This is a genomic window from Sphaerisporangium sp. NPDC005288 (assembly GCF_040607475.1).
Classification (GTDB): domain Bacteria; phylum Actinomycetota; class Actinomycetes; order Streptosporangiales; family Streptosporangiaceae; genus Sphaerisporangium; species Sphaerisporangium rhizosphaerae.
Map to the genome: position 1 here is coordinate 1 of NZ_JBEXGT010000045.1, position 57,131 is coordinate 57,131.

At 72.0% G+C, this 57,131-nt stretch carries 53 protein-coding genes (1 of these 53 running past the window's edge); 38 read left to right on the forward strand and 15 right to left on the reverse strand.

What is annotated here, in order from left to right; genetic code table 11:
* From ABZU32_RS32615 to ABZU32_RS32630, 4 genes are all read left to right on the forward strand, one after another.
* A partial coding sequence (locus ABZU32_RS32615) for a methionine adenosyltransferase domain-containing protein (protein WP_354928269.1) occupies positions 1-216 on the forward strand: 216 nt, incomplete at its 5' end.
* 251 nt (positions 217-467) lie between these two features.
* Positions 468-2,942: a primosomal protein N' gene (locus ABZU32_RS32620; protein WP_354928426.1), complete on the forward strand. Its 2,475-nt coding sequence runs from the start codon at positions 468-470 to the stop codon at positions 2,940-2,942.
* A gap of 50 nt (positions 2,943-2,992) precedes the next feature.
* Positions 2,993-4,726: a hypothetical protein gene (locus ABZU32_RS32625; RefSeq protein ID WP_354850036.1), complete on the forward strand. Its 1,734-nt coding sequence runs from the start codon at positions 2,993-2,995 to the stop codon at positions 4,724-4,726.
* Positions 4,727-4,789: 63 nt separating this feature from the next.
* A complete protein-coding gene (locus ABZU32_RS32630; protein ID WP_354928272.1) occupies positions 4,790-6,151 on the forward strand; it encodes a hypothetical protein in 1,362 nt (453 codons plus the stop codon).
* Between the two features lie 137 nt (positions 6,152-6,288).
* Here ABZU32_RS32630 and ABZU32_RS32635 read toward each other — a convergent pair whose 3' ends face one another.
* Genes ABZU32_RS32635 through ABZU32_RS32645 form a run of 3 tightly spaced genes read right to left on the reverse strand, consistent with a single transcriptional unit; the run spans position 6,289 to position 10,130 of the window.
* Positions 6,289-7,362, reverse strand: coding sequence for an amidase domain-containing protein (locus ABZU32_RS32635; RefSeq protein WP_354928275.1), 1,074 nt, complete (start codon positions 7,360-7,362; stop codon positions 6,289-6,291).
* Between the two features lie 35 nt (positions 7,363-7,397).
* Entirely contained in the window at positions 7,398-7,526 is a 129-nt protein-coding gene (locus tag ABZU32_RS32640) for a hypothetical protein (RefSeq protein WP_354928278.1), read from the reverse strand.
* Positions 7,527-7,559: 33 nt separating this feature from the next.
* Entirely contained in the window at positions 7,560-10,130 is a 2,571-nt protein-coding gene (locus tag ABZU32_RS32645; RefSeq protein ID WP_354928281.1) for a DNRLRE domain-containing protein, read from the reverse strand.
* 540 nt (positions 10,131-10,670) lie between these two features.
* Between ABZU32_RS32645 and def the strand changes: the two genes are divergently transcribed.
* From def to ABZU32_RS32660, 3 genes are read left to right on the forward strand one after another with little or no spacing between them, the layout of a single operon-like run.
* Entirely contained in the window at positions 10,671-11,219 is a 549-nt protein-coding gene (gene def / locus ABZU32_RS32650) for a peptide deformylase (protein ID WP_354850044.1), read from the forward strand.
* A 3-nt stretch (positions 11,220-11,222) separates the two neighbouring features.
* On the forward strand, positions 11,223-12,173 hold the full coding sequence (gene fmt, locus ABZU32_RS32655; protein ID WP_354928284.1) for a methionyl-tRNA formyltransferase: 951 nt from the start codon (positions 11,223-11,225) through the stop codon (positions 12,171-12,173).
* On the forward strand, positions 12,173-13,576 hold the full coding sequence (locus ABZU32_RS32660) for a transcription antitermination factor NusB (RefSeq protein WP_354928287.1): 1,404 nt from the start codon (positions 12,173-12,175) through the stop codon (positions 13,574-13,576). Before fmt ends, ABZU32_RS32660 begins: the two co-directional genes overlap by 1 nt.
* 57 nt (positions 13,577-13,633) lie before the next feature.
* Here the strand turns inward: ABZU32_RS32660 and ABZU32_RS32665 are convergent, their stop codons facing one another.
* Positions 13,634-14,656 (reverse strand): hypothetical protein, encoded by a 1,023-nt coding sequence (locus ABZU32_RS32665; RefSeq protein WP_354928290.1) that lies wholly within the window; start codon positions 14,654-14,656, stop codon positions 13,634-13,636.
* 109 nt (positions 14,657-14,765) lie between these two features.
* Between ABZU32_RS32665 and ABZU32_RS32670 the strand changes: the two genes are divergently transcribed.
* Together ABZU32_RS32670 and ABZU32_RS32675 are read left to right on the forward strand one after the other, a co-directional pair.
* Complete coding sequence (locus tag ABZU32_RS32670) at positions 14,766-15,407, forward strand: helix-turn-helix domain-containing protein (protein ID WP_354928293.1); 642 nt, start codon at positions 14,766-14,768, stop codon at positions 15,405-15,407.
* A gap of 236 nt (positions 15,408-15,643) precedes the next feature.
* On the forward strand, positions 15,644-16,054 hold the full coding sequence (locus tag ABZU32_RS32675; RefSeq protein ID WP_354928429.1) for an ASCH domain-containing protein: 411 nt from the start codon (positions 15,644-15,646) through the stop codon (positions 16,052-16,054).
* Here ABZU32_RS32675 and ABZU32_RS32680 read toward each other — a convergent pair.
* Positions 16,038-17,153 (reverse strand): epoxide hydrolase family protein, encoded by a 1,116-nt coding sequence (locus ABZU32_RS32680; RefSeq protein ID WP_354928296.1) that lies wholly within the window; start codon positions 17,151-17,153, stop codon positions 16,038-16,040. The two genes, ABZU32_RS32675 and ABZU32_RS32680, sit on opposite strands and share 17 nt — an antisense overlap.
* Before the next feature lie 63 nt (positions 17,154-17,216).
* On the opposite strand from ABZU32_RS32680, the gene ABZU32_RS32685 reads away from it, so the two are divergent.
* The 3 genes from ABZU32_RS32685 to ABZU32_RS32695 are packed head-to-tail and all read left to right on the forward strand — an operon-like array spanning position 17,217 to position 19,172.
* Entirely contained in the window at positions 17,217-18,215 is a 999-nt protein-coding gene (locus ABZU32_RS32685) for a YafY family protein (protein WP_354928299.1), read from the forward strand.
* A gap of 31 nt (positions 18,216-18,246) precedes the next feature.
* Entirely contained in the window at positions 18,247-18,633 is a 387-nt protein-coding gene (locus ABZU32_RS32690; protein WP_354928302.1) for a sigma factor, read from the forward strand.
* Positions 18,612-19,172 (forward strand): hypothetical protein, encoded by a 561-nt coding sequence (locus tag ABZU32_RS32695; protein WP_354928305.1) that lies wholly within the window; start codon positions 18,612-18,614, stop codon positions 19,170-19,172. Before ABZU32_RS32690 ends, ABZU32_RS32695 begins: the two co-directional genes overlap by 22 nt.
* A gap of 197 nt (positions 19,173-19,369) precedes the next feature.
* On the opposite strand, the gene ABZU32_RS32700 is transcribed toward ABZU32_RS32695, so the two are convergent.
* The gene (locus ABZU32_RS32700; RefSeq protein WP_354928308.1) at positions 19,370-19,948 is read right to left on the reverse strand and encodes a dihydrofolate reductase family protein; all 579 of its coding nucleotides are present in this window, start codon (positions 19,946-19,948) and stop codon (positions 19,370-19,372) included.
* Between the two features lie 148 nt (positions 19,949-20,096).
* On the opposite strand from ABZU32_RS32700, the gene ABZU32_RS32705 reads away from it, so the two are divergent.
* Positions 20,097-21,101 carry a sigma-70 family RNA polymerase sigma factor gene (locus ABZU32_RS32705; protein ID WP_354928311.1) on the forward strand — a complete coding sequence of 335 codons (1,005 nt, stop codon included), beginning with the start codon at positions 20,097-20,099 and terminating at the stop codon, positions 21,099-21,101.
* Between the two features lie 78 nt (positions 21,102-21,179).
* Here the strand turns inward: ABZU32_RS32705 and ABZU32_RS32710 are convergent, their stop codons facing one another.
* The gene (locus ABZU32_RS32710; protein WP_354928432.1) at positions 21,180-22,004 is read right to left on the reverse strand and encodes a hypothetical protein; all 825 of its coding nucleotides are present in this window, start codon (positions 22,002-22,004) and stop codon (positions 21,180-21,182) included.
* 714 nt (positions 22,005-22,718) lie between these two features.
* Here ABZU32_RS32710 and ABZU32_RS32715 point away from each other — a divergent pair.
* The 22 genes from ABZU32_RS32715 (at position 22,719) to rpe (ending at position 46,310) form a co-directional block, all read left to right on the forward strand.
* Complete coding sequence (locus tag ABZU32_RS32715; protein ID WP_354850114.1) at positions 22,719-23,054, forward strand: hypothetical protein; 336 nt, start codon at positions 22,719-22,721, stop codon at positions 23,052-23,054.
* Positions 23,055-23,196: 142 nt separating this feature from the next.
* Positions 23,197-23,976, forward strand: coding sequence for a hypothetical protein (locus tag ABZU32_RS32720; RefSeq protein WP_354850117.1), 780 nt, complete (start codon positions 23,197-23,199; stop codon positions 23,974-23,976).
* Between the two features lie 149 nt (positions 23,977-24,125).
* Positions 24,126-24,413, forward strand: a complete 288-nt coding sequence (locus ABZU32_RS32725; protein ID WP_354850120.1) for a hypothetical protein — start codon at positions 24,126-24,128, stop codon at positions 24,411-24,413.
* 95 nt (positions 24,414-24,508) lie between these two features.
* Positions 24,509-24,805 carry a hypothetical protein gene (locus tag ABZU32_RS32730; protein WP_354850122.1) on the forward strand — a complete coding sequence of 99 codons (297 nt, stop codon included), beginning with the start codon at positions 24,509-24,511 and terminating at the stop codon, positions 24,803-24,805.
* On the forward strand, positions 24,802-25,515 hold the full coding sequence (locus tag ABZU32_RS32735; protein ID WP_354850125.1) for a hypothetical protein: 714 nt from the start codon (positions 24,802-24,804) through the stop codon (positions 25,513-25,515). Before ABZU32_RS32730 ends, ABZU32_RS32735 begins: the two co-directional genes overlap by 4 nt.
* Entirely contained in the window at positions 25,508-27,673 is a 2,166-nt protein-coding gene (locus tag ABZU32_RS32740; RefSeq protein ID WP_354928314.1) for a cysteine peptidase family C39 domain-containing protein, read from the forward strand. Before ABZU32_RS32735 ends, ABZU32_RS32740 begins: the two co-directional genes overlap by 8 nt.
* On the forward strand, positions 27,670-30,366 hold the full coding sequence (locus ABZU32_RS32745; RefSeq protein ID WP_354928317.1) for an ATP-binding cassette domain-containing protein: 2,697 nt from the start codon (positions 27,670-27,672) through the stop codon (positions 30,364-30,366). The genes ABZU32_RS32740 and ABZU32_RS32745 overlap by 4 nt, the downstream gene beginning before the upstream one ends.
* A 1-nt stretch (position 30,367) precedes the next feature.
* Positions 30,368-33,538 carry a type 2 lanthipeptide synthetase LanM gene (gene lanM, locus ABZU32_RS32750; protein WP_354928320.1) on the forward strand — a complete coding sequence of 1,057 codons (3,171 nt, stop codon included), beginning with the start codon at positions 30,368-30,370 and terminating at the stop codon, positions 33,536-33,538.
* 15 nt (positions 33,539-33,553) lie between these two features.
* Positions 33,554-35,806, forward strand: a complete 2,253-nt coding sequence (locus tag ABZU32_RS32755) for a TOMM precursor leader peptide-binding protein (protein WP_354928323.1) — start codon at positions 33,554-33,556, stop codon at positions 35,804-35,806.
* Complete coding sequence (locus ABZU32_RS32760) at positions 35,803-37,194, forward strand: SagB family peptide dehydrogenase (protein ID WP_354928326.1); 1,392 nt, start codon at positions 35,803-35,805, stop codon at positions 37,192-37,194. The genes ABZU32_RS32755 and ABZU32_RS32760 overlap by 4 nt, the downstream gene beginning before the upstream one ends.
* Positions 37,195-37,299: 105 nt before the next feature.
* Complete coding sequence (locus tag ABZU32_RS32765; RefSeq protein ID WP_354850141.1) at positions 37,300-37,620, forward strand: TIGR04351 family putative TOMM peptide; 321 nt, start codon at positions 37,300-37,302, stop codon at positions 37,618-37,620.
* Positions 37,617-38,534, forward strand: coding sequence for an ABC transporter ATP-binding protein (locus ABZU32_RS32770; RefSeq protein WP_354850144.1), 918 nt, complete (start codon positions 37,617-37,619; stop codon positions 38,532-38,534). Before ABZU32_RS32765 ends, ABZU32_RS32770 begins: the two co-directional genes overlap by 4 nt.
* Positions 38,535-38,721: 187 nt before the next feature.
* A complete protein-coding gene (locus tag ABZU32_RS32775) occupies positions 38,722-39,525 on the forward strand; it encodes an ABC transporter permease (RefSeq protein WP_354850147.1) in 804 nt (267 codons plus the stop codon).
* On the forward strand, positions 39,504-40,706 hold the full coding sequence (locus ABZU32_RS32780) for a histidine kinase (RefSeq protein WP_354928329.1): 1,203 nt from the start codon (positions 39,504-39,506) through the stop codon (positions 40,704-40,706). The genes ABZU32_RS32775 and ABZU32_RS32780 overlap by 22 nt, the downstream gene beginning before the upstream one ends.
* A complete protein-coding gene (locus tag ABZU32_RS32785) occupies positions 40,703-41,341 on the forward strand; it encodes a response regulator transcription factor (protein ID WP_354928332.1) in 639 nt (212 codons plus the stop codon). Before ABZU32_RS32780 ends, ABZU32_RS32785 begins: the two co-directional genes overlap by 4 nt.
* A 69-nt stretch (positions 41,342-41,410) precedes the next feature.
* A complete protein-coding gene (locus tag ABZU32_RS32790) occupies positions 41,411-42,544 on the forward strand; it encodes a histidine kinase (RefSeq protein ID WP_354928335.1) in 1,134 nt (377 codons plus the stop codon).
* Positions 42,541-43,164 (forward strand): response regulator transcription factor, encoded by a 624-nt coding sequence (locus ABZU32_RS32795; protein ID WP_354928338.1) that lies wholly within the window; start codon positions 42,541-42,543, stop codon positions 43,162-43,164. Before ABZU32_RS32790 ends, ABZU32_RS32795 begins: the two co-directional genes overlap by 4 nt.
* 318 nt (positions 43,165-43,482) lie before the next feature.
* Entirely contained in the window at positions 43,483-43,938 is a 456-nt protein-coding gene (locus ABZU32_RS32800) for a helix-turn-helix domain-containing protein (protein WP_354928341.1), read from the forward strand.
* 2 nt (positions 43,939-43,940) lie between these two features.
* Complete coding sequence (locus tag ABZU32_RS32805; RefSeq protein WP_354928344.1) at positions 43,941-44,495, forward strand: PIN domain-containing protein; 555 nt, start codon at positions 43,941-43,943, stop codon at positions 44,493-44,495.
* A 30-nt stretch (positions 44,496-44,525) separates the two neighbouring features.
* Positions 44,526-45,116, forward strand: coding sequence for a Uma2 family endonuclease (locus tag ABZU32_RS32810; protein ID WP_354928347.1), 591 nt, complete (start codon positions 44,526-44,528; stop codon positions 45,114-45,116).
* Between the two features lie 109 nt (positions 45,117-45,225).
* Positions 45,226-45,498: a hypothetical protein gene (locus ABZU32_RS32815; RefSeq protein ID WP_354928350.1), complete on the forward strand. Its 273-nt coding sequence runs from the start codon at positions 45,226-45,228 to the stop codon at positions 45,496-45,498.
* 146 nt (positions 45,499-45,644) lie between these two features.
* Complete coding sequence (gene rpe, locus ABZU32_RS32820; RefSeq protein WP_354928353.1) at positions 45,645-46,310, forward strand: ribulose-phosphate 3-epimerase; 666 nt, start codon at positions 45,645-45,647, stop codon at positions 46,308-46,310.
* 29 nt (positions 46,311-46,339) lie between these two features.
* Here the strand turns inward: rpe and ABZU32_RS32825 are convergent, their stop codons facing one another.
* Complete coding sequence (locus ABZU32_RS32825; protein WP_354928355.1) at positions 46,340-46,831, reverse strand: ATP-binding protein; 492 nt, start codon at positions 46,829-46,831, stop codon at positions 46,340-46,342.
* A 345-nt stretch (positions 46,832-47,176) separates the two neighbouring features.
* Here ABZU32_RS32825 and ABZU32_RS32830 point away from each other — a divergent pair, with 345 nt between their 5' ends.
* Both ABZU32_RS32830 and ABZU32_RS32835 read left to right on the forward strand, forming a co-directional pair.
* Positions 47,177-48,031 (forward strand): helix-turn-helix transcriptional regulator, encoded by an 855-nt coding sequence (locus tag ABZU32_RS32830; RefSeq protein ID WP_354928358.1) that lies wholly within the window; start codon positions 47,177-47,179, stop codon positions 48,029-48,031.
* A 36-nt stretch (positions 48,032-48,067) separates the two neighbouring features.
* Complete coding sequence (locus tag ABZU32_RS32835) at positions 48,068-48,466, forward strand: DUF397 domain-containing protein (RefSeq protein ID WP_354928361.1); 399 nt, start codon at positions 48,068-48,070, stop codon at positions 48,464-48,466.
* Between the two features lie 120 nt (positions 48,467-48,586).
* Here the strand turns inward: ABZU32_RS32835 and gap are convergent, their stop codons facing one another.
* Positions 48,587-49,588, reverse strand: coding sequence for a type I glyceraldehyde-3-phosphate dehydrogenase (gene gap / locus ABZU32_RS32840; protein ID WP_354928364.1), 1,002 nt, complete (start codon positions 49,586-49,588; stop codon positions 48,587-48,589).
* Positions 49,589-49,675: 87 nt separating this feature from the next.
* On the opposite strand from gap, the gene ABZU32_RS32845 reads away from it, so the two are divergent.
* On the forward strand, positions 49,676-50,284 hold the full coding sequence (locus ABZU32_RS32845) for an ABATE domain-containing protein (protein ID WP_354928367.1): 609 nt from the start codon (positions 49,676-49,678) through the stop codon (positions 50,282-50,284).
* A gap of 152 nt (positions 50,285-50,436) precedes the next feature.
* Here ABZU32_RS32845 and ABZU32_RS32850 read toward each other — a convergent pair whose 3' ends face one another.
* From ABZU32_RS32850 to ABZU32_RS32875, 6 genes are all read right to left on the reverse strand, one after another.
* Complete coding sequence (locus ABZU32_RS32850) at positions 50,437-50,970, reverse strand: cupin domain-containing protein (RefSeq protein ID WP_354928370.1); 534 nt, start codon at positions 50,968-50,970, stop codon at positions 50,437-50,439.
* A gap of 186 nt (positions 50,971-51,156) precedes the next feature.
* The gene (locus ABZU32_RS32855) at positions 51,157-52,197 is read right to left on the reverse strand and encodes a dipeptide ABC transporter ATP-binding protein (RefSeq protein ID WP_354928373.1); all 1,041 of its coding nucleotides are present in this window, start codon (positions 52,195-52,197) and stop codon (positions 51,157-51,159) included.
* Entirely contained in the window at positions 52,194-53,252 is a 1,059-nt protein-coding gene (locus ABZU32_RS32860; protein ID WP_354928376.1) for an ABC transporter ATP-binding protein, read from the reverse strand. Before ABZU32_RS32860 ends, ABZU32_RS32855 begins: the two co-directional genes overlap by 4 nt.
* A gap of 37 nt (positions 53,253-53,289) precedes the next feature.
* Positions 53,290-54,270: an ABC transporter permease gene (locus ABZU32_RS32865; RefSeq protein ID WP_354850200.1), complete on the reverse strand. Its 981-nt coding sequence runs from the start codon at positions 54,268-54,270 to the stop codon at positions 53,290-53,292.
* A gap of 69 nt (positions 54,271-54,339) precedes the next feature.
* Positions 54,340-56,133, reverse strand: coding sequence for an ABC transporter substrate-binding protein (locus ABZU32_RS32870; protein ID WP_354928379.1), 1,794 nt, complete (start codon positions 56,131-56,133; stop codon positions 54,340-54,342).
* A gap of 41 nt (positions 56,134-56,174) precedes the next feature.
* A protein-coding gene (locus tag ABZU32_RS32875) for an ABC transporter permease (protein WP_354928382.1) crosses the window boundary here: on the reverse strand, positions 56,175-57,131 show its 3' portion. The gene runs 27 nt beyond the window's last position; 957 of the gene's 984 nt are visible here — the last part of the coding sequence; the start codon falls outside the window, past its right edge; it ends in the stop codon at positions 56,175-56,177.

Sequence of the window (57,131 nt, forward strand, 5' to 3'; positions counted from 1 at the left end):
ACCTTCGGCACCGAGAAGATCGAGGTCGCCAAGATCCAGGACGCCATTCTCCAGGTCTTCGACCTGCGTCCGGCGGCGATCATCCGTGATCTGGATCTGCTGCGGCCGATCTACTCCCAGACCGCGGCCTACGGTCACTTCGGCCGCGAGGAGCCCAACTTCTCCTGGGAGCGCACCGACCGGGCCGACCAGCTCCGCCAGGCCGCCGGCCTCTGACCCGCGCCCGCCGCGGCCCGCATCGCCGGGCCGCGGCTTTCGCATGACCGCCGGCGGGCGTGCACGCTCGCGCGGGCCGGTTCGGCCTGGTGGGCGCCTTCTGGTAGGACCTAATCGTGACCGCGACCAGCCCCGCCGGGGAAGCCATCGGAGCGCCGCCGCCCGGCGCCGCCGGTGACCCGGCACGGCCGGGCGCGGCGCGGGACGCCGAGCCCGACGGACTCTGGGGCGAGACGACGCCGGGTAAGGGCGTGGCCAAGGGGACGGTGGCGCCCGCGGGCGAGCTTCCGATCGCGCGGGTGGCCGTGGACGTGCCGCTGCCCCACCTCGACCGGCCCTTCGACTACGTGGTGCCCGAGACGATGGCCGAGGCGGCGGTGCCGGGCTGCCGGGTCAGGGTGCGCTTCGCGGGCAAGCTCGTCGACGGGTTCCTGCTCGAACGGGCGGAGGCCAGCGAGCACGAGGGCAAGCTCGCGGCCCTCGAACGGGTGGTCTCCTCCGAGGCGGTGCTCACCCCGCAGATCGCGGCCCTGTGCCGGTCTGTGGCGGACCGGTACGCCGGCACCATGTCCGACGTCCTGCGGCTGGCCGTCCCCCCGCGACACGCCAAAGTAGAGGCCGAGGAGGCCAAGCGAGAGGCGGCGCGGCCCGTCTCCCCGACGTCCCCGAGTGAGGGTCCGGGCGCGCCGGCGGGGAACACCGGCGGGTCCGCGGACGCTCCTGGGCCGATCCGGCAGGCGCGGGCGGGGCAGGACGCCGTGGCAGGGCCCATGGTGGAAGGGCCGGCGCAGGAAGCGCAGGGGGCGCAGAAGGCCCAGGGAGCGCGGTCGATCGCGGTGGAGCCGGGGGAGTGGGCGGAGTACCCGCTGGGGGCCTCCTTCCTCGCGGCGGTGGCGGAGGGCCGGGCGCCACGGGCGGTGTGGAGCGTTCTTCCGGGAGCCGCGCACGGGCCCCGGTGGGCCGAGGGCGTCGCCCTGGCCGTGCTGGCCGCCTCCCGGGCGGGACGGGGCTCCCTGGTCGTGGTGCCCGACGGCAAAGACGTGGCCCTGCTCGACGCCGCGCTGACCCGCGTCCTCGGACAGGGCGCCCACGTGGCGCTGACCGCCGGCCTCGGTCCCGCCGAGCGGTACCGCCGGTGGCTGCGCGTGCTGCGCGGCGGGGTGCGGGTGGCCGTGGGGACGCGGGCGGCGGCGTTCGCCCCGGTCCACGATCTCGGCCTGGTGGCGATCTGGGACGACGGGGACGATCTGCACGCCGAGCGGCTGGCCCCCTACCCGCACGCGCGCGAGGTCCTGGCGCTGCGCGCCCACCAGACGGGCGCCGCGATGCTGATCGCCGGTTACGCCCGGACGGCGGAGGCGACCCGGTTGATCGCCGACGGATGGGCCCGCCCGATCGCCGCGCCGCGCGAGACGCTGCGCCGGCACGCCCCCCGGGTGCGTCCGGCCGGCGACGACGCCGAGGTGGCCAGAGACGAGGCCGCCCGGGCGGCGCGCCTGCCGAGTTCGGCGTGGGCGGCGCTCAAGCAGGGCTTGGCGAGCGGGCCCGTGCTGGTCCAGGTGCCCCGCCGCGGCTACCTGCCCGCGCTCGCGTGCCAGTCCTGCCGCGCCCAGGCCCGCTGCCACCAGCCCGTGGCGACCGTGACCCCTCCGCTCACCCCGGATCGGCCGGAAAGGCCGGGAAGCCCCCGCAGACCGGAGGACTCCGGCGTTTCCGCGATTCCCGGCATGCCGGGCACGTCCGACCCGGCATTCCCCCGCACCCCAGGGAGACCGGTGAACACCGGGAGACCGATGAACGCGGACGTGCCGGGGAACGCGGGCGTGCCGGGGAACGCGGGCGTGCCGGGGAACGCCGGGACGCCCGCTCATGCCGGGATGGCGGCCGATACCGGGACGGACCGGTCGGGGGAGCCGCGTGGACGCGATGTGGCGGCGGCGATGTGCGGGGGGCCGCTGGCGTTGCGGGGAGGGCACGCGGCGCCGTACTGCCGGTGGTGCGGGCGCATCGCCGGCATGTGGCGCTGCCAGGCGTGCGGGAGCAACCGCATGCGCGCCGTCGTGGTCGGCGCCCGGCGCACGGCCGAGGAGCTCGGCCGCGCCTTCCCGTCGGTCCCGGTGAAGACATCCGGGCGCGACGGCGTGCTGTCGGACGTCGGCCCGGCCCCGGCGCTGGTCGTCGCCACGCCCGGCGCCGAGCCGGTCGCCGAGGGCGGGTACGCGGCGGGCGTCCTGCTGGACGGCTGGGCGCTGCTCGGCCGTCCCGACCTGCGCGCGGCTGAGGAGGCGCTGCGGCGCTGGATGAACGCCGCGGCGCTGCTGCGCCCGGCCGCCGAGCTGGTGGTGCTCGCCGACTCCTCCGTCCCGGCCGCGCAGGCGCTGATCCGGTGGGATCCGGTGACGCACGCCGAGCGCGAGCTGGCCGAACGGGCGGTCCTCGGGTTCCCGCCGGCGGTGCGCATGGCCACGCTGACCGGCACGGCGGCCGGGCTCAGGGAGATGGCGGGCGATCTGCGGCTGCCCGGCGAGGCGCAGGTGCTCGGCCCCGTCCCGGTCGAGGGGGCCCGATCGGGGCCCGAGGAGCCGCAGGAGCGGCTGATGGTACGGGTGCCGCGCGCGGCGGGCCCGGCGCTGGCCCGGGCGCTCAAGGGGGCGGCGGGCGTGAGGTCCGCCCGTAAGGCTCCCGACCTGGTCCGGGTGTGTATGGATCCGATCGATCTCATCTGACCGTAGGCCGCCGATTCGCGGGGCTGAAAGTAAGCCGTTAGTTTCTCCCTGTGTCGATCGAATGGGTGAACGGGGCCATCGAGGAGATCCGGGCGTGGGGGCGCTCGAAGGACGTCGTGGTGGACGCCGACGAGGTCCGCCTCCTGTGCGACTACGCCAGCGACTATCTGGACGTGAGCGAGCTCGCCGACTTCACGCCCGGCACGTTCGAGCAACTGCTGCTGGACATCTACCCCCGCAAGGTCATCGCACCGCCCGAGAGCGCCGCCGAGACGGTGGCGGCGGCGCGCACGCTGGTCGACTTCCTGCTGGAGAGCGGGGAGATCGGCACCAAGATGGCGGCCCGCATGCGCGCCAAGATCGACGAGATCGCGCCGGAGATGCCCGCCGCGCTCGCCGACACCTCCAAGTTCGGCATGGCCAAGAGCATCTTCGGGGCGATGGGCGCCGACGAGCCCGATCCGACCGCCCTGGACGCTCCCGGTCCCGCCGGCTCCGGCGACGACCTGCTCGGCCTGCCGCTCCACCGGCTGCGCGGCGTCACCGCCGACGACGGGTGCGAGTGCCCCGGGTGCTCCCCGCTGCCGGCCGTGCGGCTGGCGCCGCCGCAGCAGGTCGCCGGGGCGGTCCGCGAGGCCGGTCTGCTGCGGGACGCCCACCACGTGGTGGCCTGGATGCGCGACGCCGGCCGCACGCCGACCGTCCGGGGCGCCCTGCGCGTCCGGGACGCCGCGCGCGTCACCAGAGAGCTCGGCGTCGCCGCTCCCGAGACCGCGTGGCGGCTGGCGGTGTCCCTCGGGCTGGTGGAGGTCTCCGGCGCGGCCCTGACGGTCGCCCCCGGCTTCCTGCCGCTCCCCGAGCGCGACGACCGCGAGGTGCTGGACCTGTGGGCCGGCACGGTGGCGTTCGTCACCGACGGAACGGCCGACATCACCGGTTCGCCCGAGCTGGACCAGGAGCTGTACGCCGTCCACGACATGCTGTACCGCCTGCAGGAGCCCATGGCCCTCGCGGAACTGCGCGAGCACCTGGAGGAGGCGTGGACGGGCGCCCGGCCCGGCGAGGACGACCAGGACGACGAGGACGGGCTGGGCGCCGCGCTGGAGGTCCTGGCCTACTGCGGCACCATCGAGCGCGTGCGGGACGCCGTCCGGCTCACCCCGCACGGCCTGTGGGGGATGCGCGAGACCTTCGTCCGCATGGGCATGCCGGCGCCCGTCGCGCCCGACCCCGCCGAGGGCGACGCGGCCGGCCTGGTCGACGGCCTGCTGGGCGGGGTGCCCGCCGAGCAGGCCGAGCGCGACATCGGCTCGTGGCTGGCCCGCCGGTCCCCTCCGGAGGCGGCGGCCGAGCTGCTCGGCGCCGTCCAGGCGCAGGACGCGGCGCGGCGCGGCGTCGCCGTCACGATCATCGACCGGCTCGGCCCGGAGGCGGCCGACGCCGTGCGGCCGTTCCTCTCCGACGCCGAGCTCCGCCCGCACGCCGTCCACTGGCTGTCCGCGCGCGGCCTCGAGGCGCCCGCGCTCACGCCCGAGGAGGCGCTGTGGGTGAGCGTCGACATGCTCGCCGTGGCCATGCCGGCCACCGAGGACGATCATGAGCGGTTCGCGGGCACCCTGGCCACGGCGGCGCCGCCCGCCCACGTCATCGAGGAGATGTGGCAGGTGGACCACCCCGACGTCGCCGAGGTCCTGGACCTGCTCGGCCGCCACCTGCCCGACCGCGAGATCGCCAAGGCCGCCCGCAAGGCGGCGTTCAAGGCGCGTTCGCGCGGCATTCACTGAGCGGGCCAGGCCAAGGTCCGCAGTCGGTCATCGCGTGTGGCTGGTGTGGAGTAAGTTGCCTGAATGGCCAACAGCGGTAACGGCGGGATCTTCGATCTTGGAGAGCTGCGCAGCCTCATCGACGAGCTGGGGAGCGTGTCAGGCGAGGAGCGGGAGGCGCTGCTCGCCGAGATGGCGGGGGAGAACGACGAATGCGATTGCGGTGAGTGCGAGAGCGAGGTGCTGAGCTTCCCACCGGTCGAGCTCGCGCCCGCGGACGAGCTCGCCGAGGCGGTGCTGACGGTGCCGCTGGTGCGGGACGCCCTGCGGCTGGCCGGCTGGACGGGCGCGAGACCGGTCACCGCCGAGGGGTTCCTGACGCCCGCCGACGCGCGGGAGGCCGCCGCGTGGCTCGGGGCGGACGACGAGCGGCTGCGCCTGGTGTGGGTCGTCGCGGTCAACACCGGCCTGCTGCGCATCACCCAGGCCGGCGCGTCCCCCGGGCCGGGGCTGCCCGCCGACCTGATGGAGTTCTGGGACGGGGTCGTCATGGACGTCCTCGACCGCACCGACGAGGGGCTGACCGGCTCGGCCGTGGCCGACGAGCACCTCACCGAGATGCTGGCCACCATCTACGCCACCAGCGACGGCATCACCTACACCGCCCTGGTCGAGGGAATGCTGCAGGCCCACGAGATCGGCTGCGAGGCCCGCGCGGCCGAGATGCGGCGGCTGCGTGAGCGGTTGCCGGCCGAGCTGGACGCCGCCCTGGACCTGCTGGCCTACTGCGGGCTGTTCGAGCGCGCGGCCGACCGCGTCCGGCTCACCCCCCTCGGGGTGTGGGCCGTCCGGCAGGACCTGCTGCGCGAGGGGCACGACGCGCCGCTGCTGGCCGAGGTCGCCTCCTACGCCGAGCTCAGCGCGGCCGAGCTGGTCGAGGCGATGCTGTCGGGCGAGGCGCCTTCCAGCGCCCCCACCCTGTGGGTCGAGCGCCGCGTCCCCGAGGACGCCGCGCGCGAGCTGATCAAGGTGGCGGCGTCCGGCACGCCGGGGCAGCGCGGGGTGATCGGCACGGTCCTTGAGGAGATCGGTCCGGAGGCCGAGCCCGCGGTCCGCGAGGCGCTGGCCGAGCCGGCGATGTGGCGCCACGCCGCCGTCTGGCTCGGGGTGCGCGACCTCGCCGCGCCGGTGCTCAACGAGGACGACGGCACCTGGCTCGCCGTCGACACCCTCGCCACGCTGCTGCACATCCCCGACGCCCAAGAGGCCATGGGCGAGTTCGAGGCTCTGGAGGCGGGGGAGGAACTGCTGCGCCTGGTCGACGAGATCGGCCACAGCGGCCACCCCGACTCCATCGCCGTGCTCGAACTGCTCGGCGCCCACCATCCCGACGCCACCGTCGCCAAAGCGGCCCGCAAGGCCGCCATGAAGGCCCGCTCCCGCTGACCCGCCCCGGGGCCGCCTCGCCGTCGCGGGGCAGCCACCTGGGGCCCTGTGTCACGTGCCCCGGCTGCGCACGGGGCGTCCGGGCCGCCGGGCCGTGCCGGGGGACGGCGTGGCCACGGCGGCCCGGGTGGCCGCGCCTACTTCACGACCTTGGCCACATAGACATGAGCCAGCCTTGGCCACGCGTCGCTGAGGCTGCGGTAACGGTCCCGAGGGCCATGCTGCGCGTAGAAGACGCCGGCGCGTTGCGAGACCCAGCTGACCACCGCCAGATGGTCGAGCCATCCGGACACGCTTTTCTGGTCGAAGAAGATCACGTCTCCGGGCTGCACGTCCCACCAGCTGTACCGCCAGACGAGGCGATGCCGCTTGGTCTGGAAATGGTCGTAGAAATGGACGACGTTCATCCAGCTGTAGCTGCGCGCGCCCCCGCCTATAAGCAGATGCTCGAACCAGTTGTTGTCGTTCGAACGCGAGTACCAGCCTTTCTCCGGTGCCTTACCTCCCTTGTTCACGGCGTAGGAAGTGAAGTTGGTGCAATTGTTGTGCTTGATGGCGTAGGGCCACGTGTAGACGTTGTCCACCGCCCATTTGGCGATTCCCGATTGCCTGACGCTCCGCGTGGAGACCTGGCCCGACCCCACGGACAGGTCCGGCCACCCCTTCGGGTCCAGGGGAAGCGGCGCGGGAGCGTCGGCCGGGGCCGCCGTCGACTCTCCGGTGATCACGCCGTTGAGGTCGCCGTCACCCGAGGAGCCAGAGGCGTCCACCGCCGTCCCGTCGAGGTTCCGCGTGATCGACGCGACCGATGTCGACTGCTTGTCGAACACGAAGTCCCGTACGGCGATGTCGTCGTTGGTCTTGTCCTCCGCGGACGTCGTCCCCACACCGTCGGCCGTGGTCGTGGTGGTCTTGACCGTGGCCCGGACGGTGACGGAGTCGGCGGCCGTCTGGGAGACCAGGACGTCCGACAGGGTCACGGCGGAGCTCGTCTGGGCGACCTGGTGGCCTGCCGCGTCCTCGGCCCACTGCCGTAGAGGGCCCGCCTGGGTGTCCAGCGCGGCGGCGAACCGCGTCCCCTGGGTGCTCTGGCCGGCGGCCGCCGACGCCGAGATGAAGACCCCCTCGCGCATCTTGTTCTGTGAGGTGAGGTACTGCTTCACCGCGTCGAGATAGCTCTGGGTCCCACCGGCGACGGCCTGGGGGGTCACGGGGGCCGTTGCCCAGCCGCTGGTGCCGTAGGCCGTCAGAGCCCGGCCCGGAGGCTGTAGACCGACCCGTTGGTCAGCCCGGTCACGACGACGGCCTGGTCGTCGGTGCCGACGCTCTTGAGCGACTGATCGTCGCTCTTCAGTACCTCGATGTCGTACCGCACCGTCCCGCTGCCGCCGGTGTCGGCGGGCTCGTCCTACGTGAGGAGGATGCCCGAGTCGCCCGCGCGGGCGCGGACGCCCTGCGGGACGGTCGGCGGAGCGGGCGGCAGGTAGGAGATCACCAGCTGAGGAGCGGGGAACGCCGCCGGGACACCGTCCTCGGATCCGAGGAGCGCCAGACCGTGGTCGTCGGCCGGCTGGGTCAGCCAGTCGCTGAGCAGCGCCGCGAGGTCCAGGTCGGCCGATCCCACCGGGGCGTCGGCGTTGCCGTCCGCACCGATCGCGGCGGTGACGTCGGAGGAGACCGGTGACGCCGGCAGGGCGGTGTCGAGGGAGTAGGCGGAGACCTCTCCCGAGCAGGCGCCGCCACAGGCGGGGGAGCCGAGCTTGAGGGTGGCCGAGACGATGCTCGCCCCCGCCGGGATCGCGCTCAGGTCCGCCGAGACGACCGTGAGGTCGCGGTCGGCGCCCGTACCGCCGATCTTGACGGTCGACGAGGGCTGCAGCGGGCAGGCGGAGCCCTGGCAGGCGTCCGCCGCCGCCTTCGCCGTCGAGAGGGTCAGCTTGTCGGCGCCCAGGACGAGGGTCTGTCCCTGGGGGGTGGGTGGTGGCGCCGGAACGGTGAAGGAGATGGGGGCGGTCTTGTCCGTGCACGCGTCGCCGGCGCAGGCGCGCATCTGCCAGCTGTACCTCTGCCCCTGACCGACCATGCCGTCGGGGAGCCGCAGGGAGACGCGCCCGCCGTCCGTGGCGTCGCCGCTGCCCAGGGGGGTGGGGCCGACGGCGTTCCCGGAGTCGTCGGTGAGGAAGAACTGCGCCGTCACCGCGTCTCCGGAGGGGCGGCTCACCACGCCGGACAGGATGGGATTGGCGGGTTCGTCCAGCGAGGTGCTCTGCGCCGTCGGCGGATCGGCGGCGTCGGTGGTCAGCCGGACGGGGTCGGCGGCGGTCGTGTCGGTCCCGTCACCGGCCTCTACGGAGAGCTCGTAGCGCGTCGCGTTGGTCAGGTATCCGGGCGGGACGGTCCACTGCGCTGATGTCCCCGAGGGGACACCGGAGATGGTCCGCGTGCGCACCGGCTGTGCGCAACTGGCCCCGAGAGGGGTGCATGTGAGGGTGAAGGTGTAGGTCAGGCTGCCGCCGTCGGAGTCGGTGGCCCTGGCGCTGACCGTGGGGGTCAGGCTCGACGTCGTCAGCGCCTCCGTGGAGGAGTCCGCGCCGGGGGTGATGGAGACCTGCGGGGCGGTGGGCCGGCTGTCGTAGGTGACCGTCAGCGCCGGATCGGTCGGCCCCTGGCTGCCGGAGGTGTGGTTGGAGGAGTGGTAGCGGCGCCAGGTGGTGGAGTCGGACTGGTCGGTGCCGCGGACCTGGACACCGTGGTTGGCCGACCCGTCCGCCCATGCCTGCACGATGGCGTCGATGTCCCAGTGCGTGAACGCGGCAGGGCATCCGCTGTCGTGGCCGTAGGCGCTCGTGACCGTTTTCGCGCCGCTGGTGGTGGTGGCCGGCTCGGAGCCGTACCTGATCGTGTCCGGGTCCCAGCCGGCGGTGACCCGGCGGACCTGCACGCCCGGGCCCGCGGTGGAGCACGTAGACGACCAGTAGGTCCACAGCCTCAGGTCGGTGTCCAGGATGTGCTTGCCGCGAAGGCCGGCGATGTCGTTGAACAGCAGATATGAACGGGCGACAGTGGTGCCGCCGTCGAAGGTGCCCGCCTTCAACTCGGTGGAGCCGCGCTGGGAGTCGGGGAAGTTGGTCGCCACCCATGTGTCGGTGCCGACCGTCAACGTGCTCGTCGGGTCGATGGTCACCGGGTACCGCAACGCGGGGTCGTTGAGGTAGCCGGGGTCCGGACGCAGTGTCAGCACGGCTCCGCCCGCCTCGCGGCGGATCGACGTCGTGACCTCCGCCTGACGGGTCGCCTCGCCGGAAGCGGGGTCCTTGGAGGAGTCCCACATGTGCGGGGCCGGTGCGGAGATGACGGTCGTGCCGAGGCCGTCGACGAGGCGAAGGCCGTGATCGGCGTCCTTCAGCAGCGTGAGGCCCTTGGTCCTGATCGGCAGAGTGATCGTCAGGGGACCGGACGGTGGCCGGCGCAGAACCAGCGAATGCGTGAAGCCCTGCGGCAGCGACGTGACGACCAGGTCCCCGTCCGGCACCACGCCCGTGTAGGTGGCGGTGTTCCCCCGGACCGCCGGCGCCGGGAGCGGGTGGTTCCAGCCCACCGCGAACGAGCGACCGCCGTTGTCGATGGATGCGAACGGCGCGGTCCCTCCGTGGGACAGCCGTAGATCCACCTGCGCCGCCCTGGGCTTGAGTTCACCGTCGGCGGAGACCAAGGACGGGTCGATGGCGGTCCACGACCCGTTCCCTCTCATCCTGATCGGGGCGGCGTGCGCCTCCGTCGTCAGACTGCCGTCCGGGTTCGCCCACGTGGTCGAGTACTCGGTGCGGGCATCGGCCACCTCGACACGGGTCTTCCGCGTGCGGGCGGCCTGCTGCGCCGATGAGAGAGCGGACCGCGGGGCCACGGCTGAGGGGGTGGGCGACGGCTCGCGCTCGGCTCGCGCTCCGGACGCCACGCCGCCGAAAGCCACGCTCGTCATCAGGCCGAGTACGAGCGCCATCCGGAGCGATGGCCGGGCGGGCATTCCTTGACCGGCGCGACGCTTTCCGGCGCGCCATAAGCGTGGGTAGGGAGTCACTGAATCCTCCAGGACACACGGAACGGGGAATGGCTGACCGGAAGGTCCCGTCCCGTCCGGGGGAGCCGGTATTCCGCCAGCGACTGACCCTAGGTCGGGCTAACCCCACCAATCTGGTGAGTGCTGGACTGATTCGCGTTCAGTGCGGCATTTGTCCATAGGCACTTCCATATACGTGCAAACGCCCAGGCAGCCCGCGCGCGCCGCCCGCGCCACAGTGATCGACACGGCCACGACCGATCAGGCGCCGCGGGCCGCGCCTGCTCCCGCCGGGACGGCGCCGCCGGTGTAGCCTTCGACGACGCCGCGGAACCCGATCAATCCCGGCGCCGCGGGCTCCGACCGGCGGGTGGGGGCGCTCCCGTGATCGCGGACGCGGCGTTCGCAGTGAGCCACATAAACTAGTGAGACCTTCAATTCGTGACGTGAACGGAGTCTTCCGTGGCCATACAGTCGATCCGCCTGTTCGGCGACCCGGTGCTGCGCACCCCCGCGGAGCCGGTCAAGGACTTCGACAAGGAGCTCCGCAAGCTCGTCAAAGACCTCACCGACACGATGATGGACGCCCCCGGCGCCGGCCTGGCCGCGCCGCAGATCGGGGTCGGCCTGCGGGTGTTCACCTACTACGTGGACGACACCCTCGGCCACCTGGTCAACCCCACCCTCGACCTGTCGGAGGACAAGGACGAGGACGGCGAGGAGGGCTGCCTGTCCTTCCCCGGCCTCACCTTCCCGACGCCGCGCGCCATCCGCGCCGTCGCCAAGGGCTTCGACATGCACGGCGAGCCGGTCACCATCGAGGGCACCGACCTGATGGCCCGCTGCGTGCAGCACGAGACCGACCACCTCGACGGCGTGCTGTTCATCGACCGCATGGATCCCAAGCAGCGCAAACTGGCGATGAAGGCGATCCGCGAGGCGGAGTGGAGCGGGCTGGCCGCCCCGGCCGTCAAGTTCTCGCCGCACGCCACTCAAGGGAAGGCTCTCTAGCAAGTGCGCCTCGTCTTCGCCGGAACCCCCGAGACCGCCCTGGCCCCGCTGCGGGCGCTGCTCGACTCGCCCAGGCACGAGGTGGTGGCCGTGGTGACCCGCCCGGACGCCCAGTCCGGGCGGGGCCGCAAGGTCCACCCGAGTCCCGTCGCCGAACTGGCCGAGTCCGCCGGCATCGAGGTGCTGCGCCCGGCCAAGGCGGGCGACCCCGAGTTCCTGGCCCGGCTCAAGGCCATCGACCCCGACTGCTGCCCGGTCGTGGCCTACGGTGCGCTGCTGCCCCAGTCGGCGCTGGACATCCCCCGGCACGGCTGGATCAACCTGCACTTCTCGCTGCTGCCGGCCTGGCGGGGCGCCGCCCCGGTGCAGCACGCCGTGCTCCACGGCGACCCGATCACCGGCGCGGCGACGTTCCAGATCGTCAAGGCGCTCGACGCCGGCCCGGTGTACGGGGTGGTGACCGAGGAGATCCGGCCCGACGACACCAGCGGCGAGCTGCTGGCCCGCCTGTCGGAGTCGGGCGCGGGCCTGTTGGCGGCGACGCTCGACGGCGTGGAGGACGGCACCCTGGAAGCCCGCCCGCAGCCCGCCGAGGGCGTCAGCTACGCGCCAAAGCTGGAGGTGGCGGACGCGCGGGTCGACTGGACGGCGCCCGCGATGCGCGTCGACCGGCTGGTGCGCGCGTGCACCCCGAACCCCGGCGCCTGGACCGAGTTCCGGGGCGCGCGGCTGAAGCTCGGCCCGGTCGCGCCCGTCCCCGGCCCCTCGGCCCTCGTGCCCGCCGAGGGCGCTCTCGCGCCGGGGCAGATCGCCGTCGCCAAGGACACCGTCCTGGTCGGCACCGCCACCCACCCCGTGCGGCTCGGCGAGGTCCAGCCGCAGGGCAAGCGCCTGATGACCGCCGGTGAGTGGGCGCGCGGCGTGCGCCCCGGCGCCGACGAACGGCTCGCCTGATGGGCTCTCCCAGCGGCGCGGGCCGCACGGGCGGCGGACGGCCCGGCGCGGGCGGCAGGAGGCCGAAGCCGGTGCGCGACGAGGCCCGCAACGTCGCCTACGACCTGCTGCGGGCCGTCGACGAGCGCGACGCCTACGCCAACCTGCTGATGCCCACCCTGCTGCGCGAGCGAGGCCTGTCCGGCCGTGACGCCGCCCTGGCGACCGAGCTGGCCTACGGCACCCTGCGCGGCCTCGGAACCTACGACGAGATCGTCGCCGCGTGCAGTGACCGCCCGCCGGAGGACATCGACCCGCCGCTGCTGGACGCCATCCGTCTCGGGGTCCACCAGCTCCTCAAGACGCGGGTGCCCCCGCACGCCGCCGTCAGCGCGACGGTCGACCTGGTGCGGCTGCGCGTGGGCACCGGCGCCTCGAAGTTCGCCAACGCCATCCTCCGCAAGGTCGCCACCCGCGACTTCGACCAGTGGCTGCCCATCGTCGCCCCCGACCCCGGCGAGGACGCCGTGGGCCACCTCGCCGTCGCCTACAGCCACCCGCGGTGGATCGTCTCGGCGCTGCGCGACGCGGTCGGCGGCGGCTTCGAGGAGACCGCCGACCTGCTGGCCGCCGACAACGAGCGCCCCGCGGTGACGCTCGTCGCCTGGCCGGGCCGCAGCACCGTGGGTGAGCTGGTCGAGGACGGCGCGGCCGCGGCCCGCTACTCGCCGTACGCGGCCTACCTCCCCGAGGGGGACCCGGCGTCCCTGGAGGCCGTCGCGCAGGGCCGTGCGGCCGTCCAGGACGAGGCCAGCCAACTCGTCGCGCTCGCCCTGACCCGGGTGCCCGTCGAGGGCTCCGACCGCTACTGGCTGGACATGTGCGCCGGCCCGGGCGGCAAGGCCGGGCTGCTCGACGCGCTCGCCGTGCAGAACGACCGCCACCTGCTCGCCGCCGACCAGCGCTTCCACCGCGCCCGGCTGGTGTGGCGGGCCACGCGCAGGGCCGGGGTCATCACCGCCGACGGCACCCGGCCCGCCTGGCGGGACGGCGCCTTCGACCGGGTGCTGGTCGACGCCCCCTGCACGGGCCTCGGCGCGCTGCGCCGGCGCCCCGAGGCCCGCTGGCGGCGCTCCTCCGACAGCGTCCAGGAGCTCGGCGCGATCCAGCGGCGCCTGCTCGGCTCGGCCCTGGACGCCGTCCGCCCCGGCGGGGTCGTGGCGTACGTGACGTGCTCGCCGCACCTGGCCGAGACCCGCGTCGTGGTCGGCGACGTGGTCAAGAGGCGGGGCGACGCCGAGCTGCTGGACGCCCCGTCCTACCTCCGCGAGGTCGACCACCTGGGCGAGGGCCCCTACGCCCAGTTCTGGCCCCACCGCCACGGCACCGACGCCATGTTCCTGTCCCTCATCCGCCGCACCTGACCCCGGCGCCCGCCGGCCCGGTGGGCACAAGAAGGGCCGGTGCTCGGCCGCCATGGGTCAGCCGGAGTAGCGTTCGGCGATCGCGGCGAAGGCGGCTTTGGGCTCCCAGGGCATGTCGGGGTAGGTGTCGCCGTTGCGGCCGTCGAGGACCTTGACGATCCCGAGGCTGGCGAGGTCGAGGTCGTCGCGGGGGTCGCCGTCGGGGCGGTGGGGCAGGTTGCGGAGCGCGAAGAGGTGGACGAAGGCGCTGTCGACGCCCTCGCCGTCGAAGATCTCGAGCAGTTCGCCGAGGTAGGCCGCCTGGCCGGCCTCGTCGCGCTCGTACCGCCCGTCCAGCCGCATCGCGCCGGTGGCTTCGTCGATCCGCAGGATCTCCATGCTGCGTGGCGCGACGTCGCCCGCACCGCGCCAGGTCGCGGTGCCGAAACCGGTGACGGCGACGGGTTTGGGTTGTGCGACGAGGTCGCGCACGCCGCCTCGGAACCGGTCGGCGACCTCCGCGGATCGGATGAGCTCGTAGGTCACGAAGTCGAACAGGTCCCAGTCGACGCCCTCGAACGGGATGGCGGCGTAGGTGACCTTTCCGTGGAAGCGCTCGCGGACCGCTGCCACGGCGGTGGTGAGAAAGTCGCCGATACGGGTCCGGATCTCGGCGAGGCGTTCCGCCCGGCCGTCCGGGTCGCCCAGCAGGCGAGCGAGTCGTTCCTCGAGGCGGTCACCGTCGGCGAATCCCCGGTTCATGAGGCTCAGCTCGACGCCGGTGACGAACACGACCTCGGCTCCCGCCGCGCGCAGCCGCTCGGCCCGGTCGGCGCAGTCGAGGAACAACGCGAGGATCTCGTCGGTCGTCAGGTCCAGCGGGTACGGCGAGAACCAGACCTCGAGGCCGAGGCCGGCGGCACAGCGGGCGGCGAGCTCCAGGCGCCCCGGGTCGCCGCCGACGATCTGGACGGCATTGCAGTGCAGGTCGTCGCGGATGATGGTCAGCTCTCGCCTGACCAGCTCCGGGTCGAAGCCTTCCACCGAGTTGACGCCATCGCGGATGAACCCGGTGTCGTAGGTCATGCCCCTTGCGCGCATGGATGTCGGTCCTTTCTCGGATGTCTGTGGAGCGGACAAGAGGCGACGGTACCAGATTCTTGCGTGTACGCATCTTTGCGTGCACGCAAGGTGGGTTAGGATGAGGGACGTGACGACGAATCGGCCGGGCCTGCGTGAACGGAAGAAGGAGGCCACCAGACAGGCGCTCCGAGCGGCGGCGCTGCGCCTCGCGCTGGAACGCGGGCCCGAGAACGTCCGCGTCGACGACATCGCCGAGGCCGCGGGCGTGTCGCCCAGGACCTACAACAACTACTTCTCCAGCCGTGAGCAGGCGATCGTCGCCGCGGTCACCGCGGAGCGCGCGTCACGGGTGGCGGCGGCCGTGGCCGCCCGCCCCGCCGACGTCGGCCTCGCCGACGCCGTCATCGACGCCGTCGTCGAGGAGCACACCGACCCCGGCGACGACGCGCGGGACGCGCTGCTGATGATCACTACCAGTTCCGCTCTGCGCGCCTGCTACGCCGACACCGTCACCACGATGGAGGGGCCGCTCGCCGAAGCCATCGCCCAACGCTGCCGAGGCATGGACCCGCTGACCGCCCAGGTGCTCTCCGCCGGCGTCGGCGCGGCCGCCAAGGTCGCGCTCCAGCGGTGGCTGCGATCGACGGCCGTGCCCGCGTCGACGAGCGGCTTGGTGGCGCCGTCGGGATCGCTGCCGAACCTGATGCGCATCGCGCTGATGCCGCTCGCGCCGGCACTGGACGCGGCCGCGACACGCCCACGCCCATGACGGGTCTCGAAGGGCATGCATATCGCGGGGAGTTTCGGCTGTGGCGACCCGCCGGCGGGGGCGACACCGCCGCCGGGGCGCTCGGGAGGGCTGACCGGAGCCACGACGCCGTGGGTTCCGACGGGAGGACGTGGTGATGCAGCCTTGCTAATTTTCCGGGGAATTGTTAGCGATATCGGACATTGGGGCGGGCCCGGCCGGTCGAGCCAATGACGAGGCGATGAGGTGATGAGGTGATGTGGCCGCGAGTCGACGGGATGCGTTCCCTCGAACTGGGCACCCCTGGCGAGATGCGAGCCTGGCTGAACGGCCTCGTCGTGAGCGGTGTGAAGACCGCGACGACCGGTCTGCTCGCCGAATACGCCGCTGAGACCGAAGGGCTGGAGTATCCCGGCGAACGTCTGGCCGTGCTGGACGACGACGGCGCGCCCGTCGCCACGGTGGAGATCACCGGCGTGGAGGTGAAGCCCTTCATCGAGGTGACCTGGGAGCACGCAGCCGCCGAGGGAGAGGGCGACGCCTCCCTGGACGACTGGCGCGCCGGCCACCGCCGCTACTGGTCCCGCGCCGGCACCCCCGTCCAGGACGACACCCCGGTCGTCTGCCTCTCCTTCCGCCTCACCGGCAGTGTCAGCGGAGGGGGGTGAAGAAGGCGCGCAGGTCGGCGGCGAGGATGTCGGGGACGATGTGGGCGGCGTAGTGGCCGCCGCGGTCGTAGGACTTCCAGTGGACGATGTTGGCGTGGTCGCGCTCGGCGAAGGTGCGCATGGAGACGAAGTCACCGTCGAACATCGCCAGGCCGAGAGGGACGGTGGTGGGCTCCTTGGGGTGCTCGGCGCGGGCGTCCTCGTAGTAGAACCGGGTGGCCGAGGTCGCGGTCCCGGTGACCCAGTAGAGCATCGTGTTGGTGAGGACGAAGTCGGCGCCCAGGTCGGCGGCGTCGCCGAGGAGCTGGGAGTTCCAGCCCAGCAGGCCCACCGGTGAGTCGTAGATCGCGTACGACAGCGTCTGTGGCTGCTGGGAGTGCAGGACGTTGAAGGCCATCTTGTTGTCGTAGAACCACTGGAGCACTTCCAGCGCCTTCTTGTCCTCGGGAGTGATCTTCTCGAACTCGGCCGGGTCGCCCGACGGGAAGGAGAAGATCTGCGTGACGTGCACGCCGGCCACGTGCTCGGGGGCGAGGCGTCCCAGCTCGGGGGCCACGAACGAGCCGCCGTCGTTGCCGGCCGCGCCGTAGCGGTCGTAACCGAGCCGCCGCATCAGCTCGGCCCACGCTTTGGCCGTGCGGTACCGGTTCCAGCCGCGTTCCCTGGTCGGTCCGGAGAAGCCGAAGCCGGGCAGCGAGGGGATCACCACGTGGAACGCCTGCGCCGGGTCCTCCGGGTGGGTGAGAAGGTCGATGATCTTCAGGTACTCCACGATCGAGCCCGGCCAGCCGTGGGTGAGGATCAGCGGCAGGGCGTCCGGGTGCGGTGAGCGGACGTGCAGGAAGTGGATGTCCTGCCCGTCGATCTCGGTGAGGAACTGCGGGTACCGGTTGATCGCGGCCTCCTGCGCGCGCCAGTCGTACCCGTCGCGCCAGTACTCGGCGAGCCCTCTGACGTACTCCACCGGCACGCCGTAGTCCCAGCCCGTCCCGGGGATCTCGTCGGGCCACAGCGTGCGGTCGAGCCGGTCGTGCAGGTCGTCGAGCCGGGCCTGGGGGACGTCGATGCGGAAGGGTCTGATCTCTGCGTTCTGGTTCATGGCAAGGACACTAGAGGGCCTTCCGGTCAGGTCCTGTCCTGAAGGTGGGGCAGGCTGGGAACCATGTTGGAGACCTCGGCGCGGCTGCTGCGCCTGCTGTCCTTGCTGCAGTCCCGGCGCGACTGGCCGGGCGCGTCCCTGGCCGAGCGGCTCGGGGTGAGCGAGCGCACCGTCCGCCGCGACGTCGACCGGCTGCGCGAGCTGGGCTACCCGGTGAACGCGACGCGCGGCACCGACGGCGGCTACCGGCTGGGCGCGGGCGCGGCCATGCCGCCGCTCCTGCTGGACGACGAGGAGGCGGTGGCCGTGGCGGTCGGGCTGCGGACGGCCGCCCGTGGCGCCGTGGCCGGCATCGAGGAGACCTCGGTGCGCGCGCTCGCCAAGCTGGAGCAGGTGCTGCCGTCCCGGCTGCGTCATCGGGTCGGCGCCCTGCAGGCGTCCATCGAGGCCGTGCCTCCGGACCGGCCGGGGCCCTCGGTCGACCCCGGCGTGCTCACCGCGCTCGCCGCGGCCTGCCGCGACCGGGAGCGCCTGCGCTTCGACTACCGCGCGCACGACGGGTCGGCCGCCGTGCGCACCGTCGAGCCGCACCGGCTGGTGTCGTGGGGCCGCCGCTGGTACCTGGTCGCCTGGGATGTCGAACGCCAGGACTGGCGGACCTTCCGCGCCGACCGTGTCGAGCCGCGCACACCCACCGGCCCGCGCTTCCCGCCCCGGGACCCGCCCGAGGGCGGGGCGGCCGCCCATGTCGCGCGCGGGGTGTCGGCGGCGGCGTGGCGGCACCGGGCCCGCGTCCTGGTGCACGCCCCGGCGCAGGTCGTGGCCGAGCGCGTCAACCCCGCCGTCGGCGTGCTCGAGGCGGTGGACGAGCGCACGTGTGTCCTGCACACCGGGGCGGACACCCTGAACACCCTGGCGGTCCACCTGGGCATGCTCGACCTGGACTTCCAGGTCACCGAACCGCCGGAGCTGGTCGACCACCTGCGCACCCTCACGGCCCGCTATGCCCGCTCCACCCAGCCCTCGGAAATCGGCGGCCGACACGACCTCTGGCCCGGGTAAAGGGATCCGGGCGTTCATGCGTACTTGGGGCGTGGAGCAAAGAGGACAAGAATTCAGCGAGTTCTACACCGCCTCCAAGGATGACTGCCTGCGGATCGTGCTGGTCAACGTCGGCGACCGGCAACTCGCCGAGGACCTGGTGGCCGAGGCGTTCACCCGGGCCTGGACGTCCTGGCGCAAGGTGCGCGCGCACCCTGTGCCACGCGCCTGGGTGGTGCGGACGGCGCTGAACGCCCACGTGTCCTGGTGGAGGCGCCGCCGGCGCGAGCTGACAGTGGACGATCCGACGGCGTTGACAGGCCTGGAGGGCGGCCGGCCGGCGAGCTCAGCGGACCTGGGCCTCGACCAGGCGCTGGTCGCGGCGCTCCGGGTGCTTCCGCTTTCACCCACGTGCACATGGACCAGCGGCCCGAAGTGATCATGGCTCGGGCCCGCGGACGCCGGCTGCGCGGCGTCGCGGGGGTGGGAATGGGCGGGCTGACGCTGGCGATCGGCTTGGCGGCGTCCTTGTCCGGTGGTACGTCCGCGGCGTCCGGCGGCCACCCTGGCGCTCCCAGCAGATCGACCGACGCCCGGTCGGTCCACGTCGACCTGGCCGCATGGTCGGTCAACACATCGCCGAACGGCTTGGTGGAAGTGACGATCCGCGAGATGAAGGACCCGGCGAGGCTGAGCAGGACCCTGGCCGACGCCGGCGTCCCCGTGGTGCTGACGTCCGGGCACGTGTGCTCATCCACCGACGAACCGCAAATCTCCCAGGTGGTGCGCAAACTGTCCGGCGATGGCGATCTCGTGATCACTATCGACCCGGAGGCGATGCCGGCCGGAACGGAACTGGTGATCGGGATCGGCGCCCTCCGGATCGGGTCCGAGCAGGGGCCTGGTGCGGCGTTCGCCCTGGGGAAGAAGGGATCCCCGCTGGACTGCCCCGGAAAGCCCGGAGCGGCCACCGACTAGCTCCCCGTCCCGCTGGTCGCGAGCCATGACGGCCCACCACACGACGGCCTGAACCGTGAACCCCGTGCCGGCGGGCTTACGGTCAGGCCGCGGCCACCTGGTGCGCCGACCACCACCGCTGCCCTTCATGGCCGGTCGACCGCCGCGCTCTCACCGGCTCCGCATCCACTTCCAGGTCGCTGACCCGGTGGCTCCCGTCAGGCGTTCCGGACGGGCCGGTAGACGAGCGAGACGAGGCCGAGGCCGACGACGCGGGTCCCTGCGAGGCGCATCGGCTTCATGCCGCTGGTCTTGCCGAACAGCCGATCGCCCGCTCCGGCCACGACCGGGTACGTCATCAGCCGCAGCTCGTCCACGAGGTCGTGCTCCAGCAACGCGCGCGCGAGGCGGCCGCTGCCGTAGACGACGATCTCCCCGTCCACCTGCCGCCTCAGCGTCGACACCTCCGTCACCACGTCGCCCATGATGGCGGTCGCGTTGTTCCAGCCGGGGCCGTCGAGCGCGGAAGAGGTGACGACGTACTTGGGCAGGCTCCTCAACCTCTCCGCCCACTCACCGGTGCGGGACGCCCAGCCACGCGCGAGGAACCACTCGTAGCTGCGCCGTCCCAGCAGCAGGGCCTCGGCGCCCATAGCCTCCTCGAACTCGAGCTTGGCCCACTCCTCGCGGTCCCTGTCGCCGATGCACGTGAACCAGTCGCCGCGCGCGAGGTCGTCCTCGCCGGACTGGACGACTCCGTCGAGCGAGATGTTCTCGCTGATGACGATCTTTCCCATGTCGGTTCTCCTTCGTCGCCGTTGTCGCGCACTGGTCCAGACGACGCCGTGCCGGGAAAGGGGGCGCTCGGCGACCGCCCCTTTCTCCCCACTGCCGGCGTCCATGTAAAGAGGAAGAGACAGAGCCACGGGAGAAAGGCGGCCAGGAGTGGAATTGGCCGGAGCCGAACTGATCGGCAGGGCGCGAGCCGGGGACGGCGAGGCGTTCGGTGAGCTGACCGAGCCGCACCGCCGCGAGCTGCAGGTGCACTGCTACCGGATGCTCGGGTCCTTCCAGGACGCGGAGGACGTCCTCCAGGACGTTCTGCTGTCCGCCTGGCGGGGACTGGACGGGTTCGACGGCCGTGCCTCGCTGCGCACCTGGCTCTACCGGATCGCCACCAACCGCTGCCTTGATGCGCTTCGCTCGGCCGCGCGCCGCCCGGCCAAGGAGTGGGACATCCCCGGAGTCGAACCGCCCGAGCCGACCCGGCTCGGCGAGGTCGTATGGCTGGAGCCGTACCCGGACGTCCTCCTCGACGGCGGGATCGACGTGCCGCTCGGCCCGGAGGCCCGCTACGAGAGGAACGAGTCCATCTCCCTGGCCTTCGTGACCGCGCTCCAGCTCCTGCCGCCTCGGCAGATCGCCGTCCTCGTCCTGCGTGACGTCCTCGGGTTCCACGCCGATGAGGTGGCCGGCATGCTCGACACGACCGTCGAATCGGTCAAGAGCGCACTCAAGCGGGCGCGCGCCGGCCTGCAGCGCCGCCGGCAGGCCACCGCTTCGGAACCGCCTCCCGCCGCCGGCTCGCGGGTCGAAGAAGCGCTGGTGGCGAAGTTCGTCAGCGCGTACGAGTCCGCCGACGTCGACGCGCTGGTGGCTCTGCTGACCGACGACGTCTTCATGTCCATGCCGCCGCTGCCCCTGGAGTACGAAGGACGCGACGTCGTGGCCCGATTCTGCTCGAGCCTGTTCGGCGCCGGCCGCAGGTTCGACCTCGTGCCGACGCGGGCCAACGGCCAGCCGGCGTTCGGCGCCTACCTGCGCGCCCCGACCGGCGTCAGGCACGGGACCGGCCTGTTCGTCATCGCCCTCAGCGGCGGACGGATCAGCGCCTTGACGCGCTTCGAGAACAGCGTGCTCCCGGCATTCGGGCTGCCGAGATCACTCTGACGGGGTGGGTTACGCCCGCTCGGCCCGGCCGGGGGCGCCGGCCGGGCCGAGCGGGCGCGGTGTGACCGTGGTGGGTGGTCAGCCTGGGGGGAACTGGCCGTTCTTGGCCACCGGGACGCCGAGCTGCGCGGCTCCGTACAGGACCGCCGTCTCGGCCGGCAGGCCGGCGAGCACCGGGTTGAGATGCTTCAGGCTCAGGGTGACCGGGTTGATGGCGGGGGCGATGACGTCGAAGTTCTCCAGGTCGATCCACCGCACGATGTTCGCCACCGCCGTCGGCACGCTGTCGCCGGCCTTGAGCACCGGCACGCAGAGCTGGCGGCCGTAGGTGACCTGTACCGACGTGGTGGGGATCTGGCTGGTGAGCACCGGGTTGAGCTGGGTGAGGGCCAGCTTGCGGTTCATCAGGGTGTTCGGGGTGAGCCCGTAGCACTTCAGGTCGATGTGCGAGACCAGCGACAGCACCTCGGAGGGCGGGACCAGGCCGTTCTTGGCGACCGGGACGCACAGGTGCTGCGGGGCGGTGATGACGACCTGCTCGCGCGGCAGGTCCTGAAGAACCGGGTTGAGGTGGCTGAGGACGAGCGACCTGTTCACCGTGGCTCCGGTGATCCGGTAGCACGACAGGTCCACGTACCGGATGAAGTCCAGGACGCCGGACGGCGGGATCACCTGGTTCTTGGCGACCGGGACGCACAGCTTCTCGCGCGCGCCGAGGGTGACCTGTTCGGTCGGCAGGTCCTGGAGCACCGGGTTGAGGTGCTTCAGCGTCAGCGTGGTGGTGGGCGGCTGGTAGGTGCTGGTCTTGAAGCACTCCAGGTCGAGGTAGGACGTGAAGGCCTTCGGGGTGGGCAGCGCGAGGGCGGTGGCGGACGGCGCGATGAGGGACGCCGCGGCGACCATTCCCACGACGAGGCACAGCAGGCGCCGGACGGCCGATATCGGGCGTCCTCGATTTCCTCTGGCGGATACGCGCATGGCTCGGCTCCAGGAGTTCGTGGATGGGGTGGGATCCCAACTGTCTGTCCGCGGGATGGATTTGACAAGAAACGTGTCCGCTTTCTGACGCCCTCGGCATATGGCGCGGTTGATCGAAGCGCATTGCGGCCCGGCGCCGGGGCTGGGCGATCGGGCAGGGCCGATTACCAGGGGTTGGGCCGCGCCGGGACGGCCGTACCGCTCGACCGGCATCGCCATTTCACGCCGGAGAGGGCCGGCTGTGATATGGCGTCACCGGCGGGATGATTGTTCCGTGTCACGTCCGCCGATCACCGTGACGGCCCGTTCCCCGGGCCGCCGGCCAACGGGGGATAAAGGGAGATCCGAATAGGCTTCTGGTTTCCCTCGCGGCCGATTTCTGTAATCGGCATATCAGAGAAGAGATGGAGAGCCGCTGCTTTCCGGCGGCGGGCGGAACGGCGACGTCCCGTCCGCGAGAAGGGCCGCGGCCCGGTGTCACATGACAGTTATCACAAGCGGTTGGTGTTAGTTGTTTCTACCGGCGGCGGGCGTGCGGGGCGAGTCTGGACCTGCGCAAAGAGGCAGCGAGCAGTCCAGATGCCCGCTGCCGCTCCCGTCGGATCCCGGCCGCCGAGCCGGGCGGAAGGAAGTGGCCCGATGGCCGAAAGCCTTTACATTCTCGGTGACGACGACCGCAAGAAGTTCGCCAGGCTCGTCGCCGCCGCCTGGTCGGAGGGTGAGGTCAAGACCCGCTACGGCCGCGAGCCCCGGCTGATGCTGGCCGAGTACGGCATCGCCTACCCCGAGGGCGTGGCCACCCCGCCGCTGCCGCCCAAGCCCGCCGGCGAGTTCAGCATCGAGGAGCTGGAGGTCGCGGCCGGCACCGAGGCCCCGGCCGACGGCTGCTTCGGCTCGGTGAGCTCGATCAGCAGCATCGGCGGCTGCCTCGGCACCGCCTCCACCTACGGCTGCGGCATGGAAGCGAAAGCCTGACCCGTCTTGGGTCGCGTTCCCTCCCGAGGGCGCACCCGGGACCTCCGTCGTGGCACCCGGCGGCCCGCCGCCGCCGGGTGCCTCCGGAAAGCGGGTTCCGTGATGCGTTGCCTTCCCCCGAATGGGTTGCCATGATCCGTTTGTGACCCAGACAGGGGTTGTAGGGCCCAAAGCGGTCGCTCGCGCGCCGCTGGAGGTGCGGATCGGCCGCGCGGCGATCGTGGCGTTCGCCCTCTACCTGATGACACCCACGTTCGTGCACTACATCGAGGACGCGCGGCCCGCGCGGATCCCCGGTGCCGTACTGGCGGCGGTGGTCGTCGCCCTCTACATCGCGGCCGGCTGCACCGGTCCGCGCGGTCCCTGGCACCGCTGGGCGGTCGGGGTGATGGCGCTGCTGACCTACCTTCCGCTGCCCTTCCTCGGCGAGTGGTGGGCGGCCTCCAGCGTCTTCCTCACCGCGATGACGCTGGGACTGCTTCCCCGCCCCTACCCGCTTCCGGCCTTCGCGCTGGTGGCCGTCGCCGAGACCTTCAAGTCGATGGCCCTCGGCGACGTCCTGGCCGGCGGCCTGTCCTGGACGCTGTCGGTGGCGGTGGCGGCCATCCCGCTCGCGGGACTGACGCACTTCGCCGAGACGGCGCGGGTCCTGTACGCGACCAGGGCCGAACTCGCCACGGTCGAGGTGGCGGCACAGCGCGTGAGGACCGTCCGCGAGCTGGAAGCCATCCTCGGCAGCCGCCTGGACGCCATCGCCGAGCAGGGACGCACCGTCCTTTCCGGCGTGGACGGCGAGGCCGCGGCCGTCAAGACGGAGCTGGGCCGCATGCTCGACATGGCCCGCGAGGCGCAGACGGAGATGCGCGGGTTCGCGCATCGGGAGCAGCGGCTCCCATCGGGAAAGACGGACTACCAGATATGACGAACATCACGACACGTCGGTGTTAGTTGTTTCTGGCGTGCTCTGTCGCCGATGACAAGTCTGGTCCTCGTAGGGGTCAACCCCCTGACCTCCCGGGAAGAGCGGACGAGCGTCCGCGACGACCGGAGCCTCACCACCGAGGTGACACCATGCCGCAAGACCCGTTGTCCCCTGAACTGCGCACCCAGCTCGCCCGGTTCGTCGCCCGCGCCTGGTCCGACGAGACGATCAGGCGGGAGTTCGAACGAGATCCCCGCGCCGCGCTCGCCGGCGCCGGCGTCGAATGGCCGCGGGAGCTGCCCCCGCCCGACCTTCCCGCCCAGCCCGGCCAGGCCATCGACCTGGAGAGCCTCGAATCGTCCGCGGGCGGCGCCCTCGGCACGATCGGCACCGTGAGCTGCCCCACCGGTTGCTTCTCCGGCGGGCAGACCGCCTGACGATCACAGCAGTCCCAGGCGGGGCGGTGGGCAGTCCAGATGCCCACCACCTCGCCGGAAAAAGCATCTCATACACCGCGGCGGGAGGCCTTGTGATGAATGTGGACACGATGGGCTGGGACACGGTCCAGCGCAGAGCGTTCGGCGAGCTGACGGCGAAGTCGTGGCTCGACGGCGAACTCCGGCGCCGGTACGAGCGCGAACCCCTCGTCGTGCTGGCCGAGTTCGACATCCGGCTGGCCGAGGGGTCGGTCGCGCCGACGCTGCCACCGGAGCCCGGCACCGAGCTGGTCATCGAGATCCTCGACGGCGCCGAGGCGCCGCCGCCGCCTCCGTGCCTGCTCAGCCTGTGCTTCTGCCTGCAGTACTCCCCGGGGAGAGATCCGCGATGACCATGACCGCGGTGGAGGCGCCGGGAGGCGAGCGCATCGACCAGCTCGTCTCCACGGTCCGGACCAAGGCGTGGCTCGCCGCGGTCGCGCTCATCCTGGTGGCGGCCTGCGCCGTCGGCTGGGCCTGGTTCGGCCAGGTCCGCGACGTGGTCGCCGGCACGGGCGTGCTGGTGGCGGGGGGCGGCCCCGTGGGGGTGGCCGCGCCCGTCACCGGCAGCCTGGCCGAGGTCCTGGTCCGCCCGGGCCAGGAGGTGACGCCCGTGACGCCGCTGGCGGTCATCGCCGACGCGCGGGGACGCAGGCACGTGGTGACGGGCACGGCGAGCGGCCGGGTGCTGCGCACGGCCGTGCCCGGCGCCGCCCTGGCCGCCGGCGGCACCGTCGCGGCGGTCGACCCGGCCGCCGGGCCCCTGCGGGCGCTGCTGACGGTCGGCCGCGACAGGGTCGGCTCGCTCGCCCCCGGCCAGCCCGTCGCCTTCGGCGGCGGGTGGCAGGGCAGGGTGAGCGCCGTCGAGCCCTACCCCGCCTCCGGCGAGCTGCTGCGCCCGCTTTACGGCGACTCCCTGCGGGCCGAGGGGCGCTACCTGGTGACCGTCGACTTCGGCCGTCCCGCCTGGCCGGGCGCCACGCTGACCCCGGTCGCCGGGGAGATCACCGTCGCCGTCGTCCGGCCCGTGGACGCCCTGTTCGGCGGAGGCCGCCGTGGCTGAGCGGACGGCCCGGCCGCGGCCCGTGCGCACCGAGCGCCGTCCCCAGATGGAGGACGCCGACTGCGGGCCCGCCTGCCTGAGCATGATCTTCGCCTTCCACGGCCTGCGCGTCCCCCTGCACGAGATCAGGGAGCGGTGCGGGGTCGGCAGGGACGGGCTGACCGGGGCGGGGATCAAGGCGGCGGCCGAGGAGTACGGCTTCACCGTCGCCGGCTGGCGGGTGGAGGCCGACGAGCTGGAGACCTTCGCCGTCCCCTCGATGATCTTCGTGGACCGCCGGCACTACGTGGTGCTGGAGGGCCTGCGCAAGCGGTGGGCCTACCTCAACGACCCCGCCGTGGGCAGGATCCGGCTGAGCAGGGAAGAGTTCCGGCGCAGGTTCAGCGGAATCGTGCTGGTCCCGCGTCCGGGCGAGGGCTTCGCTCCCGGAGGGGCGCGCTTCCCCATGGCCCGCTCCGCGCTGGCGAAGGTGCGGCCCTACCTGGCCGCGCTGCTCGCCATCGCCGTCATGGCCTTCACACTGGCCCTGCCCGCGGCGGTCACCTCCCTGCTCACCCGGCTGCTGCTGGGCAGGGTCCTGGTCGCGGGCGACGCGGCCTGGAGCGCTCCGGTGCTGCTCGGGCTGCTCGGCTGCGTCGGCTTCACCCTGGCGGGGACGTGGGCGCAGCAGCGGCTGCTCGGCGCGGTGCAACTGGCGATGGCGGCCGACCTGTCGGGCCGGTACGTGTGGCGGCTGCTGCGGCTGCCCGGCGACCACTTCCACCGGCGGGGGACCGGCGGCCTGGTGACCCGCACGTCCTTCGGCGCGGGGCTGGCGCTGCTGATGTCGGACCGGGTCGCGGCGGTCATCGCGGCCCTGCTCACCATGGTGGTGCACTCCTCGATCCTGTTCGCCTTCCACCCGGCCTTCGCCGCGGTCGCCGCGCTGCTGGCGGCGGTCAACCTGGCGGCGATGCGCGCGGTCAGCCGGCGCAGCGCCCCGCACCAGCAGCGGCTCATCTTCGACGAGCACCGCCGCGACAGCATGGCCTTCAACGGCGTCTCGATGGCCGAGTCGCTGAAGGCCGACGGGGCGGAGAACTGGTTCTTCGCCAAGTGGGCGGGCCTGTCGGCGCGCACCATGGCGGCGACGCAGGACCTCATGCGGGTCACGCAGGCGCTGATGGTGGTGCCCGCCGCGCTCGGCTCGCTCGCCGGGGCCGCCATGGTCATCACCGGCGCGGTGCTCACGGCCCGCGGCGAGGTCACGATGGAGACCGTCATCGCCGCCCAGCTGCTGGTCGGCGCCTTCCTGGTGCCGGTGTCCTCGCTGGTGGGCATCGGCGCCGAGGCGCAGGTCGTGGCCGCCCAGACCAGCATGCTCGACGACGCGCTCAGCGCCGAGCCCGACCCGCGGCACGCCGAGCCGCCCCGCGCGCCCGAAGGGACGGGCGGCCTGCGCGGCGCGGTGGAGTTCGACGGGGTCACCTTCGGCTACGACCGCCAGCACGGCCCCGTCATCGACGGACTGTCATGGCGCGCCGAACCGGGCCAGCGCATCGCCATCGTCGGCCGCACGGGCAGCGGCAAGTCCACGGTCGCGCGCCTGCTCACCGGAGCGGTGCAGCCGTGGTCGGGGCAGGTCAGGTTCGACGGCGTGCCACGGCAGGACACGCCCCGCGAGACGCTGACCACCTCGGTCGGCTACGTCGAGCAGCAGCTCCAGGTGTTCGAGGGCACCGTGGCCGACAACCTCACCCTGTGGGACCCGACGGTCCCGCCGTACCGGCTGCGCAGGGCCGTCACCGACGCCTGCCTGGCCGACGTGGTGCACCGCAGGGGCGGGCTTTCGGGCGGGTGGGTCCAGGAACGCGGGCGCAACCTGTCGGGCGGCGAGCGGCAGCGCATGGAGATCGCCCGCGCGCTCGCGCTGTCCCCCTCGGTGCTCGTGCTCGACGAGGCGACCAGTGCCCTGGACGCCGAGACCGAGGCACTGGTGGACGCCAACCTCAAGGCCAGGGGCTGCACCTGCGTGGTGATCGCGCACCGGCTGAGCACGGTGCGCGACAGCGACCTGATCCTCGTGCTCGACCGGGGCAGGGTCGTCCAGCGCGGCACGCACGCCGAGCTCATCGCCCAGCCCGGCACCTACCGCACGCTCGTCGAGGAAGCGGCATGAACCGACACCCTGTGGGCCCGAACGGCGTCAACGGCGTCCCCTTCGCCGGGGACCCGGGCGGCTACCCCGTCAGCGAGATCGAGCTGATCGACCCCTACGCCTGCTGGCGCGTGGTGAGCGGCTCGGTCGACGTTTTGCTGTCCCCCCTGGACGGCCAGGGGCGCCGCCACCGCGTCCTGCGGGTGGAGACCGGCCAGCTCATGCACGGGTTCGCCGCGACCGACCTGCCCGGCGGCTACACCGTCACGGCCTCCCCGGCCGAGGGCACCGCGGTGCGCCGCGTCCGCAGGGAGGCCGGCGCGCTCTCGGCCTGGGCGCGCCGGCTGCGCCACCCGGGCGCGACCGCCGGCCCGGACGGCGCGCCGTCCCGAAACCGCCGCGACGGCGGGACGCAGGACCCGCCGGGCGAGCGCGAGCTGCGCGCGCTGCACCGCGAGACGCTGGCGCGGACGCTGCTGCTGGCCGAGGCCGAGGACGCCGACCGGGACAACTGGCGCGCCGCCCGCGCGGCGGCCACGGGGGAGACGCTGCGGCGCTCGTTCGCCGACGTCGCCGTCGCCGCCGGCGCGCCGCCCTCGCCCGACCGGCCCCGCACCGGCGCCGAGCGCGCCGTCAAGGTGGTCAAGGCGCTCGGCGACCACTGCGGGTTCGCCGCCCCCGACGCCGAGCCCGCGCTCGGCGCCCCCTCCGCTTCCTCCCGCGCGGGCGAGGCCGCGCGGGAGGACGACTCACCCTCCGCCGACCCGCTCGGCGCGGCGCTGGACGCCGCCAGGGTCAGGCACCGGCGCGTGCGCCTGGACGGGCGCTGGTGGCGCACCGCCACCGTCCCCATGATCGGCTTCACCCGGGACGGCGGGCGGCCGGTGGCGCTGCTGCCGCACCGGGGCGGCTACCGCGCCGCCGACCCGGCCACCGGCCGGCGCCGGGTCACCGAGGCCGTGGCCGCCGGCCTCGCCCCCGACGCCCTGCAGATCTACCCGCCGCTCGGCGAGGGCGTCGCCTCGCCCCTGGCCCTGCTCAGGTTCGGCCTGCGCGGCGCGGGCAGGGAGCTCGCCTGGCTGCTCGCGACCGGCGGCGGCGCGGCCCTGCTCGCCCTCGGCGTCCCCATGTTCACCTTCACCCTGCTGAACTCCGCGGCCGACCCCGCCGACCGGCCGGCGATGGTCTGGACCGCCGTGATGATCGTCGGCGTGGTCTGCGCGGGCGCGCTGCTGCTCGCCGTGCGCAACGCGGTGCTCGTGCGCGTGCACAGCCGCCTGCAGGAACGGCTCGAACCGGCCGTCTGGAGCCACCTGGTCTCCCTGGACCTGCCGTTCTTCGACCAGTACTCCACCGGCGAGCTGGTCCAGCGGGCCAACGCCGTCTCCGACATGCGAAAGTCCCTCGGCGAGGCCGCGGTCAACTCCCTGCTCGGCGGCATGTTCTCGCTGTTCGGCCTGCTGGTGCTGGTCGCGGTGGACTGGCGGATGGCCCTGGCCGCGCTCGGCGGGGTGGCGGTGCTGCTCGGCGTGCTGGCCGCCCGCGCCGTGCGCCAGCAGCGCCACGAGCTGGTCATGCACGAGCAGTACGGCAAGGTGTACTCCCTGCTGTACGCCTGTCTCGGCGCGATCGACAAGATCCACGTCGCCGGCCGCGAGGCGCAGGTCTTCGGCCTGTGGTCGCGGCTGTTCGCCACCCAGCAGCGCGCCGCCGCCGCGGCGCAGCGCGAACGGGCGATCTCGGCGGCCATCGGCGCCTCCGCGCAGCCGGCGCTGCTGCTCCTGCTCGCCGTCACCGGGCTGGCCCTGCGCGTGCCCGCCGCGTCCTTCGTGGTCGCCGCCGTGGCGCTCGGCCAGTTCGTGCTCGCCCTCGGCCAGATGAACCGGGCCGTCGAGGCGGCCTTCGCCCTGCTGCCCCGGTTCGAGCGGCTGCGCCCGGTGCTGGAGCGCCCGGCCGAGACCCCGCCCGGCGCCAAGGACCCCGGCGAGCTGACCGGTCTGGTGCGGCTCGCCGGAGTCTCCTTCGCCTACCCCGGCACCGCGATGCGGATCCTGGACGAGGTGTCGATGGTCTTCCGGCCGGGCGAGTTCGTCGCGGTCGCGGGCCCGTCCGGCGCCGGCAAGTCCACGCTGGTGCGACTGCTGCTGGGCTTCGAGCCGCCCCGCACCGGCCAGGTCCTCTACGACGGCGGCGACCTGCGCGACCTGGACCTGCGCCGGGTGCGCTCCCAGGTGGGCGTGGTGATGCAGCAGGCCCGCGTGCTGCGGGGCTCGGTCATGGAGAACATCGTCGGCGACGTGCCCGGCGCGACCGAGCAGGACGCCTGGCGGGCCGCCCGCCTGGCCGACCTGGACGGCGACATCGCCGCCATGCCCATGGGCATGCACACCGTCGTCGGCGAGGACAACGCCTCCTTCTCCGGCGGGCAGCTCCAGCGGCTGCTCATCGCCAGGGCGCTGGTGAAGCGCCCGAAGATCCTCATCCTCGACGAGGCGACCAGCGCCCTGGACAACCACACCCAGGCGCTGGTCAGCCGGAGGATCGCCGAGCTCGACATCACCCGCATCGTGATCGCGCACCGGCTGAGCACCATCAGGTCGGCGGATCGGATCTACGTACTCGACCAGGGCAGGGTCGTCGCCGACGGCCCGTTCGAGGAGCTGATGGAGATGAGTCCGCTCTTCGCGCGCATGGTCCGCCGACAGGAGGTCTGAGATGACGGCCCTTGGATATGCCGACGTGCGGGGGGAGGGCCTGCTCGCCGTGCCGGGCGGGGACGAACGGCTGATCGCCGTGCTGGCCGCCGCCGCCCCGTTCTCCGAGCGCGTGTCGGGGGAGTTCTTCGTCCCGGTCGCCGGGCGCGGCCCCCGCCAGGCGTCCGAGCGCACCAAACGCTGGCTCAAGGCCGCCGTGGGCGACGACGACGACGCCAAGCGGGCGCTGCTGCACCACCGCAGGCGCTCGGGCCGCGACCTCGGCGCCGGACTCGTCGACGTCCGCCTCGCCGACCCGCGCCGGCTGCCCGACTGGGGGTACGCCCTGGTGGACTTCCTGCTCGCCCAGCCCCCCACCGCCGCCGCCGACCCCGCCACCGGGCGCCCGGGCTCCCCGTTCGTGTCCTTCAGGCGCGCGGTGAACCGGCTGGTCGACATCGAGGACGGGACGGTGCGCGGCGTGCCCGTCACCCCCGAGGCGTGCGAGGACATCGCCGGGCAGCTCGTCGAGCGCCTGACGCAGGTGTGCTTCTCCGGGTTCGCCTTCGAGGCGCAGCTCGCCGGCACCGCCAACGACGTGTCCGCCTGGCTGCAGAGCCCCGGCCTGGACGTCAGCCAGGCCGGCTGGCTGGACCGGCTGGAGACGCTGCCGGGGCTGGCCTACGTCATGGGCGTGACCTGCCTGCAGTGGCGGCGGGTGGTCCACGAGCTGTTCGACCGGCTGGGCGCCGACCTGCCCGAGCTGCGCAGGACGCTGTGGGGCTGGACCGCCCCCGGCCCGGTCACCGGGTACTCCGGCGACTCGGGCGACCCGCACAACCACGGCCGGGTCGTCACGCTGCTCACCTTCGCCTCCGGCGAGCGGGTGGTCTACAAGCCCAAGGACCTGCGCTCGGTGGTCGGGCTGATGGACGTGTGCACCCTGCTGAACAACCACGGGCTGCCCCTCGCCCTGCACACCCGCGAGGTCGTCCTGCGCGAGGACTACGGCTGGGAGGAGTACGTCACCGCCGAGCCGGGGACCGACGAGGACAGCGTCCGCCGCTACTACACGCGCCTCGGGATGCTGGCCAGGCTCGCCCAGTTCCTGGAGTGCCGCGACCTGTGGGCCGACAACCTGGTCGCCAAGGGGGACACGCCGGTCTTCATCGACCTGGAGAACGTCCTGCAGGCCCGCATCAGCAAGCCGTCCGTCATCGGCGACCGCATCCAGTCGCTGTGGGGCAGGGTCGAGGAGACGGTGGCCAGGACCGCGGTCATCAGCTTCCCCCGGGTGATGGGCGGCGGCGTCCAGGCGCACGACATCGGGTGCATGGCCGGGCTGCAGGAGCAGATCGCCCGGCACCCCCAGGCCTACCCCCTCGGCTGGGAGGCGCCGCCGTACCGGCCCACCTGGGGCGCCGGCGAGCTGGCCCAGCCGAGCCGCTACGCCGACGAGGTGGCCGAGGGCTACCGGCAGATGCAGGAGTGCCTGGCCCGCAACCAGGACCTGCTGGCCGACCCGCGCGGCCCGCTGACGCTGCTGCGCGAGGCGCCGGTCCGCTACATCTGGCGCAGCACCTGGGACTGCGTCGAACTGCTCGGCACCAGCCTGAGCCCCGGCGCGCTGATCGACGGGGTCGCCCGGGAGGTCTGCCTGGCCCACCTGTTCCGCAGCGCCAGGGAGACGCTGCGGCACGACCCCGGGCGCGAGGACATCCTGGAGATCGTCGAGCAGGAGATCGACGCCTTCCGCCGGATGGACGTCCCGCTGTTCGTCTCCAAACCGGGCTCCGACTCGGTGTTCACGCCCGACGGGGTGGAGATCCCCGGGCACTTCGGGGGCACGGCCTGGCAGCGGCTCCAGGACCGTGTGGCCGACCTGGCGGGCTTCCCGCTGGACGAGCATCTCGCCGTCCTCGCGACCTGCCTCGATTTCACCGGCGCCGGGGAACTCCCCGCCACCTTCCCCGGCGCCGGGCCGCGTCCTCGCACGGTGCGCGAGATCGGCCTGCACGTCTACGACCTGTCGGGCCGCAGGGAGGAACCGCAGACCGAGGTGCTGCTCGCCCGCGCCGGCGAGCTGGCCGACCAGGTGCTCGCCGCCGCCGTCCCGCTCGGCCCGACCCCGGGCGGGCCGGCCGGTGAGCGGTCGGGCTGGATCGGCGTGGTGACCTACCCGGCGCACGGGCTGGACCAGGTCGAACCCCTGCACGGCGACCTGCTCACCGGCACCGCGGGCCTGGCCGTCTTCCTGGCCGAGCTGTACGCCAACACCGGCGCCCCCGGCCACTGGACGGCCGCGCAGGACGCGCTGGACGCCTCGGCGGAGTTCGCGGCGCTGTCCACCCGTTCGGCCGTCTACCGCAGGATGTCGGGCACCCTGGCGCCCGTCGGCGCCTTCGTCGGCATCGGCTCGGCCATCTACGCGCTCAGCCGCTGCGGCGCCACGCTGTCCGACACCCGGCTGGTCGAGCGGGCCGCCGGGCTGGTGCCGCTCGCCGAGGCCGAGCTGACCCGGCCGACCTCCGCCGAGCCCGTGCTCGGCCGGGCGGGACTGCTGCTCGCCCTGCGCAAGCTGCGCGAGGCCTCGCCCGTCCCGGTCCCGGCCGCCGACGCGCTCGCCGCGCGGCTGCGCGAGGAACTGCTGGCCGAGTTCGTCTCCGGCGGCGCCTCCCGTCCGCCCTACCCGCCGGACGTGCTCGCCCTGGAAGGGCTGCCCATCGGCGCCGACGGGCTGGTGTGGGCGCTGGCCGCCGCCAGCGACGCGCCGGGGGAGGACGTGGCCGCCGCGGCGCTGCTCGCGCACCGCTTCGGCCTGGACACCCCCGGCTCGCTGCTCGCCGCCGTCGCCACCGCCCACCTGCTCACCGGCGAGGTCCCGGCCGAGCTGCGCGAGCGGGTGGCCCGGTACTGCGCGCCCGACCCGGGACGGTCCTGCGCGCGGCTGGTGGTGGACGCCGAGGTGGCCCTGCACACCGCCCGCCTGACCGGGGACGAGGCGCTGGAGCGTTCCGCGCGGGGCCTGGCCGCCGAGCTGCTGCGCCGCCGCGACCACACGGGCCGCTGGTTCGCCGACCGGCGGCGCGCCGACCGCCTGTCGCTGTCGGCCGTCAACGGCCTGGCCGCCGCGGGGCTCACCCTGCTGCGGCTGGCCGACGACCAGGTCGCCTCCCTCCGCCTCGTGCACTGATCCGAAAGGAACGCCATGGACGCCCGACCCGCATTTCGCCGCCAGTACCGGGTGGAGGTCATCGAGGGAGACGGGGTCTTCCTGATCTCGGAGCGCGACACGCACGTCCTGACCGGCCGGTCGATCGAGGCGGTGGCGGGCCTGCTCGACGGCAAGCACACCGTGCAGGACATCCTCGTCGCGGTCGAGCCGGACGTCCCGCCGGAGAACGTCTACTACGTGCTCCACACGCTGCGGCGGCGCGACCTGCTGGTCGACGTCACCGAGGACCTGGAGCGGGGCACGGCCGCCTTCTGGGAGATGACCGGGCGCACCGCCGAGGAGGCGGTCGCCGGGGTGCGGGGCGGGCGCGCCGAGGTGCTGGCCGTCGGCGACGCCCCCGACGAGGAGCTGCGGGCGCTGCTGGCCGCCGAGGGCGTGCAGGTCACCGGCCCGGCGGACGCGGCGCTCACCATCGTGCTCACCGACGACTACCTGCGCGGCGAGCTGGCCGAGATCAACAGGCGGCACCTGGCCGACGGGCGGCCCTGGCTGCTGGCCCGCACGGTCGGCCCGGTCCTGTGGGTCGGGCCGGTGTTCCAGCCGGGCAAGGAAGGCGGCTGCTGGCGGTGCCTGACGCAGCGACTGGAAGGGCACCGGCAGTCGCTGACCTACCTGGAGGAGCGGCTGCGCGGGCAGAGGCCGCTGGCCCTGCCCGCCGCCGACCTGCCGCTCACCCGCGGCGCCGGCGCGCGGCTGGTCGCGGCCGAGGCGCTGAAGTGGCTGGCCGGGGCCAGGAGCCCGCAGCAGCGCGACGTGATCACCCTGGACACCATGCACCTGGGCGCCACCCGCCACGAGCTGCGCCGCAGGCCGCAGTGCCCCGAGTGCGGCGACGCCGGCATGATGGCCGCCGCGGCCGAGTCTCCGGTCGAGCTGCGCTCCCGGCCCAAGACCTTCACCGCCGACGGAGGCCACCGCTCCCGCCACCCCGAGGACACCGCTGACCGGTACGCCCACCTGGTCAGCCCGGTCACCGGCGTCGTCAGGGAGCTCGCGCGGGTGGAGACCGGCACGCCCTTCGTCAAGACCTACATGGCCGGGCACAACTTCGCCCGGCAGATCCGCGACCTCGGCTCGCTGCGCAAGGGCCTGCGCAGCCAGAGCGCCGGCAAGGGCATGACCGACCTGCAGGCCAAGGTCAGCGCGATGTGCGAGGCGATGGAACGGTACTCGGGCATCTTCCAGGGCGACGAGGCCAGGCGCACGGCGACCTACCGGCGGCTGGGCGCCGACGCCCTGCACCCCAACGCCTGCGCGCTCTACAGCGAGGAGCAGTACCGCACCCGCCGTGACCTGGCGCACACCTCCAGCTACTCCTTCGTCAGCGACCCCCTCGACGAGGACGCCCCGATCGAGTGGACGCCGGTGTGGTCGCTGACCGAGCGGCGGCACAAGTACGTGCCCACCGGCTACCTGTACTACTACTACAACGACTCCCACCAGACCGGCCCGATCTACGCCTGGGCCGACTCCAACGGCAACGCGGCCGGCTCCTCGCGGGAGGACGCCGTCGTCCAGGGCTTCATGGAGCTCGTCGAACGGGACGCGGTGGCCCTGTGGTGGTACAACCGCCTGCGCCGCCCGGCCTTCGACCTGGCCACCTTCGCCGACCCGTGGATGGAGGAGTTCCAGGAGGTCTACGCCGGGTTCGGCCGCGAGATGCACGTGCTGGACCTCACCACCGACCTCGGCGTCCCGGTCGCCGCCGCGATCAGCCGCCGCGTCGGCGGGCCCAGCGAGGACATCCTCATGGCCTTCGGCGCCCACTTCGACCCGCGCATCGCCGTCCAGCGCGCGCTGGCCGAGATGAACCAGTTCATCCCCGCGGTCATCGACGTCGGCGCGGACGGCGCCACCCGCTACCGCTTCGACGCGAGCGACCAGCTCGACTGGTGGAAGAACGCCCGCATGGAGGCGCACCCTTACCTGTCGCCCGACGGCGCGCCTGTGCCCGCGTCGGCGCACGCGCGGCCGGCCACCACCGACCTGCTGGACGACGTCACCGCCGCTCGCGCCGTGGTCGAGGAGCGCGGCATGGAGATGCTCGTGCTCGACCAGACCAGGCCCGACATCGGCCTGCCGGTCGTCAAGGTCATCGTGCCGGGCCTGCGCCACTTCTGGCGCCGGCTCGCCCCCGGCCGCCTGTACGACGTGCCCGTCCAGCTCGGCTGGCTCGCCGAGCCCACCCCGGAGGAGCAGATGAACCCCATCACGATGTTCCTGTGACCGTTCCTGCGGCGCGGCCGGACCCACCGGCCCCCATGGTCGGCCTGCGCGAGGACGCCGTGGTCACCTCGGCGGACGGGACGCTGACCATCGCCAACCCCTTCGGCGCCTCCACCCTGCGCGGCCTGCCGCCCGCCGTCGAGGATGTCCTGCGCGGGCTGCCGGGCACGCTGGCCACCGAGGACGAGCTCGCCGAACGGCTCCTGGCCGCCGGCGGCACCAGCCAGGAGGCCGCCCTTCTCTACCTGACGCTGTCGCGGCTGCGCCCGGTCCTGGTCCACGCGGTGGAACCGCTGCTGCGGGTCGTCCCCGTCGCCCGGGACGCCGAGTTCCGGCCGCCGGTCCTGGCCCCCGACGACACCGCGCGCCTGTCGAGGTTCGCGCTGGTCCGCGCGGCCGAGGAGGGGCTGGTGCTGGAGTCCCCGCTGTCGCGGCACCGCGTCATGCTCACCGAGGAGGCCATGCCGCTGCTCGGCGCGCTCGCCCGCCCGGTCATGGCCAAGCAGGCCCCCGAGGCGATCGGCCACCTGGTCGCCGCCGGCATGGCCGTCACCGGCGACGCCGAGGAGAGCGACCCGGCGCTGCGCGCCTGGGACTTCCACGACCTGCTCTTCCACGCCCGCAGCCGGATGGGGCGGCACGACCAGCCGTTCGGCGCGAGCTTCCGCTTCGTCGGGGAGGTGCCGCCCGAGCCGGTGGTCAAGCGCCCGCCCGCGGGCCCCGCCGTGGAGCTGTTCACCCCCTCGCTGGAGGAGGCCGCCGCGGCCGACCCGCCGTTCACCACCGTGCTGGAGTCGCGCCGGTCGGTGCGCGAGTACGCCGGCGCGCCGCCGACGGTCCGCCAGCTCGGCGAGCTGCTCTACCGCGCCGCCAGGGTGCGGGGCGTCTTCGGGCCCGCCCCCGGCATGCCGTACGAGGCCAGCAGCAGGCCCTACCCGGCCGGCGGCGCCGCCTACGAACTGGAGCTGTACCTCACCGTCGCACGATGCGAGGGCCTGGACGCCGGTGTCTACCACTACGACCCGCTCGGGCACCGGCTCGCCGCGCTGCCCGCCAGGGACGCGGACGCGCGCGCGATGCTCGGCGTGGCCCGCCTGGCGACCGGCGGCATGGCCACCCCAGACGTGCTCATCACCGTCACCTCGCGCTTCCAGCGGATGTCGTGGAAGTACTCCGGGCTCGCCTACGCCGCCACGCTGAAGAACGTCGGCGCGCTCTACCAGACCCTGTACCTGGTGGCCACCGCGATGGGAATGGCCCCCTGCGGCCTCGGCAGCGGCGACGCCGACCTGGCCGCCCGCACGTTCGGCCTCGACTGGGCCAGGGAGTCGTCGGTGGGCGACTTCCTCATCGGCGGAGCCCCGGGAGACGCCGCGCCCGGTTCGTGATGTCCGTCATGGGCGACAGATGTCGTCTGCATCTGCCGGTGCCCGGCACGAGTCGGCATCGTTGCAGGCGGGAGGCCCAGTCGGCCGGAGAGGAGACAACGCCTGATGGCGGAGAGCATCTACATCCTCGGAGATCAGGACCGCAGGAAGTTCGCGCGGCTGATCGCGGCGGCGTGGGGCGACGGTGAACTGCGCGACCGGTACGAGACCGAGCCCAGGGCCGTGCTGCACCAGTACGGCATCGTCTACCCCGAAGGGGTCAGGACACCGCCGCTGCCCCCCAAACCCGACGGCGAGTTCGACATCACCGACCTGGAGACCGCGGCCGGCGACGCGGCGAGCTCCATCGGCACCGTCAGCAGCATCTCCAGCTGGAACGGCTGCCTGCCCTGCGGCTACCTGTGCGACTCGGGGGTGACGACGTGAACGGGCCGGTCATCGAGGTCGGCGGCCTGCGCAAGAGCTACGGCTCCTTCACCGCCGTCGACGGCATCTCCTTCGAGGTCGGCCAGGGAGAGGTGTTCGCCCTCCTCGGCACCAACGGCGCCGGCAAGACCACCACGATCGAGATCCTCGAAGGCTACCTGCGCCCCTCCGCGGGCACGGCGCGGGTCTTCGGCCACGACCCCGCCGACCGCGCGGCCCTGCGCTCGCGCACCGGCCTGGTGCTCCAGGAGTCCGGCCTGTTCGGCGACCTGACGGCGGCCGAGACGGTGGCCGCCTGGCGCAGGTTCACCTCCGGCTCCCGCCCGGTGGCCGAGGCGCTGGAGCTGGTGGGGCTGTCCGGCCAGGCGGGGACGCGGGTCAAGCGCATGTCCGGCGGCGAGCGCCGCAAGCTCGACATCGCCCTGGCCACCCTCGGCGACCCCGAGCTGCTGTTCCTCGACGAGCCCACGACCGGCCTGGACGCCGAGGCCAGGCGCAAGGTGCGCGACCTGGTCCGCGACCTCGCCGCCCGGGGCATGACGGTGCTGCTCACCACGCACTACCTGGAGGAGGCCCAGGAGCTGGCCGCCCGGGTCGCCATCATGGACAAGGGCGAGATCGTCACCCAGGGCACCATGGCCGAGGTGCTCGGCCGGGGCTCGGGACGGGTCGCCTTCGAGCTGCCCGACGGCGCCACCCCCGAAGGGCTGCCGGTGGGCGACGGCGACGCGCTCACCGTGGACGGGCGCCGGTGCGTCATCGTGACCGCCGACCCCGAGTCGGCCGCGCACGCGGTGCTGGGCTGGGCCCACGTGCGGGGCCTGCGGCTGAGCGGCCTGGACGTCCGCCAGGCCACGCTCGAAGAGGTCTTCCTCGACATCGCCGACCGGCGCGGGCAGGAGGTCCGCACATGACCACCCGTAAACTCCCGCATCCGCGGCTCGTCCTGACCGCTCGCATGCGCCCGCGCCCGCGGCTCGTCGTGACCGCTCGCATGCGCCCGCGCCCGCGGCTCGTCGTGACCGCTCGCATGCGCCCGCGCCCGCGGCCCGTCGTGACCGCTCGCCCGCTCCCGCACTCGCGGTCCATCGAGGAGGGCACGTGACCGCCTACACGCTCTCGCACTTCCGGCTCACCCAGACGCTGTTCTGGCGCACGCCGGTGTCGGTCGGCGTCGCCCTGCTGTTCCCCGTCGTGTTTGGCGGGATCATGCCGGCCCTGCTGCCGGGCGGCACCAGGGGAGGGGCGCCGGTCGAGGTGGCCGTCATGACCGGGGTCATCGTCATGGGCATGGCCACGCTGGGCTTCATGACGCTGGTTGAGTCGTTCGTCATGCGCCGGCAACTGCTGATCCTCAAGCGGCTGCGCGGCACCGAGCTGCCCGACCTGGCCCTGTTCGGCGGCGAGATCCTCACCGTGCTGTCGATCGGCCTGCTCCAGCTCGTGCTGATCATCGGCGTGGCCAGGGGGGTGCACGGCATCGCGCTGCCGGCCAACCCCGCGCTGCTGGCGGCCACGGTGCTGCTCGGCCTCGCGGTGTTCGCCGCGATGGCCGTCGCGGTCAGCGGCAGGATCCCCGCCCAGGGCTCCACCGTCGTGGTCAGCCTGCCGTTCCTGCTGCTCGCCATCGGCCTGTCGGGGTTCGCCTACCCGGTCTCCGCCTTCCCCGGCTGGCTGCGCACCGTCTCCTCCTTCCTGCCCTTCGGGCGGGTCGCCGAGGGGATCACCACGGCCTACCTCGGGCGGGACTACGTGGGGCACGCCGGCGCGGGCGTGCCCGCCAAGGTCTCGGTCCTGGAGGGCTTCGCCGTGATGTGGCCGGGGTGGCTGGTCATGGCGGCCTGGCTCGTCCTGTCACTGCTCGCCGCGAAGAGGTGGTTCAAGTGGGAGCCTCGCAGAGGCTGAGGGGGGTCGGGCCGGGGACGGTCCGGCTGGCCCGGGTGACCGCCGGGGTGTTCCTGGTCGGCATGGCGGCCTTCGCCGCCGTGCCCCTGGCGGAGGCGCTCGGCGCCTACCCCGCCCTGCGGGCGGCGGGCGCCGTCCTGCTCATCATCGGCCTCACCGGCTGCTACCTGTGGCTGTCGGTGCGGGCCGTGCTCGACCGGGGCTCCCGCTGGGACCTCGCGGTGCTCGCCGGGATGTCCGCGCTCGCGGCGGCCGTCCCGTTCGTCGCGGGCCCCACCTGGCTGAGCGTGGGCTTCATGCTCCCGCTGGCCTTCGCCGTCACGCTGCGGGGGTGGGGCGCGGCGGCCGGGTTCTTCGCCTCGATCGCCGCCGGCGTCCTGCTCTCGGCCGCGCAGCCGATGAGCTGGGTGCTGTTCGGCTCGGTGCAGAACCTGCTCACGGCCGGGGCGCTCGCCGGCCTGGCCATCTTCGCGACGCTGCTCGGCGAACTGCAGCGCACCCGCGAGGAGGCCGCCAAGCTCGCCATCACCGAGGAGCGCCTGCGGTTCGCCCGCGAACTGCACGACGTGCTGGGGCACAACCTGTCGGTCGTCGCCATGCGGACCGAGCTGGCCACCCGGATCCCCCCGGAGGAGATGGCCCGGCTGCGTCGCGAGCTGACCGAGATCCACGACATCGCCCGGCGCTCGCTGCACGACGTGCGCGCGGTGGTCAAGGGCTACCGCGAGATGTCGCTGGAGAGGGAGCTGAGCGGGGTGCGCCGGGTGCTGGAGACCGCGGGCGTCAGGTGCGACTTCGCCGAGCTGCCCGCCACGCTCACCCCGGAGGTTCGCGTGGCGCTGGCCTGGGCGGTGCGCGAGGCGGCCACCAACCTGCTGCGGCACAGCGACGCCACGGTCTGCCTGCTCGGCGTCGAGCCGTGCGGCGACCGCATCACCGTGACCGTGGCCAACGACGGCGTGCGCGCGGGCGGCGGCCTGTCCGCCTCCGGGGCGGGCGCGGCGGACGCCGCCGAGGCGACCGTGGGCGGGAGCGGCCTGGCCGGTCTCGACGAGCGGCTCACGCAGGTCGGCGGGAGCAGCGGGCGGCACATCGAAGACGGCTGGTTCACGCTGTCGCTGGACGTTCCCGGCGGCCCGATGGCGGCCGCACTGATCTCGGCCACAGGAGACCGGAAATGATCAAAGTTCTGATCGCGGAGGATCACGATCTCATCAGAGGAGCGCTGATCGCGCTGCTCTCGGAGGAGCGCGACATCCGCGTGGTCGAGGAGGTGTCCAGGGGCGACCAGATCGTGCCCGCCGTGGTCGGCAGCAGGCCCGACGTGGCCCTGCTCGACATCGGGCTCCCGGGCATCGACGGCCTGGAGGCCGCCGGGCTGATCAAACAGCTGGAGCAGCCGCCGCCGGTGCTGATCCTCACCAGCGTCGGCTCGCCGGGCAACTTCGAGCGGGCCATGGCCGCCGGCGTGCGCGGCTTCCTGGTCAAGGACGCGCCCGCCCACCGGCTCACCGACGCCATCCGCGTGGTGGCCAGGGGTGAACGTTACATCGACCTGGACATCGCCGCCGACGGCGGTGAGCAGGAGATCGACACCAACCCGCTCACCGCGCGCGAGAGCGCCGTGCTCTCGGCCGTCGCGGCCGGCGGGCGGGGCAGCGATCTGCGCAGCACCCTCGGGCTGTCGGTGCACACCATCCGCAACTACCTCGCGGCGGCCCGCCTGAAGACCGGCGCCCCCAGCGACGAGGAGGCCGTGCGCATCGCCCGGGCCAATGGGTGGCTGGAGGACAGGACGGTCACGGCCGACGGTTGATTCCCGGCCCCGGAAGGCGTCACGATGCGTACGAAATCATGATGCATCCGGACACGTTGGAGACCACCCGTGGCTCAGGAGAGTGAAGCTCAGGTCAGATGGCTGACCACGGGTGTCGTCGCGGCCACCGGAGCGCTGTGGGGGCTCACCCCCCTCGCCTTCGTGCTCGTCGGCGACCTCGGCCGGGCCCTGCTGGCCGTCGTGCTGCTCGGCGGGCTGCTCGTCGTGTACGCGCGCATCGTCGCCAGGCACATCGCGGGAACGAGCCAAGGGCCGCACCGGGCGCGGACCTTCCTGCTGTTCGCCGCCGTCGTCTATGGAGCGGTCCCGTTCCTCGGATCGGTCTGGATCTACACCCCGCTCATCGTCGCCACCGCCGGGCTGCTGCTGTTCCGCTTCCGGTACGGACTCGGCGTGCTGCTCGCCGTCGCCGCCGCCGAGTACCCTCTGACCCTCGTGGAATGGTCCCCCGTGGCCGTGCCCGCCGTGCAGAAGAGCGCCGGAGTCCTCGTCGCCTCGGTGGTCGCCGCGGGCATCGTGCACTACGCCAGGTTCGTGCGCGAACTTCGCGAACTGCGGGTCGCGCTCGCCACGACGGCCGTGGACCAGGACCGGCTGCGCATGGCGGGGGAGCTGCACGACCTGCTCGGCCAGACGCTCGCGTCCATCACCCTGAAGACCGAGCTGGCCCTGGCCCTGGCCGGCGCGGACAGGAAGCGGGCCGCCGCCGAGGTGGAGGCCACCATCGCCATCGCCGTCGAGGCGCGCCAGGAGATCCGCGACGTCGTGGCGGCCAGGCGCTCCCTGGACGTGGGCGCGGAGCTGTCGGCGGCCGTCGCGCTCATCGAACTGACCGGCGCGCGCTGCGACCTGCGCCTCGGCCTTGAGAAGATCGACGAGGAGACCGGCGACGCGCTCGGCTGGATCGTGCGCGAGGCGGCCACCAACATCGTCAGGCACAGCGACGCCCGGCACTGCCTGATCGAGCTGGACGAGGTGGACGGGGGAGTCCGCCTGCTGGTGCGCAACGACGGCGTCCGGCGGGAGACGGCCGCCCGGCGCGGCGGCTCGGGCCTGGCAGGGCTGCGCCAGAGGGCGGCGAAGATGGGCGGGTCCCTATCGGCGGGTGGCACGGGGGAAGGCGGGTTCGAGGTGCGGGCGTGGCTGCCCGCCGTAGACGATCGGGAAAGTGAGCACCGTTGATACGCGTTCTGCTGGCCGAAGACCACGGCGTCGTCCGCGGCGCCCTCACCGCGCTGCTGAACCTGACCGGCGACATCGAGGTGGTGGCCGGCATCGACCGGGGCGACAAGGTCGTCCCGCACGCCCTGGCCTGCGCGCCCGACGTCGCCGTCATCGACATCGAGATGCCGGGCGTCGACGGCATCGAGGCCACCTGCCGCCTCAAGCGCGCGATGCCGTCCTGCCAGGTGCTCATCCTCACCGGGCTCGCCAGCAGCGGGCTGCTCAAGCGGGCGATGGACGCGGGCGCGAGCGGCTTCCTGCTCAAGGACGCCCCCACCGAGCGGCTGGCCGAGAGCATCCGCAGGATCACCCAGGGCGAGCGGGTGATCGACGCCACCCTCGCCCTGGCCGCTATGTCCGCCACCGTCACCCCGCTCACCGACCGGGAGGCCGCCGTGCTCGGCCTGGTCGGCTCCGGCGCCACGACCGGCGAGATCGCCGCCGAACTGCACCTGTCGGCCGCGACCGTCCGCAACTACATCTCCAGCGTCATCACCAAGACCGGCGCCCGCAACCGCACCGACGCCGTCCGCATAGCCGTCGAATCCGGCTGGATAGAAGGCCTCCGCCACAACTGAAGACCCCCCAGGAAACGGCCCTCGCCTCCGCTCGGACAGCGCTCGTCGGGGTTCCCACCCACAAACCCACGGCACGAGCGGGGCCACCGCGAAAAGGCCCTCGCTCCGCTCGGACAGCGTTCCTTGAGGGGCTCCGCCCCACAGCAGGGGCTCCGCCCCCGCACCCCCGACGTCTGTCCCCATGAGCGACGCGTACCAGGGTGTCAGCCCTCTTGGAGCGTCGTCCCATCACCTGTGGACGTTCGCCGCAGGACACGCGGCTCTCCGAGGTTGCGAATATTTCGTCTGTTGCGCATACTGCGAATAGGAGGTGTCGTGATGTCAGACGTGCAGGCCAAACGCGTGCATCCGGGGAGCATCGACGCCGAGATGGCCGGTCGTGCTGTGCGCCGGATCAAGGACTATCTGATGCATGCTCCGGAGCAGGCGACCATAAAGGTCACTGGCGAGCATGGCGGTGCCGATCCGCTTATCTTGCCTCGCGAAGCGGTCAGTTTGCTGGCCTTCATCCTTGCCCAAGCGGCTGAAGGGCGGGGCGTCACGGTCATACCGTCGCAGGCCGAACTGACGACCCAACAGGCGGCGGACATGCTGAACGTCTCCCGTCCCTATCTGATCAAGCTGCTGGACGAGGGGGAGATCCCCTACCGCCTGGTCGGCAAGCATCGGCGGGTCACGTGTGAAGATCTGCAGGAGTACAGACGTCGCGATGACGCCAAGAGGCGGACGGCCGCTGACCAACTCGCTGCTCTGGGTCAGGAGTTGGACATCTAGGCATGAGTTTCGTAGTGGTCTATGACGCGAACGTGCTCTATGGCAACACGCTTCGCGACCTGCTCATCCGCCTGGCCATGACAGGACGGCTCCAAGCCAAGTGGAGCGAGCGGATCCTCGACGAGATGCAACGGAACCTCGCTGCTGATCGGCCGGACATCCCTGAAGAAAGGTTGACCAGGCTTCGTCTTCTGATGAACACTGCGGTCCGCGACTGCCTGATCGAGGGGTACGAGCCGCTCATCGAGGGACTGAAGCTTCCGGACGCGAACGACCGGCACGTGCTCGCCGCGGCGATCAAGGCGGGCGCGCAGGTCATCGTCACGTCGAACCTCAGGGACTTCCCGCCGGAGCATCTGGGCTCCTGGGGCGTCGAGGCGAGGTCCCCCGATGATTTCGTGCTGGGCCAGATAGGACTGGACGCACGAGTCGTCTGGGCTTGTGTGCAGCAGATCGCCGACTCGCGCACCAATCCACCGGAGACCGTGGACGACGTGCTTGACGCTCTGGAGAGGGCGGGCCTCGTCGAGTCTGTCGCCGCACTCAGAGCGGGTTGATCGATCCCCGGCCTTCCAGAGGAGCCTCGTATGCCCCTTCCACCTTGGGCTGCCGATCCGTCCAGTCTGCTCATCACGCAGGAGGAGTACGAGGCTCTGCCGGAGGAGATCTGTAAAGCGATCGAGGTCGTGGACGGCCGTGCCATGTTCCACGAGTCGCCGACGCCGGGGCACCAGCGCGTCTCACGCAATCTGACCGTCGCGCTCTTAGTGGCCCGCCCGTCGCATCTCTGCATCGACGTCCTGCAGGACACCGACATGCGCTACCGCTACCAGGCAGGGAAGAGATTCACCTTCAGGAGACCGGACATCAGCGTCCTTCGCTGTCTTGAAGCCGGCGCGCGTCTGTGGTCCGGTGACGTCCTGGTCGCCGTCGAAATCACTTCTTCCGATGACGAGGTCAACTTCAACGACAAACGCGCCGAGTACGCCGCCCAGGGCATACCGGTCTATCTCATCGTCGTCATGGACGGCGACCGGGTCGGCTCGGTCGAGGAATATCGCCTCGACCGGAGCGGGCGCAACTACCAGCTGGCCGCCGTGCACAGGGGGACGCTGGTCACCGAACTCCCCGAAGGCATGAAGATCGAGACCTCGTTCGCCGACCTCGAACGCATCTGACCCAGCGGCCCAGGTCTTCGGCAATGGGCACAGGTGGGCAGCACCGTGGTCATGTTGTCCGTTTGCTCAAGAGTGGGCCACTAGGCACTGTTCGTAGTTGAATGCTCACATGAGGGAGTCTGAATGGAGACTGCCCCTCGCCGAGGATCCCGTCACCGAGGTGAAAGGGGCCGTGAGCGCGGGCGACGTCCGTGACACGCGAGAGCGCGTCGGCGCCGAAGGAATCTTCGTCCATCTCAACGCGGCGGCCGAGCGGCAGATCGAGCGGGACCTGCTGGAAGAGGCACTGCGAGCCAACGAGAGGGAAGCCGGTCGCATCCCGCAGGCATTGCGTGACGAGGCAGCCGACCTCTTCCGCAGCGTCTGGCGGTCAGGATTATGAGTGCGCTGTACCGTCATGATTCGGTGGTGTGATGAACGGGTGATCAAGAACAGCTGATCGACCTGGCAGGCGCTCGGTCTCCTGAACTCGGCGGCTCAGTGCTCGGGAGCGGTTTCGGGGTCGGGAGGGTTCTAGACTGCGGCATTATGGCCGTACAGATCTCACCCAGCATTCTGACCGCTGACTTCGCCCGGCTGGCGGATGTGGCCGGGCAGGTGGCGGGCGTCGCCGACTGGTTGCACGTCGACGTCATGGACAACCACTTCGTGCCCAACCTCACCATCGGGGCGCCGGTGGTGGAGTCGCTGGCCAAGGCGACCACGCTGCCGCTCGACTGCCACCTGATGATCGAGAATCCCGACCGCTGGGCGCCCTCGTTCGTCGAGGCCGGCGCGGGCAGCGTCACCATCCACGCCGAGGCCGCCAAGGCCCCCGTGCGCACGCTGCGGGAGATCCGCAAGGCCGGCGCCCGCGCCGGGTTCGCGCTCAACCCGGCCACCAACGTGCAGGACTACGAGGACATCCTCAGCGAGATCGACATGCTGCTGGTGATGACCGTCGAGCCGGGCTTCGGCGGGCAGTCGTTCCTGGACATCATGCTGCCCAAGGTCCGCAAGGCCCGCGAGATGATCCGCAAGCACGGCGGCGAGATCTGGCTCCAGGTCGACGGGGGTGTCTCCTCCAGGACGATCGAGCGCTGCGCCGAGGCCGGCGCCGACGTCTTCGTCGCGGGCAACGCCGTCTACGGCTCCGACGACCCCGCGAAGGCCGTCCGCGACCTCAGAGCACAGGCCGAACGCGCCGCGTCCTGACCGGCTCGGCGTAGGCGTCGCCTCGGCGGTCAGGCGTCGGTTCTGACGGGTTCGGTGAGGTGGAACCAGACGCTCGTGTTGCCGGTGGTGCGCTGGAATCCCCATCGGGTGGCCAGCGTGTCCACCATGGCCAGTCCTCTGCCTGACAGGTCGTCGTCCCCGGCCGTGCGCGGCCGGGGGATCGCGGCCGACCCCCGGTCGCCCACGGTGATCTTCACTCCGCCCGGTACCAGCGCCACCGAGACGGCGAACTCACCCCGCACCGCGTGCCGGATGACGTTCCCCGCCAGCTCGCTGGTCAGCAGGATCGCGTCGTCGTGGCAGGGATGGTCCGGCCCGAGCAGCGCGGTGACGAACGCCCGCGCCGCCCTGACCTCCGACGGCACCGCCGAGAACGGCTGACTGAACGTCGGGCAGTCGACGCAGTCCACCGGCGACACCGGCCAGGTGGGGGTGAGGCCACGACTGCGCCGCTTTCCGTGCGGCTCCGGTCGCAGACGGCCGGTAAGGCGCCCGGCCATCAAAGCCACTGTACGCAGGCGCATCGCGATCATGATGCATTCCTTTCGTAAACGCCGATTTTTCCGACATGTCGGAAGTCGTGTTGGCAATGGCGATTAGGAGTTCCGGAGAAAAGCCTGTCTGGCACTTCCGCCTCACCGGTGCTGCTCCCATCCGGTTCTTCGTATCGGCCACGAACAGGCCGATGTCGCGGAATGCTGTTGGCCGACGACTTTCCGTAATCACCGTGCGCGTTTTATAGTGAGCCCCGGGGCTTGCTGGGCGCAAGCTGGTTGAGCGAAATCCTTACGGAGAGCGAGTTGTAATGTCCGTTTGGCCGTGATGGTACGGATAAAGGAGTGCACGTGATTTCGGATACGCCGTCCCTTCGGCAGCGCTGGCTCGGTGCCAAGCTGGCGGAGCTCCGGCTGGCGGCGGGCATCACTTCTCTCGCCGTCGCGGCGGAGAAGTGCAGGCGATCGACGGCTTCCCTGAGTCGCATCGAGAACGGCCTCGTCGGCATCCCCCCGCGCGACATACCGCCCATTCTCGACGCGTACGGCGTGACGGACATCGGTGTGCGGGACAAGTTGATGGTCGTCGCGGCGGAGGTGCAGCAGGAGCGGCGCGGCTGGTGGGTCGAGCACGGGGACGTTCTCGCCCCGTCGTACCTGGATCGGATCAGGCTCGAAGCGACCGCGACGGCGATCTGGACGTACGAAACCTCGCTCGTGCCCGGACTGCTGCAGACGGAGGCGTACGCTCGGACCTTCGTGTCGGCGCTGGCGCACTTCGGCAGCGTCGCGGAACTCGACGATTTCATCGCCGTACGGATGGAGCGCCGAGCCATCCTCGTGGGGCCGAAGCCGGTGGTCATGAGGGTGGTGATCAATGAGGCGGCGCTTCATCATCCGATCGGCGGCCCGGAGGTCTTCCGGGACCAGCTAGATCACCTTTCGAAAGTGGCAGAGTCGCCTCATGTCACGCTGCAGGTGCTCCCGTTCACTGGGCGGCCGAATCCAGGACTCTTCGGGGCGTTCACCCTTCTCCGTCTTCCCAAGCTCGATGTCGTACATGTGGAGACAATGAACAGTGACGCCTACATCGAGGATGAGCGGGGCGTCGCCCAGTACGTCTCCGCTTTCGATCTCCTGTGTGACCTCGCTCTGAGTCCCGAAGAAACTGCCTTACTCCTCGCGGAGAGTGCGTCTAACCTGTAATCGGCACATTCCGGTAGGAAGGGGCGCCGATTCATCATGCAGGCTCAGCGACGAGATGGCGTATGGCGTAAGAGTGCTCGCAGTGGTGTTCAGAGCAACTGTGTGGAGGCGCGGTTCGACGGGGGGACCGTGTGGGTGCGGAACTCCAATGACGTGGGGCCGGGGCGGGCGGTGGTCGGGTTCGGGGCCGAGGGGTGGCCGGTGTTCCTGGAGGGTGTCCGGGCGGGTGAGCTGGGGCTGGACCGGCTCGGCGCGGATGCGCGGTCGGCGGGGGAGGCGACGGTATCCCGCGACGGGCGCGGGGTGGTCGTCCAGGGCCGGGGGTACGGCCCGCCGGTCGTCTACACGGAGGCCGAGTGGCAGGCGTTCCTCGACGGCGTCCGCCACGACGGAGAGTTCACCCTTGCCTGGCTGAGTGAGCCCGCCACCGCCTGATCGAGTGGTTCACGGCTGATCGAGTGGTTCACGGCGCGGGCGCCCCGCCGCGACCGGTCCGGTGGCGGTTGGACGCCGGGGCGGACGGGCGCGGGGGAACGTGCGCGAGGACGACGGTTCTCAGGCGGTCATGCGGAGGGTGGTGTCGAGGAGGCGGTTGGCGAAGCCGGTCTCGTTGTCGTACCAGCCGTAGATCTTGGCCTGGGTGCCGCCGACGACCTTGGTGAGGCCGGCGTCGAAGATGCAGGAGGCCGGGCTGCCCACGATGTCGCTCGAGACGATCGGGTCCTCGGTGTACTCCAGGATGCCCCGTAGCGGGCCCTCGGCGGCCGCCCGGAACGCGGCGTTGATCTCCTCAGCGGTGGTCTCGCGGCCGAGTTCGGCGGTCAGGTCGGTGAGCGACCCGACGGGCACCGGCACGCGGATCGAGTAACCGTCCAGCTTGCCGCTGAGCCGGGGCAGGACCAGGCCGATCGCCTTCGCCGCGCCCGTCGTGGTCGGGATCAGGTTCAGCGCCGCCGCGCGCGCACGCCGAGGGTCGCGGTGCGGTCCGTCCTGCAGATTCTGATCCTGCGTGTAGGCGTGGATCGTGGTCATCGCGCCCCGCTCGATCCCGAACGTGTCGTCCAGGACCTTCGCCATTGGGGCGAGACAGTTCGTCGTGCAGGAGGCGTTCGAGACGATCGTGTGGCGTTCCGGATCGTACAGGTCGTCGTTGATGCCGATCGCCAGCGTCAGGTCCTCGTTCTTGGCGGGGGCGGAGATCAGCACCCGCTTCGCGCCGGCGTCGAGGTGCGCCCGGGCCTGGTGGGCGTCGGTGAACCGGCCGGTCGACTCGACGACGAGGTCCACCTCCAGCTCCTTCCACGGCAGCCGCGCCGGATCCCGCTCGGCCAGAACGGCGATCTTCGTGCCGTCCACCTCGATCGCGTCGTCGCCCCCCGTGACGCCGACAGGCAGCGGGCCGGCGGTCGTGTCGTATCTCAGAAGGTGCGCGAGCGTCCGCGCGTCGGTGAGGTCGTTCACGGCGACGATCTCGACGTCCTCCCGGCGCCCCAGTTGGGCCCGGAGCAGGGCGCGGCCGATGCGGCCGAAGCCGTTGATGCCCACACGCACGGTCATGGCGAACAACCTCCGTAATGTAACCGGTCTATGGAGTTACATGATGGACGGCCCGGTGAAACCGGTCAAGGTGGTTACCATGGCGTCGTGGAGTTCAACTTCTTCGGCGGTGACCTCGCGCTCGACCTGACCGGCACGCTCGGACGGCGGTACGGCGGCACCCCCGTGGAGTTCCTTCACACCCCCGCCGACCTGCGCCGCTGGCTCACGGCCGCCGGCATCGCCGACCCCTCGGCCTCCACGGACGACGACGACCTCGCCGCCGCCAAGACCCTCCGGGAGGCCATATACCGCCTCGCGTACGCCGCCATGACCGCCCACTCCAGCCGTCACACCGTGGCCGGCGACACCGGCTCGGCCGCCTCAGATCGTGCCGTCGCCGTCGCCTCGTTCGATCCGGCCGATCGGACCATCGTGAACCAGGCGGCCGCGGTCACGCCGCCGCTCGTGCGCCTCGACGACACCGGTGCGCTCGTCCGCTCGGGGTCCGCGCGGGCGTCCCTCTCGCTCGTCGCCCGCGCGGCCATCGCCCTCGTCACCGGCCCGTCGGCGGCCCAGCTGCACGAATGCGAAGGTCCCGCCTGCACCCGGATGTTCCTCGACAACTCCGCCCGCGGAACCCGCCGCTGGTGCGACATGAGCCGCTGCGGCAACCGTGCCAAGGTCGCCAAGTTCCGCGCCCGCCTGACCACATAGATGCGTCATCACCGCGCGCTGTCCAGGAACGTGCACCGGCTCGGGCACCGTAAGCGGGCGCCGGCATCGCCGTACCACGACCCGCCGCCGATCACCGCAAGCACGGGGGCGAGGGTGGAGAGCCGAGCCCGGTGACGTGTGTGGTCACCGCATCAGTGGGACGGTGGGCTCAGGTTGTAGCGGGCGACGACGTCGGGGAGCCAGGTGGGGGCGCCGTAGGTGAGGCCGTACTTGCCGGCCAGGCCGGTGAACTCGGGGGTCCGGTGGAGGTCCACGCCGGGGGTGCGCTCGGCGGAGGTGAGCAACTCGGCCAGCTCGCGGAAGTAGGTCTCGAAGCCGCCCGGGGTGATGACCTCGATGATGCGGCCGGGAACCGTCCCCGCGTTCCACATGGCGTGCATCTGCCCGCGTGGTTTGGTGATGTAGCCGCCGGGTCCGAGGACGGCCTCCTCGTCGTCGGACCGGAAGCCGATCCGGCCTTCGACCACGATGGAGTGCTCGTCCTCGCGCGTGTGCCGGTGCGGCGCGGTGATCGCCCCCACGGCGAACGGGTGCTCCACGATGGCCACCAGCCCGGCGGTGTCGCGGCCGTGGAGCTTGAAGACCGCGCCGAACCCCGGGATGGCGACCGGCTCCCCGCCGCCGGGCGGCACCACCCGCACGGCCGGCGCACCGGTGGGCTCCATGAGGCCCCGCCCCCTTCGTGCCGACTCCCCTGAGGGCATCATGCCCACGACAGAGCATCATGCCCACGTTGGAACGCACGCCCACAACAGAGCGGCATGCCCAGGCTAGAGCGGCACGCCCAGGCTAGAGAGGCATGCCCACGACCTGGGCTTTCGCTCATACCGGAGGTGCCGGCCCGGCGCGGGTCAGGCGAGGGCGGGGTCCAGGACGACGTCGCGGCCGTGGGTGGTGGGTTCCTCGGGGAAGTGGCAGGCGGTGAGGTGGCCGTCGCGGTTGCCGGTGATCTGGAGCAGCGGCGGCTCCTCGGCGGCGCACTTCTCCTTGGCCTTCCAGCACCGGGTGCGGAACCGGCAGCCGGACGGCGGGTCGATGGGCGAGGGCACGTCGCCCGCCAGCCGGATCCGCTCGGCCGGCGGGGCGCCCTCCTCGGGCAGCTCCACCTCCGGGACGGCCGACAGCAGCGCGTGGGTGTAGGGGTGGCGCGGCCGCTCGTAGATCGACGTCCGGTCGCCCACCTCGACGATCTTGCCGAGGTACATGACCGCCACCCGCTGGGAGACGTGGCGCACCACGGCCAGGTCGTGGGCGATGAACAGGAACGCGATGCCGAGGTCGCGCTGGAGCTGCTGCAGCAGGTTCACCACCTGCGCCTGGATGGAGACGTCCAGCGCCGACACCGGCTCGTCGGCGACGATCAGCTTGGGGGACAGGGCGAGCGCGCGGGCGATGCCGATGCGCTGCCGCTGGCCGCCGGAGAACTCGTGCGGGAAGCGGTTGTAGTGCTCGGGGTTGAGGCCGACGATCTCCAGCAGCTCCCGGACGCGCTTCTGCACGCCGCCCTCGGGCCGGATGTCGTTGATCTCCATGGGGCCGCCGACGATCGCGCCCACGGTCTGGCGCGGGTTGAGCGAGCTGTAGGGATCCTGGAAGATCATCTGGATGTCGCGGCGGATCGGCTTGAGCTCGCGCCGCGAGCTGTGCGCGATGTCGCCGCCCTGGTAGAGGATCTTCCCGTCGGTCGGCTCGTGCAGCCGGGCGACCAGCCGGCCCAGGGTGGACTTGCCGCACCCGGACTCCCCGACCAGGCCCAGCGTCTGGCCGGCGTCCACGGCCAGGTCGACGCCGTCCACGGCGTGCACCTTGCCCACCTGGTGCTTCAGGACGAACCCGCCCATGACCGGGAAGTACTTGGTCAGCCCTTCGAGTTGCAGCAGCGGCGTGGTCACGGTCGTCCCTTGATCTGTCCGAGGAATTCCTGCTTCTGGGCGAGCGTCAGGTAGCACGCGTCCCCGTGCCCGGTGGCGGGCGACAGGTCGGGCCGCTCACCGGTGCACAGCTCCGGGCCCGCGTACTTGACGTAGTCGCAGCGCGGGTGGAACGGGCAGCCGGGCGGCGGGGCGAGCATGCTGGGAGGGGTGCCCCTGATCGGCGTGAGCGGCACGTCGACCGACCCGCCGAGCCGCGGGATCGACGACAGCAGGCCCCAGGTGTAGGGGTGGCGCGGCTCGGTAAGGACCTCGCGGACGGTTCCCCGCTCGGCGGCCCGGCCCGCGTACATGACCAGCACCTGGTGCGCCGTCCTGGCGATCACGCCCAGGTCGTGGGTGATCAGGATGATCGAGGTGCCCATCTGCTGCTGCAGGTCCTTGAGCAGGTCCAGCACCTGCGCCTGGACGGTCACGTCCAGCGCCGTGGTCGGCTCGTCGGCGATCAGCAGGTCGGGGTCGCACACCAGCGCCATGGCGATCATGACGCGCTGGCGCATGCCGCCGGAGAAGTGGTGGGGGTAGTCGTCCACGCGGGTCGTGGCGTGCGGGATGCCGACCCGTTCGAGCATCTCGACGGCCCGGTCGCGGGACTCCTTCTTGCTCGCGCCCTTGTGCTTGCGGTACACCTCGCTGATCTGGCGGCCCACGGTGTGGTAGGGCGACAGGGAGGTCAGCGGGTCCTGGAAGATCATGGCGATGCGGTTGCCGCGCAGGCGCTCCATGGTCGCGCGGCTCGCGCCGATCAGCTCCTGGTCCTCGAACCAGATCTCGCCGTGCATCTCGGTGCGGTCGGTGTCGTGCAGTCCGAGGATGGCCAGGTTGGTCACCGACTTGCCCGAGCCGGACTCGCCCACGATGCCGAGCGTCGTGCCCTTCTCCACCTCGAAGGACAGCCCGTTGACGGCCCGCACCACGCCGTCCTCGGTGCTGAAGGAGACGCGCAGGTCCTGCACGGACAGGAAGGAGTCGCCCCGGCGTCCGGGGCCTGCGTCGGAGAGTGTGACGGCGGTCAAGCGGTTGCTCCTAGCTGAGCGGTCGAGCGGGTGACACCTAGCTGAGACGGACGCGCGGGTCGATGACCGCGTACATCGCGTCCACGACGACGTTGAAGACGACGATGGCGGTGGCGGCGAGCAGGACCGTCGCCATCAGCATCGGCAGGTCGGAGTTGAGGACGGCCTGGATGGACAGCCGGCCGATGCCCTGGAGGCTGAAGGTGTTCTCGGTGATGATCGCGCCGCCGATGAGCGTGCCGATGTCGATGCCGAAGATCGTGGCGATGGGAGTGAGGGTGCCCCTGAGCGCGAAGCGCAGGACCACCGTGCGGCCCGACATGCCCTTGGCCCGCGCCGTGCGGACGTAGTCCTCCGAGAGCTGCTCGACCATCGTGGAGCGGGCCATGCGGGTGTAGTTCGCGGTGAAGATGATCGCGAGCACCACCCACGGCAGCAGCAGCCCGTAGGCCCACTGGAGCGGGTTGTCGGTGAAGGGCACGTACTGCGGGCGCTCGATGACGTGCCACTGGTAGACCAGGAAGTACATGGCCAGCGTGCCGACGAAGTAGATCTGCACCGAGGCGCCGATCAGCGACGAGACACTGGCGATCTTGTCCAGCGGCCGGCCCTGGTTGAGCGCGGCGATGATGCCGGTGCCCACGCCGAACAGCAGGAAGATGACGGCGGAGCCCACGGTCAGCGAGATCGTGAGCGGCATCCGGTCGGTGATGGTGTCGAAGACCGGGGCGTGGTTGACGAAGGAGTAGCCGAGGCACGGCGCGGGACAGTGCCCGAGCCCCTCGTAGTCCCGTCCCACGAAGACGCCGACCAGCCAGTTGACGAACTGGACGAAGATCGGTTGGTCGAAGCCCAGATTGTGCCGCGCCTGCGCGAGCGTCTCGGGCGGGCACACCTTGCCGCAGGCCAGCCGCGCCGGGTCGGCGGGGATGGCGAAGAACAGGAAGAACGTCACTGCGGCGATGATCACGAGGATGACCGCCGCGCCGAGGGTCCGGCGGGTCAGGAATCTGAGCATGGCCTGTCGATCTCAGTGGAGGTGCTCCGGGGCGCCTCGCGGCGCCCCGGAGCCGGGACTGCTAGTGCTTCACGAAGACTTCACGAAGATGGTGTCGGGCGAGACGACCCACTGGATCGGGTCGATCTCGGCGCCGCCCACCAGCGAGCCGTGCAGCTGGAGACCCACGTTGTTGAGCGCGGGCACCAGCGGGGTGATGGTCTCCATGATCTTCTTGTCCAGGTCGCCCCACGCCTTGTTGGCCTCGGTGGCGTCCGCCAGACCCTCGATGCGCTTGATCTCGGCGGTGACGGCCGGGTCGTTGAGGTGCGACTGGTTGTAGCCGCCGTCGTGGATCGGGCCGAAGATGACCGGGAACACGGTGGCCGCGGTCGGCCAGTCGGCGCCCCAGCCGCCCCAGTACATGTCCAGGCCGTTGTCCACCTTGCTGGTCGAGTCGTACCAGGTCTTGGTGTTCATCGGCTTGGCGACGATCTTGACGCCGATCTTGGCGAGCTGGTTCTTGATGGCGACCGTGATGCGCTCTTCGGTGGGGGTGTCGTTGTAGCCGTAGACCAGCGTCGGCGTCTTGTCGCTCGCCTGGGCCATCAGCTCCTTGGCCTTGGCCAGGTCGCCGTTGGGGTGCTGCTTCATGCCGAAGGCGTCGTAGTCCTGCCAGCCCGACACGCTCGGGTTGAGGATCGTGGTGTTGATCACCGAGCTGGCGGGGCCGCCGCTGATCTGCATGATCTGCTGGGTCGGCCAGGCGTAATTGATCGCCTGCCGCAGCTTGATGTCCTTCACCCGGTCGAGGTTGAAGTAGTAGTAGTCACCGTAGGGCGAGGGCTGCTTGAGCAGGCGCGACTGCAGGTCGGCGTTCTCGACGACCTGCTGGGTCCGCTCGGCGGCGACGTGGCTGTAGAAGCTGAGGGTCTTCTTGTCGTCGCCGGTGTCGGCGACGAACCGGTCGGTCACCTGCAGCGCCTGGAAGCCGAACTCCAGGTGCCACTTGTCGGGGTAGGCGCCGCGGATCGGGTCGGTGGCCGCGTCCCAGTTGGGGTTGCGCTCCAGGTCCATCGACTTGTCGACGGTGTGCTTGGCGATGATGTACGGGCCGCTGGAGAAGGGCTCCTTGTCGTACTTCTCCTTGGTGTCCTTCGCCTTGGGCACGATGCCGTAGCCGGTCATGGCCAGGGCGTAGTTGGCGTCCGCGTGCGGCGAGGTGAAGTGGAAGACCACCGTCTTGTCGTCGGGGGTCTCGATGGTGTCGAGCTCCTTGCCGCTGTACGGCCCGCCGTAGGCCTTCTTGTAGTCCTCGGCGGTCAGCCACTGCTGGATGTAGGGCGGGCCCTCGGTGATGAACGGGGCGAACAGCCGCTCCATCGTCCACTTGACGTCGGCGGAGGTGATGGCGCTGCCGTCCTGCCACTTCACCCCGTCCTTGAGGGTGAACTTCCAGGTCTTGCCGCCGTCGGACACCTGCCCGGCGTCGGTGGCGAGGTCGCCGACCACCTTGTACTCGCCCTTGGCCACGCGCTTGTAGCCGGTGAGCTGGCGGGTGATGAGCTTGTGGAAGTTGGCCGTCACGTTGTCGTAGACCCGGGCCGGGTCGAAGTGCGGGTAGTCGTCACGGTCGATCATGTTGACCGTGCCGCCCTTGACGACGCCCTCCGGCGGGATGGACGGGCCCTTGGAGTCGTCCGCCGTGCCCACCGTGACCTTCGGCGGCGCGAACAGGTCCGTCATGCTGGTCGGGGACGCGGACGCGGAGGCGCCGCCGGAGCTCGCGGGGGGTGCGCCGGCGTTGCCCTGCGAGCACGCCGCGGTGAGGGCGAGGGATCCGATGGCGAAGACGGCCAGAGCGGACCGCGTTCGTGCTGACATTTCACTCCTGGTCTTAGAGATGTGCAGGGTGCGTGGCCGGGTCAATGTCTGATCCTCGGGTCGAAGGCGTCCCGGACCGAGTCACCCAGGAGGTTGAAGGCGATGACGAAGATGAGGAGCGCGATGCCGGGGAACATCAGGTAGGTGATGTCGGACTGGTAGACCTCGGTGCCGCGCAGGAACATGCGGCCCCAGTCGGGGACCGGCTCGATCATGCCGACGCCGAGGAAGGACAGCGCCGCCTCGGAGGTGACCAGCGCCGGCAGCAGCAGCGTCGACTGGATGAGGATCGGCGTCCACAGGTTGGGCAGCAGCTCCTTGAAGATGATCCGGGCCGGAGACGCGCCGGTGACCCGGGCGGCCTCCACGAACTCCCGCTCGCGCAGCGACAGCACGTTGCCGCGCAGCAGGCGCGCCAGCCCGGCCCAGCCGAACACGGTCAAGAAGATGATCAGCGCGGCGGCGCGCAGCCACACCGGGGTCTCCTCGTCCGGCTTGACCAGGAGGTTCTCCAGCACGGGCATGAAGGCGATGATGAACAGCGTCGAGGGGAAGGACAGCAGGACGTCGATGGCGCGGCCGATGAGGTAGTCGGTGCGCCCTCCCGCGTACCCGGCGACGATGCCCACCACGATGCCGAGCACCGTCGTGATGATCGTGGCGGCCAGGGCGATCAGCAGCGAGGTGCGGATGCCGTAGACGAGTTGCGTGAACACGTCGCGGCCGAGCCCGGGTTCGATGCCGAACCAGAACTGCGAGCTGATGCCGCCGTTCGGCAGGATCGGGAAGCCGTAGGCGTTGAGCAGCCCGGGGTTGTCCAGCCCGTAGGTCGTGTAGGGGTCCTTGCCGTACACCGCCGAGATCAGCGGCGCGCCGAGCGCGACCAGGACGAAGAACACGACGATGACGGCGGAGACCACGCCCGTCTTGTCGCGGCGGAAGCGCCGCCACATGAGCTGGGCCGGCGAGCGGCCCACGAGGGTGGTCTCGCCGGTGCC

What these genes read in the sequence shown, in the direction of transcription:
- ABZU32_RS32630 (WP_354928272.1), top strand. Translation starts at nt 4,790, where the DNA reads ATGGCCAACAGCGGTAACGGCGGGATCTTCGATCTTGGAGAGCTGCGC.
- ABZU32_RS32645 (WP_354928281.1), bottom strand. Translation starts at nt 10,130, where the DNA reads ATGACGAGCGTGGCTTTCGGCGGCGTGGCGTCCGGAGCGCGAGCCGAG.
- ABZU32_RS32660 (WP_354928287.1), top strand. Translation starts at nt 12,173, where the DNA reads ATGGGCTCTCCCAGCGGCGCGGGCCGCACGGGCGGCGGACGGCCCGGC.
- ABZU32_RS32665 (WP_354928290.1), bottom strand. Translation starts at nt 14,656, where the DNA reads ATGCGCGCAAGGGGCATGACCTACGACACCGGGTTCATCCGCGATGGC.
- ABZU32_RS32675 (WP_354928429.1), top strand. Translation starts at nt 15,644, where the DNA reads ATGTGGCCGCGAGTCGACGGGATGCGTTCCCTCGAACTGGGCACCCCT.
- ABZU32_RS32680 (WP_354928296.1), bottom strand. Translation starts at nt 17,153, where the DNA reads ATGAACCAGAACGCAGAGATCAGACCCTTCCGCATCGACGTCCCCCAG.
- ABZU32_RS32685 (WP_354928299.1), top strand. Translation starts at nt 17,217, where the DNA reads ATGTTGGAGACCTCGGCGCGGCTGCTGCGCCTGCTGTCCTTGCTGCAG.
- ABZU32_RS32695 (WP_354928305.1), top strand. Translation starts at nt 18,612, where the DNA reads ATGGACCAGCGGCCCGAAGTGATCATGGCTCGGGCCCGCGGACGCCGG.
- ABZU32_RS32700 (WP_354928308.1), bottom strand. Translation starts at nt 19,948, where the DNA reads ATGGGAAAGATCGTCATCAGCGAGAACATCTCGCTCGACGGAGTCGTC.
- ABZU32_RS32710 (WP_354928432.1), bottom strand. Translation starts at nt 22,004, where the DNA reads ATGGTCGCCGCGGCGTCCCTCATCGCGCCGTCCGCCACCGCCCTCGCG.
- ABZU32_RS32715 (WP_354850114.1), top strand. Translation starts at nt 22,719, where the DNA reads ATGGCCGAAAGCCTTTACATTCTCGGTGACGACGACCGCAAGAAGTTC.
- ABZU32_RS32725 (WP_354850120.1), top strand. Translation starts at nt 24,126, where the DNA reads ATGCCGCAAGACCCGTTGTCCCCTGAACTGCGCACCCAGCTCGCCCGG.
- ABZU32_RS32730 (WP_354850122.1), top strand. Translation starts at nt 24,509, where the DNA reads ATGAATGTGGACACGATGGGCTGGGACACGGTCCAGCGCAGAGCGTTC.
- ABZU32_RS32735 (WP_354850125.1), top strand. Translation starts at nt 24,802, where the DNA reads ATGACCATGACCGCGGTGGAGGCGCCGGGAGGCGAGCGCATCGACCAG.
- ABZU32_RS32745 (WP_354928317.1), top strand. Translation starts at nt 27,670, where the DNA reads ATGAACCGACACCCTGTGGGCCCGAACGGCGTCAACGGCGTCCCCTTC.
- lanM (WP_354928320.1), top strand. Translation starts at nt 30,368, where the DNA reads ATGACGGCCCTTGGATATGCCGACGTGCGGGGGGAGGGCCTGCTCGCC.
- ABZU32_RS32755 (WP_354928323.1), top strand. Translation starts at nt 33,554, where the DNA reads ATGGACGCCCGACCCGCATTTCGCCGCCAGTACCGGGTGGAGGTCATC.
- ABZU32_RS32765 (WP_354850141.1), top strand. Translation starts at nt 37,300, where the DNA reads ATGGCGGAGAGCATCTACATCCTCGGAGATCAGGACCGCAGGAAGTTC.
- ABZU32_RS32785 (WP_354928332.1), top strand. Translation starts at nt 40,703, where the DNA reads ATGATCAAAGTTCTGATCGCGGAGGATCACGATCTCATCAGAGGAGCG.
- ABZU32_RS32800 (WP_354928341.1), top strand. Translation starts at nt 43,483, where the DNA reads ATGTCAGACGTGCAGGCCAAACGCGTGCATCCGGGGAGCATCGACGCC.
- ABZU32_RS32805 (WP_354928344.1), top strand. Translation starts at nt 43,941, where the DNA reads ATGAGTTTCGTAGTGGTCTATGACGCGAACGTGCTCTATGGCAACACG.
- ABZU32_RS32810 (WP_354928347.1), top strand. Translation starts at nt 44,526, where the DNA reads ATGCCCCTTCCACCTTGGGCTGCCGATCCGTCCAGTCTGCTCATCACG.
- ABZU32_RS32815 (WP_354928350.1), top strand. Translation starts at nt 45,226, where the DNA reads ATGAGGGAGTCTGAATGGAGACTGCCCCTCGCCGAGGATCCCGTCACC.
- rpe (WP_354928353.1), top strand. Translation starts at nt 45,645, where the DNA reads ATGGCCGTACAGATCTCACCCAGCATTCTGACCGCTGACTTCGCCCGG.
- ABZU32_RS32825 (WP_354928355.1), bottom strand. Translation starts at nt 46,831, where the DNA reads ATGGCCGGGCGCCTTACCGGCCGTCTGCGACCGGAGCCGCACGGAAAG.
- ABZU32_RS32835 (WP_354928361.1), top strand. Translation starts at nt 48,068, where the DNA reads ATGCAGGCTCAGCGACGAGATGGCGTATGGCGTAAGAGTGCTCGCAGT.
- gap (WP_354928364.1), bottom strand. Translation starts at nt 49,588, where the DNA reads ATGACCGTGCGTGTGGGCATCAACGGCTTCGGCCGCATCGGCCGCGCC.
- ABZU32_RS32850 (WP_354928370.1), bottom strand. Translation starts at nt 50,970, where the DNA reads ATGGAGCCCACCGGTGCGCCGGCCGTGCGGGTGGTGCCGCCCGGCGGC.
- ABZU32_RS32865 (WP_354850200.1), bottom strand. Translation starts at nt 54,270, where the DNA reads ATGCTCAGATTCCTGACCCGCCGGACCCTCGGCGCGGCGGTCATCCTC.
- ABZU32_RS32870 (WP_354928379.1), bottom strand. Translation starts at nt 56,133, where the DNA reads ATGTCAGCACGAACGCGGTCCGCTCTGGCCGTCTTCGCCATCGGATCC.